Annotated in this window: 50 protein-coding genes (2 of these 50 running past the window's edge); 19 read left to right on the top strand and 31 right to left on the bottom strand. The window is 66.7% G+C overall.

Annotated features, from left to right (window positions below; all coding sequences use genetic code 11):
- From LC066_RS14685 to LC066_RS14675, 3 genes are all read left to right on the top strand, one after another.
- Positions 1-1,169: the 3' portion of a glutamine synthetase family protein gene (locus LC066_RS14685; RefSeq protein ID WP_222478629.1), read on the top strand. It extends 148 nt beyond the left edge of the window; only the last 1,169 of its 1,317 coding nucleotides appear in the window; its start codon lies off the left edge, out of view; its stop codon occupies positions 1,167-1,169.
- Between the two features lie 107 nt (positions 1,170-1,276).
- The gene (locus tag LC066_RS14680) at positions 1,277-1,957 is read left to right on the top strand and encodes a type 1 glutamine amidotransferase (RefSeq protein WP_222478631.1); all 681 of its coding nucleotides are present in this window, start codon (positions 1,277-1,279) and stop codon (positions 1,955-1,957) included.
- Positions 1,954-3,327, top strand: a complete 1,374-nt coding sequence (locus LC066_RS14675) for a glutamine synthetase family protein (RefSeq protein ID WP_224900470.1) — start codon at positions 1,954-1,956, stop codon at positions 3,325-3,327. The genes LC066_RS14680 and LC066_RS14675 overlap by 4 nt, the downstream gene beginning before the upstream one ends.
- 103 nt (positions 3,328-3,430) lie before the next feature.
- Here LC066_RS14675 and LC066_RS14670 read toward each other — a convergent pair whose 3' ends face one another.
- Both LC066_RS14670 and LC066_RS14665 read right to left on the bottom strand, forming a co-directional pair.
- Complete coding sequence (locus LC066_RS14670) at positions 3,431-5,680, bottom strand: pyrroloquinoline quinone-dependent dehydrogenase (protein ID WP_224900467.1); 2,250 nt, start codon at positions 5,678-5,680, stop codon at positions 3,431-3,433.
- On the bottom strand, positions 5,677-6,027 hold the full coding sequence (locus LC066_RS14665; RefSeq protein ID WP_085886021.1) for a hypothetical protein: 351 nt from the start codon (positions 6,025-6,027) through the stop codon (positions 5,677-5,679). Before LC066_RS14665 ends, LC066_RS14670 begins: the two co-directional genes overlap by 4 nt.
- A gap of 323 nt (positions 6,028-6,350) precedes the next feature.
- On the opposite strand from LC066_RS14665, the gene LC066_RS14660 reads away from it, so the two are divergent.
- Complete coding sequence (locus tag LC066_RS14660; protein ID WP_224900464.1) at positions 6,351-7,577, top strand: DegT/DnrJ/EryC1/StrS family aminotransferase; 1,227 nt, start codon at positions 6,351-6,353, stop codon at positions 7,575-7,577.
- Between the two features lie 256 nt (positions 7,578-7,833).
- Positions 7,834-9,024, top strand: a complete 1,191-nt coding sequence (locus tag LC066_RS14655; protein WP_224900462.1) for a sugar-transfer associated ATP-grasp domain-containing protein — start codon at positions 7,834-7,836, stop codon at positions 9,022-9,024.
- A 42-nt stretch (positions 9,025-9,066) separates the two neighbouring features.
- Here LC066_RS14655 and LC066_RS14650 read toward each other — a convergent pair whose 3' ends face one another.
- Positions 9,067-10,032: an isopenicillin N synthase family dioxygenase gene (locus tag LC066_RS14650; RefSeq protein ID WP_224900459.1), complete on the bottom strand. Its 966-nt coding sequence runs from the start codon at positions 10,030-10,032 to the stop codon at positions 9,067-9,069.
- 193 nt (positions 10,033-10,225) lie between these two features.
- Complete coding sequence (truA, locus tag LC066_RS14645) at positions 10,226-10,993, bottom strand: tRNA pseudouridine(38-40) synthase TruA (protein ID WP_224900456.1); 768 nt, start codon at positions 10,991-10,993, stop codon at positions 10,226-10,228.
- Between the two features lie 141 nt (positions 10,994-11,134).
- On the opposite strand from truA, the gene LC066_RS14640 reads away from it, so the two are divergent.
- The 4 genes from LC066_RS14640 (at position 11,135) to ileS (ending at position 17,494) form a co-directional block, all read left to right on the top strand.
- Complete coding sequence (locus LC066_RS14640; protein WP_224900445.1) at positions 11,135-12,580, top strand: YcjX family protein; 1,446 nt, start codon at positions 11,135-11,137, stop codon at positions 12,578-12,580.
- Complete coding sequence (locus LC066_RS14635; protein ID WP_224900443.1) at positions 12,577-13,053, top strand: GNAT family N-acetyltransferase; 477 nt, start codon at positions 12,577-12,579, stop codon at positions 13,051-13,053. Before LC066_RS14640 ends, LC066_RS14635 begins: the two co-directional genes overlap by 4 nt.
- Positions 13,050-14,102: a YcjF family protein gene (locus tag LC066_RS14630; protein ID WP_224900441.1), complete on the top strand. Its 1,053-nt coding sequence runs from the start codon at positions 13,050-13,052 to the stop codon at positions 14,100-14,102. Before LC066_RS14635 ends, LC066_RS14630 begins: the two co-directional genes overlap by 4 nt.
- A 404-nt stretch (positions 14,103-14,506) precedes the next feature.
- Positions 14,507-17,494, top strand: coding sequence for an isoleucine--tRNA ligase (ileS, locus tag LC066_RS14625; protein ID WP_224900438.1), 2,988 nt, complete (start codon positions 14,507-14,509; stop codon positions 17,492-17,494).
- Between the two features lie 326 nt (positions 17,495-17,820).
- On the opposite strand, the gene LC066_RS14620 is transcribed toward ileS, so the two are convergent.
- Positions 17,821-18,240 (bottom strand): hypothetical protein, encoded by a 420-nt coding sequence (locus LC066_RS14620; RefSeq protein ID WP_224900434.1) that lies wholly within the window; start codon positions 18,238-18,240, stop codon positions 17,821-17,823.
- 389 nt (positions 18,241-18,629) lie between these two features.
- Between LC066_RS14620 and LC066_RS14615 the strand changes: the two genes are divergently transcribed.
- A complete protein-coding gene (locus tag LC066_RS14615) occupies positions 18,630-19,085 on the top strand; it encodes a methylated-DNA--[protein]-cysteine S-methyltransferase (protein WP_224900432.1) in 456 nt (151 codons plus the stop codon).
- 101 nt (positions 19,086-19,186) lie between these two features.
- Here LC066_RS14615 and phaZ read toward each other — a convergent pair whose 3' ends face one another.
- The gene (gene phaZ / locus LC066_RS14610) at positions 19,187-20,458 is read right to left on the bottom strand and encodes a polyhydroxyalkanoate depolymerase (protein WP_224900429.1); all 1,272 of its coding nucleotides are present in this window, start codon (positions 20,456-20,458) and stop codon (positions 19,187-19,189) included.
- A gap of 143 nt (positions 20,459-20,601) precedes the next feature.
- Here phaZ and LC066_RS14605 point away from each other — a divergent pair, with 143 nt between their 5' ends.
- Together LC066_RS14605 and LC066_RS14600 are read left to right on the top strand one after the other, a co-directional pair.
- Positions 20,602-22,410, top strand: a complete 1,809-nt coding sequence (locus LC066_RS14605; RefSeq protein ID WP_224900426.1) for a PHA/PHB synthase family protein — start codon at positions 20,602-20,604, stop codon at positions 22,408-22,410.
- A gap of 190 nt (positions 22,411-22,600) precedes the next feature.
- On the top strand, positions 22,601-23,047 hold the full coding sequence (locus LC066_RS14600) for a phasin family protein (RefSeq protein ID WP_222478658.1): 447 nt from the start codon (positions 22,601-22,603) through the stop codon (positions 23,045-23,047).
- 155 nt (positions 23,048-23,202) lie between these two features.
- On the opposite strand, the gene LC066_RS14595 is transcribed toward LC066_RS14600, so the two are convergent.
- Positions 23,203-23,787: an outer membrane protein gene (locus LC066_RS14595; RefSeq protein WP_224900423.1), complete on the bottom strand. Its 585-nt coding sequence runs from the start codon at positions 23,785-23,787 to the stop codon at positions 23,203-23,205.
- 211 nt (positions 23,788-23,998) lie between these two features.
- Between LC066_RS14595 and phaR the strand changes: the two genes are divergently transcribed.
- Together phaR and LC066_RS14585 are read left to right on the top strand one after the other, a co-directional pair.
- Positions 23,999-24,562 (top strand): polyhydroxyalkanoate synthesis repressor PhaR, encoded by a 564-nt coding sequence (gene phaR / locus LC066_RS14590; protein ID WP_224900420.1) that lies wholly within the window; start codon positions 23,999-24,001, stop codon positions 24,560-24,562.
- A 58-nt stretch (positions 24,563-24,620) separates the two neighbouring features.
- Positions 24,621-25,607: a LysR family transcriptional regulator gene (locus tag LC066_RS14585; RefSeq protein WP_224900418.1), complete on the top strand. Its 987-nt coding sequence runs from the start codon at positions 24,621-24,623 to the stop codon at positions 25,605-25,607.
- Between the two features lie 7 nt (positions 25,608-25,614).
- Here the strand turns inward: LC066_RS14585 and LC066_RS14580 are convergent, their stop codons facing one another.
- From LC066_RS14580 to LC066_RS14565, 4 genes are all read right to left on the bottom strand, one after another.
- Complete coding sequence (locus tag LC066_RS14580) at positions 25,615-26,571, bottom strand: ABC transporter ATP-binding protein (protein ID WP_224900415.1); 957 nt, start codon at positions 26,569-26,571, stop codon at positions 25,615-25,617.
- Positions 26,568-28,454, bottom strand: a complete 1,887-nt coding sequence (locus LC066_RS14575; protein ID WP_224900412.1) for a dipeptide/oligopeptide/nickel ABC transporter permease/ATP-binding protein — start codon at positions 28,452-28,454, stop codon at positions 26,568-26,570. Before LC066_RS14575 ends, LC066_RS14580 begins: the two co-directional genes overlap by 4 nt.
- A gap of 13 nt (positions 28,455-28,467) precedes the next feature.
- Positions 28,468-29,415 (bottom strand): ABC transporter permease, encoded by a 948-nt coding sequence (locus tag LC066_RS14570; protein ID WP_085886039.1) that lies wholly within the window; start codon positions 29,413-29,415, stop codon positions 28,468-28,470.
- A 166-nt stretch (positions 29,416-29,581) separates the two neighbouring features.
- Positions 29,582-31,171 (bottom strand): ABC transporter substrate-binding protein, encoded by a 1,590-nt coding sequence (locus LC066_RS14565; RefSeq protein ID WP_224900409.1) that lies wholly within the window; start codon positions 31,169-31,171, stop codon positions 29,582-29,584.
- Between the two features lie 104 nt (positions 31,172-31,275).
- Here LC066_RS14565 and LC066_RS14560 point away from each other — a divergent pair, with 104 nt between their 5' ends.
- A complete protein-coding gene (locus LC066_RS14560) occupies positions 31,276-31,980 on the top strand; it encodes a DUF1028 domain-containing protein (protein ID WP_224900406.1) in 705 nt (234 codons plus the stop codon).
- A 257-nt stretch (positions 31,981-32,237) separates the two neighbouring features.
- Here the strand turns inward: LC066_RS14560 and LC066_RS14555 are convergent, their stop codons facing one another.
- The 8 genes from LC066_RS14555 to LC066_RS14520 all read right to left on the bottom strand — a co-directional run bounded on the left by LC066_RS14555 (position 32,238) and on the right by LC066_RS14520 (position 40,141).
- Positions 32,238-33,002, bottom strand: a complete 765-nt coding sequence (locus tag LC066_RS14555) for a FadR/GntR family transcriptional regulator (RefSeq protein ID WP_224900404.1) — start codon at positions 33,000-33,002, stop codon at positions 32,238-32,240.
- A 100-nt stretch (positions 33,003-33,102) separates the two neighbouring features.
- Positions 33,103-34,095: an ABC transporter substrate-binding protein gene (locus LC066_RS14550; protein WP_222478677.1), complete on the bottom strand. Its 993-nt coding sequence runs from the start codon at positions 34,093-34,095 to the stop codon at positions 33,103-33,105.
- A 44-nt stretch (positions 34,096-34,139) separates the two neighbouring features.
- Positions 34,140-34,982 (bottom strand): ABC transporter permease, encoded by an 843-nt coding sequence (locus tag LC066_RS14545; protein ID WP_224900402.1) that lies wholly within the window; start codon positions 34,980-34,982, stop codon positions 34,140-34,142.
- 199 nt (positions 34,983-35,181) lie between these two features.
- Positions 35,182-36,099 carry an ABC transporter permease gene (locus tag LC066_RS14540; protein ID WP_224900401.1) on the bottom strand — a complete coding sequence of 306 codons (918 nt, stop codon included), beginning with the start codon at positions 36,097-36,099 and terminating at the stop codon, positions 35,182-35,184.
- Complete coding sequence (locus tag LC066_RS14535; protein ID WP_224900399.1) at positions 36,096-36,533, bottom strand: GNAT family N-acetyltransferase; 438 nt, start codon at positions 36,531-36,533, stop codon at positions 36,096-36,098. The genes LC066_RS14540 and LC066_RS14535 overlap by 4 nt, the downstream gene beginning before the upstream one ends.
- Positions 36,526-37,308 carry an ABC transporter ATP-binding protein gene (locus LC066_RS14530; protein WP_222478685.1) on the bottom strand — a complete coding sequence of 261 codons (783 nt, stop codon included), beginning with the start codon at positions 37,306-37,308 and terminating at the stop codon, positions 36,526-36,528. The genes LC066_RS14535 and LC066_RS14530 overlap by 8 nt, the downstream gene beginning before the upstream one ends.
- A 10-nt stretch (positions 37,309-37,318) precedes the next feature.
- The gene (hydA, locus tag LC066_RS14525; protein WP_224900397.1) at positions 37,319-38,779 is read right to left on the bottom strand and encodes a dihydropyrimidinase; all 1,461 of its coding nucleotides are present in this window, start codon (positions 38,777-38,779) and stop codon (positions 37,319-37,321) included.
- A 111-nt stretch (positions 38,780-38,890) separates the two neighbouring features.
- Positions 38,891-40,141: a Zn-dependent hydrolase gene (locus LC066_RS14520; protein WP_224900395.1), complete on the bottom strand. Its 1,251-nt coding sequence runs from the start codon at positions 40,139-40,141 to the stop codon at positions 38,891-38,893.
- Between the two features lie 256 nt (positions 40,142-40,397).
- Between LC066_RS14520 and LC066_RS14515 the strand changes: the two genes are divergently transcribed.
- Positions 40,398-41,012 carry a TetR family transcriptional regulator C-terminal domain-containing protein gene (locus tag LC066_RS14515; protein ID WP_224900393.1) on the top strand — a complete coding sequence of 205 codons (615 nt, stop codon included), beginning with the start codon at positions 40,398-40,400 and terminating at the stop codon, positions 41,010-41,012.
- Here the strand turns inward: LC066_RS14515 and LC066_RS14510 are convergent.
- The 3 genes from LC066_RS14510 to LC066_RS14500 all read right to left on the bottom strand — a co-directional run bounded on the left by LC066_RS14510 (position 41,009) and on the right by LC066_RS14500 (position 44,337).
- Complete coding sequence (locus tag LC066_RS14510) at positions 41,009-41,389, bottom strand: YigZ family protein (RefSeq protein WP_224900391.1); 381 nt, start codon at positions 41,387-41,389, stop codon at positions 41,009-41,011. The two genes, LC066_RS14515 and LC066_RS14510, sit on opposite strands and share 4 nt — an antisense overlap.
- A gap of 205 nt (positions 41,390-41,594) precedes the next feature.
- On the bottom strand, positions 41,595-41,915 hold the full coding sequence (locus LC066_RS14505) for an H-NS family nucleoid-associated regulatory protein (protein ID WP_222478694.1): 321 nt from the start codon (positions 41,913-41,915) through the stop codon (positions 41,595-41,597).
- A gap of 265 nt (positions 41,916-42,180) precedes the next feature.
- On the bottom strand, positions 42,181-44,337 hold the full coding sequence (locus LC066_RS14500) for an anthranilate synthase component I (RefSeq protein WP_224900389.1): 2,157 nt from the start codon (positions 44,335-44,337) through the stop codon (positions 42,181-42,183).
- A 342-nt stretch (positions 44,338-44,679) separates the two neighbouring features.
- Here LC066_RS14500 and LC066_RS14495 point away from each other — a divergent pair, with 342 nt between their 5' ends.
- Complete coding sequence (locus tag LC066_RS14495; protein WP_224900386.1) at positions 44,680-45,702, top strand: ketopantoate reductase family protein; 1,023 nt, start codon at positions 44,680-44,682, stop codon at positions 45,700-45,702.
- A 71-nt stretch (positions 45,703-45,773) separates the two neighbouring features.
- On the opposite strand, the gene LC066_RS14490 is transcribed toward LC066_RS14495, so the two are convergent.
- The 3 genes from LC066_RS14490 to LC066_RS14480 are packed head-to-tail and all read right to left on the bottom strand — an operon-like array spanning position 45,774 to position 48,715.
- Positions 45,774-46,352 carry an amino acid synthesis family protein gene (locus LC066_RS14490; protein WP_085886610.1) on the bottom strand — a complete coding sequence of 193 codons (579 nt, stop codon included), beginning with the start codon at positions 46,350-46,352 and terminating at the stop codon, positions 45,774-45,776.
- 57 nt (positions 46,353-46,409) lie between these two features.
- A complete protein-coding gene (locus tag LC066_RS14485) occupies positions 46,410-47,213 on the bottom strand; it encodes a UPF0280 family protein (RefSeq protein WP_224900383.1) in 804 nt (267 codons plus the stop codon).
- Entirely contained in the window at positions 47,213-48,715 is a 1,503-nt protein-coding gene (locus LC066_RS14480; protein WP_224900381.1) for a 6-hydroxynicotinate reductase, read from the bottom strand. The genes LC066_RS14485 and LC066_RS14480 overlap by 1 nt, the downstream gene beginning before the upstream one ends.
- 193 nt (positions 48,716-48,908) lie before the next feature.
- Between LC066_RS14480 and LC066_RS14475 the strand changes: the two genes are divergently transcribed.
- The gene (locus tag LC066_RS14475; protein WP_224900378.1) at positions 48,909-49,346 is read left to right on the top strand and encodes a MarR family winged helix-turn-helix transcriptional regulator; all 438 of its coding nucleotides are present in this window, start codon (positions 48,909-48,911) and stop codon (positions 49,344-49,346) included.
- Positions 49,347-49,555: 209 nt separating this feature from the next.
- Here LC066_RS14475 and LC066_RS14470 read toward each other — a convergent pair whose 3' ends face one another.
- From LC066_RS14470 to LC066_RS14445, 6 genes are all read right to left on the bottom strand, one after another.
- The gene (locus LC066_RS14470; protein WP_224900375.1) at positions 49,556-50,263 is read right to left on the bottom strand and encodes an ABC transporter ATP-binding protein; all 708 of its coding nucleotides are present in this window, start codon (positions 50,261-50,263) and stop codon (positions 49,556-49,558) included.
- Positions 50,263-50,997 carry an ABC transporter ATP-binding protein gene (locus LC066_RS14465; RefSeq protein ID WP_222478706.1) on the bottom strand — a complete coding sequence of 245 codons (735 nt, stop codon included), beginning with the start codon at positions 50,995-50,997 and terminating at the stop codon, positions 50,263-50,265. Before LC066_RS14465 ends, LC066_RS14470 begins: the two co-directional genes overlap by 1 nt.
- Entirely contained in the window at positions 50,994-51,932 is a 939-nt protein-coding gene (locus tag LC066_RS14460) for a branched-chain amino acid ABC transporter permease (RefSeq protein WP_224900372.1), read from the bottom strand. Before LC066_RS14460 ends, LC066_RS14465 begins: the two co-directional genes overlap by 4 nt.
- A complete protein-coding gene (locus LC066_RS14455) occupies positions 51,929-52,864 on the bottom strand; it encodes a branched-chain amino acid ABC transporter permease (RefSeq protein ID WP_222478710.1) in 936 nt (311 codons plus the stop codon). Before LC066_RS14455 ends, LC066_RS14460 begins: the two co-directional genes overlap by 4 nt.
- A 248-nt stretch (positions 52,865-53,112) precedes the next feature.
- On the bottom strand, positions 53,113-54,423 hold the full coding sequence (locus LC066_RS14450; RefSeq protein ID WP_224900369.1) for an ABC transporter substrate-binding protein: 1,311 nt from the start codon (positions 54,421-54,423) through the stop codon (positions 53,113-53,115).
- A gap of 181 nt (positions 54,424-54,604) precedes the next feature.
- Positions 54,605-56,011: a hypothetical protein gene (locus LC066_RS14445; RefSeq protein ID WP_224900367.1), complete on the bottom strand. Its 1,407-nt coding sequence runs from the start codon at positions 56,009-56,011 to the stop codon at positions 54,605-54,607.
- A gap of 149 nt (positions 56,012-56,160) precedes the next feature.
- On the opposite strand from LC066_RS14445, the gene LC066_RS14440 reads away from it, so the two are divergent.
- Positions 56,161-56,775, top strand: partial view of a hydantoinase/oxoprolinase family protein gene (locus LC066_RS14440; RefSeq protein WP_224900364.1) — the start only. Its footprint extends 1,437 nt past the window's final position; the window shows 615 of its 2,052 coding nt (coding positions 1-615); it begins with the start codon at positions 56,161-56,163; the stop codon falls past the right edge of the window.

Below are 56,775 nucleotides of genomic sequence, written 5' to 3'. Positions count from 1 at the left end.
GGGGCGCAGATATCGAGGACAGCCCCCTGGTTTTCGCCAGCGGTGACGAGGACGGGGTGCTGAAACCCACCGAACACGGGCCCGTGCCCATGCCCTGGCTCGACAGCCCCTCGGCGCTGGTGCCGATGTGGATGTTCCACGACGACGGCAGCCCCTTTGCCGGCGATCCGCGCCATGCGCTGCGCCGGGTGCTGGACCGCTACAAGGAACGCGGCTGGACCGTGCAGGCCGCCGTCGAGATGGAATTCTACCTGGTCGACGACACCGGCCACCAACTGGCCGCGCCGCAGAACCCGATCTCCGGTCGGCCCGTCTTCGGCAACGCGATCCTGTCGATCCGCCAGCTGGACGCCTTCGACAACTTCCTGACCGACCTTTACGACGCCTGCGACGCGATGGAGATCCCGGCGGATTCGGCCAGTTCCGAGGCCGGCCTGGGCCAGTTCGAGATCAACCTCGATCACCGCGACGCCATGGCGGCGGCGGATGACGCCTGGCTGTTCAAGGCCATGGTGCGCGGCATGGCGCGGCGGCATGACATGGCCGCGACCTTCATGGCGAAACCCTTTGCCAACGACGCGGGCAACGGGATGCACGTGCATTTCTCGGTGCTGGACGAGGACGGCAATAACATCTTCGACAACGGCGGCCCCGAAGGCACGCCGCTGCTGAAGAACGCCGTGGCGGGCTGCCTGGCCGGGCTGGCGCCGGGCACTCTGATCTGGGCGCCGCATGGCACCTCCTACGACCGGTTCACGCCCGGATCGCACGCGCCCACCGGCGGGTGCTGGGCCTATGAGAACCGCACGGCAGCCATCCGCATCCCGTCTGGCCCGGCGAAGGCGCGCCGGATCGAACACCGGGTGGCCTGCGGCGACATCAACCCCTACCTGGTGCTGGCCGCCATCCTCGGCTCCGCGCTGGCGGGGATCGAGGACGGGATGGACCCGCCCGCGCCGATCACCGGCAATGCCTACGACCTGAAGCTGCCGGGCCTGATGCCAGACTGGGAAAGCGCGCTGGAACGCTTCGAGACGGATCCCCTGATGGCGCGCATCTTCACGCCCGAGCTGATCCGCAACTTCGCCATGACCAAGCGGCAGGAGATCCGCCGCCTGGCGGAGATCCCGCCCGAGGAACACTGGCTGGTCTACCTCGAAACCGTCTGAGCCGGAGCGGCAGGCCCGGGCCGCAGGCGCGCGAACGCACCGCCGCATCGGCCCTTGCCGCCCTTCGCGCGCTCTACTACCTTCGCGGTGCAATACAACGGTGTTCCATGAAAATCGGCATTCTGCAGACCGGCCACGCACCGGACAACATGCTTGAAACCCTGGGCGACACGCCCGTCTTCTTTGAACGGCTCCTGGCGGGGCACGACTTTACCTACCAGGTCTATCCCGTCTGTGACGGCGTCTTCCCCGACAGCAGCCGCGATTGCGACGCCTGGCTGATCACCGGATCGAAGTTCGGCGCCTACGAGGATCATGACTGGATCCCCCCGCTGGAAGACCTGATCCGCCGTATCTACGCCGCCGGCGTGCCGCTGGTCGGCATCTGCTTCGGCCATCAGATCATCGCGCAGGCCCTGGGCGGCCGGGTGGAGAAATTCCCCGGCGGCTGGTCCGTGGGCGCCACACGCTACACCGGACCCGAGGGGGAGAAGGTGCTGAACGCCTGGCACCAGGACCAGGTGACGGTGCTGCCCCGCGATGCGAAGGTTCTGGCCGCCTCACCCTTCTGCCCCTATGCGGCGCTGTCCTACGGCCCCCATGTCTACACCGTGCAGCCCCATCCGGAATACGGCGCCGACGCCATCGACATGCTGCTGCGCGAACGCGCCCCCGGCGTCGTCCCGCCCGAGCTGATCGAGGCCGCGACCAAGGCGCTCGACACCCAAACCACGGCATCCGACGAAGCAGAGCGTATCGCCGCCGTCCTGAAAGGAACCCCGTTGTGAGCCCCGACAAGAGCAAGGACTGGACGCAGGACATCCCCGAGGCCGCCCAGCAGTACCTGGTCGGGCGCCGCCTGGATGAGGTGGAATGCATCATCGCCGACGTGCCCGGCATTGCCCGCGGCAAGGCGGTGCCGGCGTCGAAATTCGCCCGGCAGAAGAACTTCCACCTGCCCAACTCGATCTTCTTCCAGACGATCACCGGCGACTGGTCCGATGCCGCCGGTGATGAGGGCTTCATCGAGCCCGACATGATCCTGGAGCCTGACCTGTCGACCACCACCGCCGCCCCCTGGACCGGCGACTGGACGTTGCAGGTGATCCACGACGCCTATGACCGCAAGGGCAAGCCGATCCCCTACAGCCCCCGCAACGTGCTGAAACGGGTGGTCGCCCTCTACGAGGCGCAGGGGTGGAAGCCGGTAGTCGCGCCGGAGATGGAATTCTACATCGTCGCCCGCAACCTGGACCCGGCCAAGCCGATCGAGCCGATGATGGGCCGCTCGGGCCGTCCGGCCGCCGCACGCCAGGCCTATTCGATGACCGCCGTGGATGAATTCGGCCCGGTGATCGACGACATCTACGACTTCGCCGAAGCGCAGGGGTTCGAGATCGACGGCATCACCCAGGAAGGCGGCGCCGGCCAGCTGGAGATCAACCTGCGCCACGGCGACCCGGTGAAGCTGGCCGACGAGGTCTTCTTCTTCAAGCGGCTGATCCGCGAGGCGGCCCTGCGCCACGACTGTTTTGCCACCTTCATGGCCAAGCCGATCATGGACGAGCCCGGCTCGGCCATGCACATTCACCATTCCGTCCTCGACATGGAGACCGGCAAGAACATCTTCACCGGCCCCCAGGGCGGCGAGACGGACGCCTTCTACACCTTCATCGGCGGCCTGCAGAAGCATCTGCCGGAGTGTATCCCGCTGCTGGCGCCCTACGTGAACAGCTACCGCCGCTACGTGAAGGACCACGCCGCGCCGATCAACCTGGAATGGGGCCGCGACAACCGCACCACGGGCATCCGGGTGCCGATCTCCGGTCCCGATGCGCGGCGGGTGGAAAACCGCGTCGCCGGCATGGACTGCAACCCCTACCTCGGCATCGCCGCCTCGCTGGCCGCGGGCTATCTGGGGCTGATGAACGAGGAACGGGCCGAGAAGCAGTTCCGCGGCGATGCCTACGAGGGCGAAGGCGACTTCCCCCGCACCCTGGGCGAGGCGCTGGACACGATGGACGAGGCCACTGCCCTGGCCGAGGTGCTGGGACCGGAGTTCCTGCGCGTCTATTCCATCGTGAAACGCACCGAGTACGAGGAATTCCTCAACGTGATCTCGCCCTGGGAACGGGAACACCTGCTGCTGAACGTCTGACCGGTGTCAGAGTAGCGGAACCGGAACGCAAAAAGGCGCCTGCCATCGCAGGCGCCTTTCGCATTTGCGCGGGCGGAGCAAGGGGCCCCGCCCGTCGGGTTCATCAGTCTTCCGGCAGGGCATAGACGGCCACCTGGTCGCCCACCTGCTGCTTCAGGATCGTGTTGCCCCCGGCGACGAAGGCCACGTACTGCCGGCCCTCGTATTCATAGACCGCCGGGTTGGCGACCGCGGGCGCCTGCACGTTGTCTTCCCAGAGCTCCTCGCCGGTCTCCAGGTCGAAGGCGCGCACCTTGGCGTCCATCGTGGCGCCGATGAAGATCAGGCCACCGGCCGTCACCGCAGGGCCGCCAATGGTGGGCGAGCCCATGCTTTCGGGCATGTAGAAGCCGTAGCGCTGCGAATGCCCCAGCGGGCGACGCCACTTGATGTCGCCGGTGGTCATGTCGATCGCCGCCAGTTCACCGTAGGGCGGCTTCCAGCAGGGCATGCCGGCCCAGTTCAGCGCGGTCTTCAGCGACATGCCGTAGGGCGCGCCCGTCTGGGGATGGAAGCCCCCCTCGCCGTTGGACGCTCCTTCGGTCTGGGCCTCGTAGTCCTCCCGCTCATAGAGCTGGATGTACTGCACGATATGGCTGAAGTTCACGATCGCCGTCTGGCTTTCCGGATCGAAGGCGACGCCCCCCCACTGCACGCCACCGGCGCTGTCGGGATAGGTGAAGACGCCCTGGCCCTCGGTCGTGGGCGGCGTGTACATGCCTTCGTACCACAGGTCGTCCCAGAGATCGGAACACTGGCCACCGCTGATCAGATCGGCAATCGGCCAGACCTCGGGCTTCTCCGACTGATCCAGAAGCGGCGCGGGCTTGGTCGGGAAGGGCTGCGTTTCCGCGTAGACCTCCCCGTCGACGGTGCCGTCGCCGCCCGGCACGGGGCGTTCCTCGATCGGCCAGACATCCTCGCCCGTCTCGCGGTTCACCACGAAGAGATACCCCATCTTGGTGGCCTGGATCAGCGCCGGGATCTCCTCGCCGTCGACGGTGATGTCGGTCAGCGTGGGGGCGGAGTTGATGTCGTAGTCCCAGATGTCATGGTGCACCCACTGGCGCGACCATGCCGCCTCGCCGGTCTCGATGTCCACGGCTGTGGTCGAGGTGGCATAGGGGATCTCCTCCGTCCGGTTGCCGCCCCAGTAGTTCGGCGAGGGCGAGGCGACGGGCAGGTAGACCAGCCCCAGTTCCTCGTCCACCGACATGGCGGTCCAGACGTTGGCGGTGCCGGTCTGTTCGCGGATGTCCTCCGGCAGGGTCTCGAAGGACCACTGAAGTTCCGCCGTCTGCGGATCAACGGAGAAGATGGCGCCCGGCGGGGCTTCGGCCCAGTCCCAGTCAGAGCCGGCCCAGCCCATGATCACGTGGTTGCCCACGACCGTCGGCGGCTGCAGCAGCGACAGGGGGAAGTGGTCGTTCACGTCATTCCAGACGTTCACGTCCAGCACCCCTTCCTCGCCGAAATCAGAGCAAAGCTCGCCACTGTCGGCATCCAGCGCAAACAGGCGCGCATCCATGGTGCCGAGGTAGATGATCTTCTGGCAGGCCTCGCCCTCGACGGGGTTTTCGGCTTCCCAGTAGGCCACGCCCCGGTTCTTCAGCGCGGGCTGGGTCAGCGGCTCCAGCCGCGACTTGGTGTCGAAGCTCCACTTTTCCTCGCCCGTGGCCGGGTCGAGGGCCAGCACGCGGTAGAAGGGCGTGCCGAGGTACAGCGTGTCGTTGGCGAAGACCGGGGTGGCCGACCAGACGGTCGAGGCGAGATCCCCGGTGCCATCGGACATGTCGCCCGTGTGCACTTCCCAGACCTTTTCCAGATCGCCTACGTTCTCGGGCGTGATCTGGTCCAGAGGCGCGTATTTCTGCGCGTTCAGCTGGCCGTGGAAACTGTCCCAGGTGGCGGTTTCCGGCACCAGCGGGATCGGGTCGGCGGCGGGTTCGGCTTCCGCGGTTTCTTCCGCTTCGGTCTCAGCGGTCTCCGCCCCCGCGGCATCCGTCGCCTCTTCGGTGGTGGCGGCCTCGGCGCCCTCCTCCGTCAGGGTCTCGGGCGCCAGGTCCTCGGTCTCGATCGCCTCGGGCTGGGCATCCTCGGGCGCCTCAGCGGCCTCCCCGGCAGCGGGCTCCTCGGTCGCGGTGTCGGCGGCCTCGCTCTCCGTGCTCTCCGGGGCGACGTCTTCGGGCGTGACCGCCGGTTCGGTCACCTCGGGCTGGGACGTGTCGGGCTCTGCCTCGGTCTGCGCCAGCAGGGGCGCGGGCGCGATCAGCGCGGTGCAGAGCATCAGGGTGGATCGGGTCAAACGGGTCATGCGATGGCTCCTTCCCGGGCGCGGGCGGCCCTGGCGGGCTGCGCACAGTCGATGATCCAGCCGACCAGCGCCACGGCCATGGCCGCGGTCAGCATGGGCTGCAGCAGGAACAGCCCCGCGATGCCGGTCAGAACGATGCCCAGCACCAGCAGAACCCGCAGCACGTTGCGCCAGGCGCGGCTGCCAACCAGGGCGACAATCAGCGAAGCGAGAAAAATGAGGACCGAAGACAGGATCACGAGAAGCGCGCCGGGCGTGCCCGAAACCCCTGTCAGCGGCGTGAAATAGGCATAGGCGGAGATGATGCCTCCGGCGAGTCCGCCGGCCAGCATCAGGACCGCGCCCAATCTGTAAGATGTGTTGGAACGCGACAATTGAGCCTCATCTGTCTGAATTACAGGGTTTTTCCGGAGGTCGGCCGCCTGGGCGGTACGGTCCTCCCACGCCAACCCAACGTGCGCCCTCCCCTCGGGTTCCGCAAAAATCCGCTCCCCTCGCGGCAAGTTCCGGCCGATCACGCGATTGTCGGACCGCCGCGAGGCGCACCGAGATGCCCGCCTTGGCTGGCCTCAGTCGCCGGCCACCGCGCGCCTGTTACAGAGTTTTCACTTTGCGCCAGGGCAGGCTTCCGTTAGATTTCCCGAAGATGACTTTCAGGAAAGCCGAAAAGATGACTCTGCCGCCGAATGTTTACGACGCCGAAGCGATCCCCGAAACGGCCCGCGCCGAAATCGAACGCCTTCTCGCGACGGGGGATCTTTTCCGCTACACGGCGCCCGAGAATGCCCCGGTGACCCTGCTGGAAACCGAGTTCGCGGAGATGATGGGCACCAAATACGCCCTCGCCGTCTCCTCCTGCTCCGCCGCGCTCTTCCTGTCGCTGAAGGCGCTGGACCTGCCGCGTGACGCCCGCGTGCTGATCCCCGGCTTCACCTTCGCCGCCGTGCCGTCGTCGATCGTGCATGCCGACTGTCAGCCGGTCCTTTGCGAGGTCGGCGCGAACTACCGGATCGACATCGAGCATTTCAAGGAACTGCTGCCGACCGTCCAAGCCGTCATCATCAGCCATATGCGCGGCCATACCTCGGACATGGATGCGATCATGGCGCTCTGTGACGAGGCGGGCATTCCGGTGGTCGAGGATGCAGCCCACTCCCTCGGCACCACCTGGCATGGCAAGAACATCGGCACCATTGGCCGGATCGGCTGTTTCTCCTTCCAGAGCTACAAGCTGGTGAATTCCGGCGAGGGTGGCATCCTGATCACCGACGACGCCGACCTGGTGGCCCGCGCCATCATCATGTCGGGCGCCTACGAACATATGTGGAAGAAGCACAAGGCGCGCCACGGCGAGAACTCCAACGACCTGGTGGAGGCGCTGGAACGCTGGCAGAACAAGCTGCCGCTCTACAACCTGCGCCTCAGCAACATGTCCGCCACCATCGCCCGCAGCCAGCTGCCAGAAGTGGCCCGCCGGGTCCGCGACGGCCGTCGCAACCATGACCACACGGCCGCCGCCATCACCGCCAGCCCCTGGATCGAGGTGCCAGAGAAGTTGGCCCCCGAGGATCGCGCGCCCGACAGCCTGCAGTTCAACCTGGTGGGCCTGAGCGATGCGCAGACGAAGGCCTTCCAGGAGGCCGCCGCCAAGCGCGGGGTGAAGGTTCAGGTCTTCGGCATGTCCACTGACAATGCCCGCGCCTTCTGGAACTGGCAGTTCATCCAGGACCTGCCGGAGCTGCCGCAGACCCGCGCCATGCTGATGCGCGCCTGCGACTGCCGCCTGCCCGCCCGCCTGACGCTGGAGGAATGCGACATGATCGCCGATGCCCTGACCGGCGCCGCCGCCGATGTCATGGGCGATGTCGCGGGCGAGGTCACCCACGCCGCGGAATAAGCGGCATCTGCCGACCCGGCGCGATTGTCCGCCCCCGGTGTGATCCGGTATCACACCGGGGGTTTTGCCTCCCCGGACCCGGGTCCGCGCACCGTCCCCTGCCGGCTGTTGCAGGATTGACGCCCTCACTCGCATAAGCAGCCAGCAGACGGTTCCAATTGCCTGATCTCAGGGTAAGTTTGCCTTCGGGATATCAAGCGCCCGGAAGTGCGGCCATGGCCGGCACCCGAGGGCATTGACAGGGGAACAGGGAAAGATGAGCAGCACAAAGGCGCCGACAGCCCTTCTGGCCGCACCGGACATGCCGAAGCCACCCTCGCATGAGCTGATCGTGAAGGTGGCCCGTGACTACGGCGTCTCCCCGTTCAGGCAGGCGCGAGAAATGCTGCAGTTCTCTCGGGGCCGACAGCGCATGGGCCTGCACGAATATTATACCTTCCGACTCTTCGACCCCGAGCGAAGCATGGAGGAAAAGCGGCAATTCGTCGGCTTGCTGGCGAACAAGGATCTGAACAAGCGACTGAGCCCGCGAGACCTGGCACTCGGCACCAATGTGATCGTCGAGGACAAGATCTTCTTCGAGGCCCTGATCACGCAACTCGGTTTTCCGACGACCCAAACCCAGGCCGTGACCTCGCGGACGCGCCATTTCGGCAATATCCCCCGGCTCGACACGGTGGAGGCCGCCGAGGTCTTCCTGCTGAACGAGGCCCGCTATCCGCTGTTCATCAAGCCTGTCTCCGGATCACGCAGCGTCGGCTCTGCCCTGATCTCTGAACGGGACACGTCGGATGGTAGCCTGCACCTGATGAATGGCCGGCAGATCCCGGCGCGCGCCGTGGCCGAAGAGATGTTTGCCGACGCGAAGGGCAGCTACTTGCTGCAATCGGCCGTGCAGCAAAGCGACACCCTGTCGGATGTGGCAGGCAGCGCAGTCGGCTCGATACGGGTCGTGACCCTGATGGGCGATCAGATGCCCGAGGTCCTCTACACGCTGTGGAAGGTTCCGTCCCCCAGTGCAATGTCCGACAACTACTGGCAGGACGGCAGCATGATCGCGGAAATCGACCCGACCAACGGCCAGGTCCTGCAATGCCACCGCGGCCAGGGTCTGGCCCGCGAGGCGCTGAGCCTGCATCCGGTCAGCGGCAAGGCGTTCACCGATATCCGCATCCCGCATTGGGACGCCGTGATCGACATCACCACGCGGTGCCACGCCCTTTTCGCGAAATCCGGTGTCCTCGGCTGGGACATCGCCATCGGCGAAACGGGACCGAAGATCATCGAGGCCAACCCGAACCCCCATCACACGCTCTACCAGCTGGCCACGGGAAAAGGCGTCCTGAACGAAAGTTTCGCCCCCAAGTTCGAGGCGGTCGCTGCCGTACAGAAAGCCAGACTTGAAGAGGCCAAGGCAAAATCCCGCAAGAAAAAGAAGACGTCGTGACGCCTCTGGCCCGCGCCGCGCGCGGGCCGGATCATCACCGGATCAACTGGTGGCCGCGTTGAATTTCCCCATCAGGTAGGGGCCGGACAGCACCGGCTCCCCCTCGCCCGCCAGCGGCCGGATCTCGGCGTGCCAGTTGGGCTGGTGGAAATAGGCGATGGACATGCGCCGCCGCGTCGCCCACTCGGGCGGGGTTATCACCCGATGCAGGGTCGACACCCATTCGCCCCCCGTCCACAGCGTCATCAGGTCGCCGATGTTGATCACGAAGGCGCCCTCGACCGGCGGGATGCCCCGCCAGGTGCCTTCGGGCGTCAGGATCTCCAGCCCGCGGGACCCGGGTTCGGGCAGCAGGATGGTCAGCGAGCCATAGTCTGTATGGGCGCCGGCGCGCAGCTGGCCCTTTTCCGGCGGCACCTCCTGTGCGGGGTAGTTCAGCGCCCGCATGCCGCTGACCGGCGCATCGATGACATCGGCGAAATGATCCTGCGGCAGACCCAGGGCCACGGCGAAGACCTCCATGATCCGCGCGGCCAGGGCCTCCATCTCGGCGTAGTAGGCCGTCCAGGCCTCACGGAAGCCCTCGGGCGCCTCGGGCCAGGGCGTCGGGGCATAGCAGAAGGCCAGGGCCTGGGGATCGGTTTCGCCCTCGGGTACGGCCTGGGGCCCGCCGTTGAAGCTCTCCTTCAGGTCCGGGGGCGTATCCTCGCCGCGTGACTTGGCCAGGGCTTCGGTCCCCGGGCCGAGGTAGCCATAGGGGTCGCCCGGGACCGGCTTCAGCTTCTGTTTCTCCTCGGCGGGCAGATCGAAGAAGGCGGTCAGCCTGGACCAGAGCCCCGCGATCACTTCTTCCGGCACGCCATGGTTGCCGACGGCCAGAAAGCCGGTCTCGCGGCAGGTGCGGTCCACCTCGGCACCGATGGCGGCGCGCCCGGCTGCATCGGCGGCGGCAAAGGCGCCCAGGTCAAGGATGGGGAAATCGGGGGCGGCGCTGTCGTCGAGGCTCATGGCGGGTCCTTTGGTCGTTCCGGGGTAACGCTCGGCCAGACGGGGGGCGCTGTCAACGCGCGCCATCGCGGTGGCACGCGCGGGGACAGGCCGAGGCGCAGGGCCGGACAGGCCGCGCCGGGAAAGCGGGCAAGGATGCGGGACGGCGGGCGGGGCGTCGTGGGCCCGAGGCCCACGCGCGGCGCCTCCGGCCTCAGGCGAAGGGATCCTCGGGGTAGCCCACCCCGGCCAGGTAGAGCCCACCCGGCGGGCAGACCGGACCACAGGCGGCTCGGTCGCGGGCCTCCAACGCGGTCTTCACCTGCTCGGGCGCCCAGGCGCCGGCGCCCACCCGTTCCAGGGTGCCGACGATGGACCGAACCTGGTTGTGCAGGAAGCTGCGGGCGCGCAGGTGGAAGTGGAATTCCGGCCCGGATTGGCCCGCCACCGGCTCGATCCGGATCTCGTCCAGGGTCTTCACCGGGCTGGCCGCCTGGCAGATCGAGCTGCGGAAGGTGGTGAAATCGTGGTGCCCCACCAGATGCGCCGCACCCGCGCGCATCGCCTCCAGCGACAGCGGCTGTTTCACCTGCCAGACCAGACCGGCCTCGAAGGTGGCGGGCGCGCGCCGCACCAGGAGGCGGAACAGATAGCGCCGCTCCAGCGCCGAAAACCGCGCGTGCCAGTCGTCGGCCACCCGCGCACACGCGCGGATCGCCACCGGCTGCGGCTTCAGGTGATAGTTCAGCGCCTCGCTCAGGCGGAAGGGGTCCCAGTCGCGCATGAGGTCGCACTGGGCCACCTGCCCCGTGGCATGAACCCCCGCGTCGGTGCGCCCCGCCGCGGCGATGGTATGCTCGCCCGGCTCCAGCTTCGCCAAGGCGGCCTCGATGGCGGCCTGTACCGAGGGCACGTCTGCCTGCCTCTGCCAGCCGGCAAAGGGGCCCCCGTGGTATTCGACCTGTAGCGCAAATCTCGGCATGCCCGGCGCTTAGCCTATCCCGGCCCCGTGCCGCAATCCCCAGCTGCAATCCCCTGCCGTGGCCCGGGCCCCGGGCGCCGGAACGGTTGGAAACCCGCGCCCGCGCCTCTATCTCTGTCTGTGCAGGCAAGAGGAGATCCCGTGGCACCCCGCACCTTCGGCCGATACGGCACGCATTTCGGCATCACCTCGCTGGCGGATGGCATCTCGCGGCAGGTGGAGGCCGCTTCCGACAGTTTCTCCGCCACCTTCCTGGAACCCTCGCTGCGGCTCGGCATCACCGGCATGGCGCGGGCCGGCAAGACGGTTTTCATCACCTCGCTGGTGGCGAACCTGCTGAACCGCGCCCGGATGACCGGACTGGCCGCCCAGGCCGAGGGACGGATCCTGGCCACCTACCTGCAGCCCCAGCCCGACGACACCCTGCCCCGGTTCGAGTACGAGGATCACCTGGCCGCCCTCACCGGCCCCAACCCGCACTGGCCCGACAGCACGCGATCGATCTCCGAGCTGCGCCTGTCCTTCCGGGTGCGGCCCACGGGCCTTCTGGGCGGGGTGACGGGGCCGCGCACCTTCCACCTCGATATCGTGGATTATCCCGGCGAATGGCTGCTGGACCTCGGGTTGATGGAGAAAAGCTATGCCGAGTGGTCCGCCGACACCCTCGCCCGGATGGAGGGACGCGCCTATGCGCAGACCTTCCTCGACGCGGTGCGCGCGGCCCGGGACATCGACAGTTTCGACGAACCCGCCGCGCAGGAGCTGGCGCGGATCTACACCGCCTATCTGGGCGAGGCGCGGACCCACGGCATTTCCGATGTCACGCCGGGGCGTTTCCTGCTGCCCGGCGATCTCGCCGGTTCTCCGGTGTTGACCTTCGCCCCCCTGCCGCCGGAGGAAAAACCGACCCGCAAGGGTTTGTGGCGCGAGATGGAACGCCGCTACGAGGCCTACAAGGCCCGCGTCGTCAAACCCTTCTTCACCGAGCATTTCGCCCGCATCGACCGCCAGGTGGTGCTGGTCGACGCCCTTTCGGCGATCCATGCAGGACCCGAGGCGGTCGATGACCTGGGCCGCGGCATGGAGGCGATCCTGCAGGCCTTCCGCCCCGGTCGCAACGCCTGGCTGACCCAGTTCCTCTTCGGCAAGCGGGTGGAGAAGATCCTCTTTGCCGCGACCAAGGCCGACCACCTGCACCATTCCCAGCACCCGCGCCTGACCGCCGTGCTGGATGCGCTGCTGGCCAAGGCGGTGTCTCGCGCCGATTTCGCCGGCGCCAGCACGTCGTCCATGTCCATCGCCGCGCTGCGCACCACGGTGGAGGAAACCCTGACGCATGAGGGCCGGCAGCTGGACTGCGTCCGCGGGCGGCTGGCCGACGGGCGCGAGGCCGCCTTCTATCCCGGCGAACTGCCCGAGGATCCCAGCCGCATCACCCGGGGGTTCCAGGCCGGTGACAAGTGGCTGGACGGCGATTACCGCATCATGAACTTCCAGCCCGCGCCCTTGATGCTGAAACCCGGCGAAGGGCCGCCGCATATCCGGCTGGACCGCGCGGCGCAGTTCCTTCTGGGGGACCGGCTGTGAGTGCGCCGCGCATCACCCGGGCAAGGCTGCGCGACGTGCCGGGGCTGGCCCGCGTGCTGTGGTCGCATACCCGCGCCCCGGGCCACCCTCGCGCGCGCTCGCCGCTGGCAGACCTGCGCCTGCTGGCCCGTCTGGTGCGCCACGACACGGTCTGGCTGGTCCGCGACCGGCGCGGTCCGGCTGCCTTCCTGGCGCAGCGCGACCAGCAGATCCAGGCACTCTACGTCCATGCCCGCGCCCGGCGCGCAGGGCTGGGCCGCGCCCTTCTGCGCCGCGCCAAGGACACCCAGGCCGCCCTGTCGATCTGGACACCCCAGGATAACCACGCCGCCCGCCGTTTCTACGCCGCCGAAGGCTTCGTCACCATGGGCTACAGCGACGGGCACGGCAATGACGAGGCCCTGCCCGAGGTCCTGATGATCTGGAGCGCCGCCCCCCACGTCCCGACATCCCGACAAGAGGCCGCCGCATGACCAACCGCTCCGACGACACCGCCCGTCCCGCCGCCGGCGCGCCCTCCGGTCCCGTCCTGATCGAGGTCGACGGCCCCGCCGCCCGCCCCGACATGGCGCCGCCCGTGCCCGACACCTCCCTGCCCGCCGCCGATGCCGGGCTGGCGCGGACCGCACGGCTGATGGCGCGTAAACCCTCGCGGCTGGCGCGCTGGTTCTGGGCCCTGGCCGGGGCGCTGCTGACCGTTGCGATCTCCACCGCGGCCTGGAACGCGGTGACGGCGCTGATTGCCTCCACCCCGTGGCTGGGCTGGGCGGTCACGGCGCTGATCGGCGCCTTCCTGGCGGTGCTGCTGGCCATCGTGGTGAAGGAGCTGACGGCCTTTGCCCGGCTGGCGCGCATGGACCGGCTGCACAAGGTGATGGCCGACGCCCGCACCTCGGACGAGCTGGCCCAGGCCCGAGAGGCCACACGTCAGCTGACGAAGCTCTATCGGGGCCGGCCCGAGATGCGCTGGCAGGTGGAGCGGTTCGACGAACGCCAGCCAGACCAGTTCGACGCCACCTCCCTGCTGGACCTCGCGGAGGGCGAGCTGCTGACCCCCCTGGACCGCGCGGCCCGCGCCGAGGTGGAAGCCGCCGCGCGGCAGGTCGCCACGGTCACCGCCCTGGTGCCCCTGGCGCTGGCGGATGTCGCCACGGCCCTTAGCGCCAATATTCGCATGATCCGCCGCATCGCGGAGATCTACGGCGGCCGTTCAGGCACGCTGGGATCCTGGCGCTTGCTGCGCGCGGTGATGACCCACCTGGTCGCCACGGGCGCCGTGGCCATGGGCGACGACATGCTGGGCTCGGTGCTGGGGGGCAACCTGCTGGCGCGCCTGTCGCGCCGCTTCGGCGAAGGGCTGGTCAATGGGGCGCTGACCGCCCGCGTCGGCCTGGCCGCGATGGAAGTCTGCCGCCCCATGCCCTTCTCCGACGGGCGCCGCCCGCGGGTTACCTCGATCATCCAGACGGCGCTGACCGGCCTTTTCGCCAAGGCCGAGAAGACCGAGGGCGGCGCGGGCTGAAAGCGTGGAGGGGGGCTCTGCCCCCCGCCTTCGGCGCCCCCCGGAGTATTTCCGACGACGTGAAGAGGCGGGACGGTGCCCGGAAAGGCAGCCGCCGTTCGCCATGAGGAGCGTGCCACGCCCCCGTCCTCGAAAGTCGGCCACCACGGGGGCAGCCCCCTGTCTTCACGTCGTCCCCAATACTCCCGCCGGAGGCATCCGCGGCCCACCAAGGGCGCAGGCCCCCGATCCACTGGACGCCCGCCCGCCCCGCGTGTATGCATCCCCCATGATGACCCGAGCCTTCGCCATCATCATTCGAATTACATGCCCGGCGCTCTGAACTCGAGCCGCCGGGACAAGGCGTATGGGATACCGCGCCGACCTTTCACAGACATTGCGACTTCCTGAAACGGATCACGACCATGTGCGCCGAGACGCCTGACTACAAAGACACGCTGAACCTTCCGAAAACCGATTTCCCCATGCGCGCGGGCCTACCCAAGCGCGAGCCCGGCTGGCTGGACCGCTGGGAGACAATCGGCATCTACGACCGCCTGCGCGAGAAGGAGGGCCGCACGCCCTTCACCCTGCATGACGGCCCGCCCTATGCCAACGGCCACCTGCATATCGGTCACGCCCTGAACAAGACGATCAAGGACATGATCGTGCGGTCGCACCAGATGATGGGTCATGACGCGCGTTACGTGCCCGGCTGGGACTGCCACGGGCTGCCGATCGAGTGGAAGATCGAGGAACAGTACCGCAAGAAGGGCCGCAACAAGGACGAGGTCGACGTGGTCGACTTCCGCCAGGAATGCCGCAAGTTCGCCGAAGGCTGGGTCGACGTGCAGCGCGAGGAGTTCAAGCGCCTCGGCATCACCGGGAACTGGGACGATCCCTACCTGACCATGAATTTCCACGCCGAGCGCGTCATCGCCGAGGAATTCATGAAGTTCCTGATGAACGGCATCCTCTACCAGGGGTCGAAGCCCGTGATGTGGTCGCCGGTGGAAAAGACCGCCCTGGCCGAGGCCGAGGTGGAATATCACGACAAGGAAAGCTTCACCATCTGGGTGAAGTTCAAGGTCACCGATTTCGCTCCCGGGGCCGGCGAAAGCTCGGACGAGGAAGAAAGCGCCGAGGCCCGCCAGGCGGTCGTCGAGGCGGCCCAGGCCGCGCGGGAGAAATTCCTGGGCGCCCATGTGGTGATCTGGACCACGACGCCCTGGACCATCCCGTCCAACAAGGCCGTCGTCTTCGGCGCCGACTATGACTACGGCCTCTACGAGGTGACCGGCACGCCGGATGAATGCTGGCTGCAAGTCGGGGAGAAATACATCCTGGCCGACAAGCTGGCCGCCCAGACCTTCGCCAAGGCGCGCCTGGAAGATGGCCAGTGGCAACGCGTCAGCGACGTCAGCGCCGATCAGCTGGCTGCCATGACCCTGGCGCACCCGCTGGCGGGTGCGGAAGGGTCGAACGGCGAATGGGACGCGCCGCGCGACTTCCGCGCCGCGCCCTTCGTCACCGACGAGGAAGGCACCGGGTTCGTCCACTGCGCCCCCTCGCACGGGATGGAGGAATACGAGCTTTACCGGGATCTCGGGATGCTCGATCAGGTCATCACCTACAACGTGATGGACGATGGCGGCTTCCGTGCCGACCTGCCCTTCTTTGGTGGCAAGTACATCCTGAACCGCAAGGGTGGTGAGGGCGATGCCAACAAGGCCGTCATCGACAAGCTGGTCGAGGTCGGCGGGCTGATGGCGCGCGGCAAGATCAAGCACAGCTACCCGCATTCCTGGCGCTCCAAGGCGCCGGTGATCTTCCGCAACACATCGCAGTGGTTCGCCGCGATCGACCGCAAGGTTGGTGACGGCCAGGACCAGCACGGCGAGACGATCCGCGAACGCGCGCTGAAGTCCATCGAGGAGCTGGTGAAGTTCACCCCCCAATCGGGCCGCAACCGTCTGCATTCGATGATGGAAAGCCGTCCCGACTGGGTGCTGTCCCGGCAACGCGCCTGGGGCGTGCCGCTGACCTGCTTCACCAAGGTGGGCGCCCTGCCGACCGATCCCGACTTCCTGCTGCGCGATCCGGCCGTCAACGCCCGCATCACCGAGGCTTTCGAAGCCGAGGGCGCGGATGCCTGGTACAAGGACGGCGCCAAGGAACGTTTCCTGGGCAATGACTACGACCCGGCCGAATGGCAGAAGGTCGATGACATCCTCGACGTGTGGTTCGACAGTGGCTCGACCCACGCGTTTGTGCTGCGGGATCGCCCCGACGGCACCGAGGACGGCATTGCCGACGTCTACATGGAAGGCACCGACCAGCACCGCGGCTGGTTTCACTCCTCCCTGCTGGAGGCCTGCGGCACCCTGGGCCGCGCGCCCTATCGCAACGTGGTGACCCATGGGTTCACGCTGGACGAGAAGGGCAACAAGATGTCCAAGTCGCTCGGCAACACCATCGCGCCGCAGGACGTCATCAAGCAGTACGGCGCGGACATCCTGCGCCTCTGGGTGGCCCAGACCGACTACATGGCCGACCAGCGGATCGGGGACACGATCCTGAAGGGCACCGCAGACAGCTACCGCCGTCTGCGCAACACCATGCGCTTCATCCTGGGCAGCCTGGGCGATTTCCGCGAGGAAGATCGCGTGGCCCCCGCCGACATGCCCGAGCTGGAACGCTGGGTCCTGCATCGCCTGGCGGAACTGGACGAGCTCGTGCAACAGGGCTACCGCGCCTTCGACTTCCAGGGCGTCTTCCAGGCGGTGTTCAACTTCGCCACGGTGGAGCTGTCGTCCTTTTACTTCGACATCCGCAAGGATGCGCTCTACTGCGACGGCGACACCCTGCGGGCCAAGGCCACGCGCAGCGTGCTGGACATCCTGTTCCACCGGCTGACCACCTGGTTGGCGCCGGTGCTGTGCTTCACCATGGAAGAGGTCTGGCTGGAACGCTTCCCGGGCGAGGACAGCTCCGTCCACCTGCAGGACTTCCCGGAAACGCCGGCGGCGTGGAAGGACGAGGCCCTCGCGGCCAAGTGGGCCCGTGTGCGCCAGGCGCGCCGCGTCGTCACCGCCGCGCTGGAGGTGCAGCGGGTCGAGAAGGTGATCGGTGCCTCGCTGGAGGCCGCGCCGGTGGTCCATGTCGAGGACGCCGATGTGCTGGCGGCGCTGAAGTCGGTGAACTTCGCCGACATCTGCATCACCTCGGACCTGCAGCTGTCGGCCGATCCCGCACCGCAGGAGGCCTACCGCCTGCCCGAGGTCGCCGGCATCGCCGTGGTCTTCGAAAAGGCCGAGGGTGAGAAGTGCCAGCGCTGCTGGAAGATCCTGCCGGACGTGGGCACCCATGCGCACCCGGGCGTCTGCGGCCGCTGCGACAGCGCGCTGGACTGACGCGCCCGGGGCATGGCCCCGACGGCGCAGACGGAGAAAACAAAGACCCCCGCCGGAACCGGCGGGGGTCTTTCCGTTCCGGCCCCGGCAGAGGGATAAGGCCGGAACGGTGGACGGTCGGGCCGCGCGAAGGCGTCATTCCTGCGCTCTCCCTGTTCGGCGAAGCCGGGGCTCTGCTGCCCGGAGGAACGGTGATCCGGGCGGGCGACCGCAACGCGCGCCGTGTGTTTTCACGCCTCATGTCTCTTCACGCTGGCTCAGGCGGGGCGAACGTCCGCCCTCCCCGTTCTGATCCTGCGTCCCGCTGCGGCCAGCGTGGACGTCCTTCAGGCCGCGGTTTCCAGCTTGTTTTCCACCAGGGTCGAAAGCTGCTGCACCAGGGCGTAGATATGCATCGAGGTGCCCGGCACGTTGGCACCGGAGCGGGAGGCCTCTGTCAGCATGCCCTGGAAGAGGCTGATGGCGTTCAGCCCCGGCGGCACCTCCGCTTCCGCCAGGAAGACCGGATCCGCCACGCTGGCGAGCGGCGGCGCACTGCCCCCATCGGCCACGCCGGAGCGGACGGGTTGCGCGGGCGGCGGCGGCGGGGATTGCAGCGTCAGGCGCAGCAGTTCGGATGGCGCGGGCAGCGGTTGCTCTTCGGTTGGCGCGGCGCGCGCGGCGGTGGCGGCACTCTCGCTTCCGGGGGCATTCGGTCTTGGGTCCGGCGCGTAGAGAGGGCGCGCCGTTGTCAGGGTCTCCAGCATGACACTCTCCTTTCTGACTGTCCGGGGCCCGGCACGGGCCCCTCGGGGCGGCGGCCCGTCTCCGGGACCGTCAGGGGGCCGCATGTGGCCCTGGCGGGCCCGGTCTTCTGTCCGGTCAGGCGGCACGGGGCCGTCTCGGCACGCAGGGGCCGCACGGGCGGCTATAGCAGTAAGGATGTGCAGATAACTCTTACCGGGGGCTTAATGGCGGTAAGGAATTGACCGGACAAATCTTTACGTTTGGCCCATGATTGGCCGATTTCGCCCGGTTCCAAGGGGGTTTTCCCGAAAGTTCGCTTCAAAGCCCACGTAAGCCACCTGGCGCCCGCCGCCTGTCAAAGGGCCGGTTTCGGGCTGATCCGGGCCGCGTGCCCTGCTAAGGTCACGCCATGGATTGCCTCTCTCTCGACACGCCCACAGGCCGGTTCTGGCTGCTTTCGGACGGCACCGCGATCACCCGCGCCGCCTGGCACCCGCTGGGCCCGGAGGCCCCCAGCCCGTTGCTGGAGGAGGCCGCGGCCCAGATCCGCGCCTACTACGCTGGGCAACGGCAAGCGTTCGAACTGCCGCTGCGGGTGGACGCCAGCCCCTTCCAGCAGGCGGTCTGCGATGCAATCGCCGCGATCCCCTTCGGCGAGACCCGCAGCTATGGCGATCTGGCGCGGGATCTCGGCCGTCCGGCCCAGGCCATCGGCCAGGGCTGCGGCGGTAACCCGATCCCGCTGCTGATCCCCTGCCACCGGGTGCTGTCGACGACGGGTCTGGGCGGGTTCTCCGGCGACGGCGGGGTCGAGACGAAGGTGTGGTTGCTGAAACACGAAGGCGCAGCCGGGCTGCTGATCTGACGGCGGCGCCCGGAAACCGGGCACGCGCCGGCCCCCACAGACAGGACGACCCGCGACCTGGGGTCGCGGGCCTGCAAGAATCCGGTCTGTTCCGGTCAGGGTCAGACCGCCGCGAGCTTCGTCTTGCTGCTGGTCTTGGGACGGTCGGCGTTCTCGTCGATGAACTTCAGCACCAGGGGGCGGATGTTGTTGCGCCAGGAGGAGCCGGCGAAGATGCCGTAATGGCCGGCGCCGGGCTCCAGATGGTTCGACTTCATCTTCTCGGGGACGCCGGTGCACAGATCCAGGGCGGCGACACATTGGCCGGGGGCGGAAATGTCGTCTTTCTCCCCTTCCACGGTCTTCACCGCCACGTCGGTGATCTTGCTGATGTCCACCTCATGGCCGTTGATGGTGAAGCAGTTCTTGGCGATCTCGCTGTTCTTGAAGATCCGCTCGACGGTCGACAGGTAGAACTCGGCCGTCATGTCCATCACCGCCAGGTATTCGTCGTAGAACCGGTTGTGCCGGTCATGGTCGCCCGACTCGCCACGGGCCACGCGCATGATCTGGTCGGTGAAGGCCTGGGCGTGGGTGTCGAGGTTCATCGAGATGAAGGAGGTCAGCTGCAACAGGCCGGGGTAGACCTGCCGGCCGATGCCCTTGTACTTCGCCCCGACGCGCTGGATCATCAGCTGTTCCAGCTGGCCCATGCTGACGCGATTGCCGAAATCGGTCACCTCGGTGGGGGTGGCATCGGGGTCGATGGGACCGCCGATCAGGGTCAGGGTGCGCGGCTGCGCCTCGGGGAAGATCTCGGCCAGGTAGGCGGTCGCCGCCAGTGTCAGGGGCGCGGGCTGGCAGACGGCGATCACGTTCACCTCCGGCCCCAGCTCCTTCATGAAATCGACAAGGTAGAGGGTGTAGTCCTCGACATCGAACTTGCCCTCGCTGACGGGGATGTCGCGCGCGTTATGCCAGTCGGTGATGTAGACCTCGCAGTCGGGCAGCAGCGACACCACGGTCGACCGCAGGAGGGTCGCGTAGTGACCGGACATCGGCGCCACCAGCAGCACCTTGCGCGCCTTTTCCTCGCGGCCCTGGACCTCGAAGTGGATCAGGTCGCCGAAGGGGCGTTCCACCACCTTGGCAATCGACACCAGATGGTCGCGCCCGTCCTCGCAGGACACCGAATGGATGCCCCAGTCGGGCTTGGCCACCATGCGCTTGTAGCTGCGCTCGGTGACCTCGCCCCAGGCCGCCATCATCGTCAGCATCGGGTTCGGCACCAGCGAGAACGCCGGGTAGGAGGCGAGACTGAGCGCCGAGGCGCCCATCCATTGCTGGGTATTGCGCACCGTCTCCATAAGATCGTAGCTTGCCATGTAGCGCATAGGTATCTCCATTCAGCGGGGCAGAACCCGGCTTCTCCGTTTCTGGGGTCTTCCGGGCCGCGCGCCTCCGCCGCCCCTCATCAGGGGCCAGGACCGGAGATCAGCGCATGCTGCAGAGCAGAAAATAGGGGGGAATCGTTTAGATGACAACACAAGAGACCGAAGATGGCCCGCTTTCGAGCCAGGAAAATCTCGAAAAACTGAACGCAAACCTGGCCCGTGTCGAAGAACTCAGCCAGCGGTTCATCGCCGCGCTGAAGGAACGCCACGCCACCCCCGCCGGCCTGCAGGCCCCTTCGCCCGAACTGTTCACCCAGGCCGCCGGCGCCTACTGGGCGGAGATGCTGCAGAACCCCGCGCGCATCTTCGAACACCAGCTGGAATTCTGGGGCAAGTCCGTCACCCACTTCCTTGAGGCGCAGGAGGCCCTGGCCAAGGGGCGGCTGGAAGCGCCGGAGGACAACCTGCCCCCCGACCCGCGCTTTTCCAATCCGCTGTGGAGGACGCACCCCTATTTCAACTACATCAAGCAGCAGTACCAGCTGAACAGCGAGGCGATGACCCGCGCCGTCGAGGACGTGGAGGATCTGGACCCCACCGAGAAGGAGCGGCTGCGCTACTTCACCCGTCAGATCGCCGACATGATGGCGCCGACGAATTTCCTCGCCACCAACCCCGACGCCCTGGAACGCGCGCTGGAAACCGAGGGCGAAAGCCTGGTGCAGGGGCTGGAGAACCTGGTGCGCGACCTGGAGGCCAACGGCGGCGAGATGCTGGTGCGTCTGGCCGACGACAGCGCCTTCCGCCTGGGCGAGAACGTGGCGACCGCGCCGGGCAAGGTCGTCTGGCGCAACCACATGCTGGAGCTGATCCAGTTCTCCCCCAGCACGGACGAGGTTCGGTCGTCCCCGCTGATCGTCTTCCCGCCCTGGATCAACAAGTTCTACATCCTCGACCTGAAGGAGCAGAATTCCTTCATCCGCTGGGTGGTCGACCAGGGCTATACCCTTTTCGTCGTGTCCTGGGTGAACCCCGATCGCTCCTACCGCGACATCGCGCTGGACGACTACATCGAGGACGGCTTCCTGGCGGCGATCGAACAGGTGAAGCAGATCACCGGAATGAAGCAGGTGAACACCATCGGCTACTGCATCGGCGGCACAACCCTGCACCTGGCCCTGTCGCTGATGAAGAAGCGCGGCGACCGCTCGGTCAAATCCGCCACTTTCTTCACCACCCTCACCGACTTTTCCGACCAGGGCGATTTCACCCCCTTCCTGCAGAACGATTTCGTCGATGCGATCGAGGAGGAGGCGATGAGCTATGGCATGCTGAAATCCTCGATCATGGCGCGCACCTTTTCCTTCCTGCGCTCCAACGACCTGGTCTACCGGCCGGCGATCCGCAGCTACATGATGGGCGAACAGCCCCCGGCCTTCGACCTGCTCTACTGGAACGGGGACGGCACCAACCTGCCGGCGAAGATGGCGGTGCAGTACCTGCGCGACCTTTGCCAGAAGAACCTGTTCACCACCGAGGGCATCGAGATCTGCGGCGAGACGCTGAAGATTGCGGACGTGACCCTGCCGATCTGCTCGATCACCTGCGAGACCGATCACATCGCCGCCTGGAAATCCGCTTACCGCGGCTTCCTGAAGACCGGCTCGAAGGATCGCACCTTCATCGTCTCGCAATCGGGCCATATCGCCGGGATCGTGAACCCGCCGTCGAAGAAGAAGTACGGGCACTACACCAACGACGACCTGCCCCCCTCGCCTGAGGAGTTCATGGAAGGCGCGACCTTCACCGAGGGCTCCTGGTGGCCCCGCTGGGAAGGCTGGCTGCGCAAGCGCTCGGGCAAGCTGGTGCCGGCCCGCACGCCGGGAGATTCGACTCATCCCGCGCTCTGTGACGCGCCGGGAACCTACGTGGCAGCGCCCCTGCCCGCCTGACCTTCCCCTAGGTCAGCCGCGCCCCGGCCCTCAAGGCCTTGGCGCGGCTCATATTTCCATACGCCCCTGACCATTCTCGCCGCAGTGCAGAAAAATCCTTGATTTTCTGCGCTGCAGCATCCATATTCTCCCTAAGATTGAAACGCCGGAGCCGGGGACGGTTCCGGGAAGGCCAGAAGAGGATGGACTAATGGCAAAGACCCAAGATTACACCGCGATCATGAAGGACTTCATGGGCGCTTTCCCTGTCGACACTTCTTCGATGGAAGACGCGTTCAAGACCCAGGCGACGCTGAACGAAAAGCTGTCCGCCGTGGCTCTGGACGCTGCCGGCAAGTCGACCGACCTGTCGACCAAGTGGACCAAGGAAACCCTGACCAAGATGTCGGAAATGTCCAAGGCCAAGACCGACCCGGCTGACTACGCCAAGGCGATGACCGATTTCGCCTCCGCCTGTGCCGAGATGTCCGCCGAGAACATGGCCGCCTTCGCCGAGATCGCGAAGAAGGTTCAGACCGACACCGTCGAGCTGATGATGGCCGCCGGCAAGGACATGACCGAGGAAGCCTCCGCCGCCGTGCAGAAGGCCACCAAGGACGCGACCACCGCGGCCAAGAAGGCCTCGACCGCGAAGTAAGTGACGTTTCCCCTCCCGGGAAGTTGCGCCCCCGATTGCTCCTCCCCCTTGTAACGGGGCGCATGAAGGAAGGGCGGATCTAGCAGGATCCGCCCTTTTTTGTGTCGCACTAACTTGCACCGGGCGGGGCGCAATGCGGCCCGCCCGCGCGCTCCTCAGAACCGGAAGGCCAGGCGCATCAGCAGCGTATCGGCCTGCATGTCGCCCCCCGGGATCCCCAGGTAGTCGTCGGCGAACCAGGTCCGCCGCGCCTCGGCGCCCAGCACCAGACGTTCGGTCAGCTTCACGTCGGCGCCCAGCCCGACGAAATGACCCGTCTCGTCGCCCGGCGTCAGCTCCAGCTTGGCGACACCCAGGGCCACGTAGGGCAGCACCCGCCCCGCGTCATAGCCCGCCTGGACCGACAGGTCATAGCGCGCCGGCTCTCCCAGCCCGTCGACGTCGGCCTGGTCGTAGGCCAGTTCGGCGCCCAGCACCCAGGCACCGAAGTCGTGGCGATAGCCCAGGAACAGCCCTCGGGTGTCGTGATCCAGCGACACGTCGATGCCATAGCCGCCCAGCGAGGTATCGGAGCTGCCGGTGCCCAGGGTCATCCCGGCATAGACTCCGGTCCAGTCGGAGACGGGCGCCGCGGGGGCCACCACGGGCGCCGCCGCGATCACGGGGGCCACGGGATTGCCCGCCAGCGCAGGGGAACTCAGCAGGCCCAGCAGGGCCGTCGTCACAGCGAATCGAAACATTTGATTTACTACCCAGTCAATTTGTTCAGATCTGAGTAACCATCGCCGCACCCGGGATAGTAGGAGCAATGATAGTGGTGGTTAACACCATCTCCCGGCACCACGGCCTTGCCCCATGGCAATTCCCGGCAGCCCCCTGACAGAGCTTTCTTTTTGTGAAACGGTGATCTAGGCTTCGCTGCAATGCTGCATAATCGGGGAGGGATAACCGGTGGCTGATAGTGAATCTCCGCTTCTCATCAAGCGCTACGCGTCGCGCCGGCTCTACAACACCGAGACCAGCGACTACGTCACCCTGGAAGACATCGCGGGCTTCATCCGGGGCGGTCGCGAGGTGCAGATCGTCGATCTGAAATCCGGCGACGACCTGACCCGCCAGTACCTGCTGCAGATCATCGCGGAACACGAAAGCCGCGGCGAGAACGTGCTGCCGCTGAACGTGTTGAACGACCTCGTGCGCTCCTACTCGTCCTCCGCAGGATCGGTGGTGCCTCAATTCCTGGCCGCCTCCTTCGAGATGCTCCGCGACGGGCAGTCGAAGATGATGGAGAACCTGGAAAAGGTGAACCCGATGATGGCCAACATGCCCGGCATCGAGGCGATGCAGGCGCAGCAGGCGGCCTTCCTGAAAGCGATGACCACCGGCTTTTCCGGCAACTGGTCGGCGCCCACCGACGAGGACGGCAGCAGCAGCGCGCCGGCCGAGGGCGACGACCTCGACAGCATCCGCAAGCAGCTGGCCGAGCTGCAGTCGAAACTGTCGAAGATGAGCTGACCCCGGCCGCGCAGGCCCGGCAAGGGCCCTGCGCACCGAGACGAGCAACGGGCTGACCATGGCCGATAAAACCGCCGCCGCCTCCCCCGGACGGGTCACCCTCTGGGGGATCGAGGTCTTCGTCGCCACGGCCGAGGAACGCTCGATCTCGGCCGCGGCGCGGCGCCTGGGCGCCAGCCCTTCCGCCGTATCGCAACAGCTGACCAATCTCGAAACCGCCCTGGGCGCCACCCTGCTGATGCGCCAGGCGCGGCCCATCACCCTGACCCCCTCGGGCGAGGCCTTCCGGCGTCGGGCCGAGGCGATCCTGACCGAGGCCGCCCAGGCCCGGGCCGAGTTGGCGGTGGCCGGCGCGCCCGCCCTGACCCGGCTGCGCCTGGGCGTCATCGAGGATTTCGAGGCCGACGTGACCCCGCGCCTCCTGACCCGCATGGCGGGGGACCTGGCCGAATGCCGTTTCCTGCTGGAAACCGGCGCCTCCCACTATCTGCACGATCAGCTGGACGCCGAGGCGCTGGACGTGGTGATCGCTGCCGAGATGGCCGAACCCGCCGACTGGGCGGAGGTGCATGACATCCTGACCGAGGATTTCATCGTCGCCACAGCCCCCGGCACCATCGACCCCGCCCGTCCGCTTCTGGATCAGCTGAAGGGCCAGCCGATGATCCAGTACACGACGCGGCACTACATGGGGCGGCTGATCTCGACCCACCTGGCGCAGCAGAACCTGCGCCTGGATCACCGGTTCGAGCTGGACAGCTACCACGCCATCCTGGCGCTGGTTTCCGCCGGCACGGGCTGGACGATCCTGCCGCCGCTGGCCCTGTTGCGGGCGCGGCGGCTGATGCCGCATCTCGACATCCACCCCCTGCCCTTCGCGCCGCTGTCGCGCCGGATCGTGCTGACCGCCCGCCGCAGCATCCTGAAGACGGTGCCGACGCGGCTGGCCACAGACCTGCGCGCGCTGCTGCGCCAGATCGCGGAGGAAACGGACGTGGCCCCCTACCCCTGGGTCGCAAGCTCGGTCCGGATCGCCTCCGACTGACGGGCGCCTAGCCCTCCAGCGGGTGGAAACAGGCCACGCGATGCGCCGCGTCGCCCTCCAGTTTCGGCACGCTCTGCCCGCAGGCCTCCGTCGCACGCGGGCAACGCGCCTTGAAGGCGCAACCGGCGGGCGGGTTCAGCGGGTCGGGCAGCTCGGTCTCCTTCCCCTCGGGGGCCGACAGGGCACGGCCAACCACGGGGGCGGAGCGGGCCAGCAGTTGCGTGTAAGGATGGCGCGGGGCACGGAAAATGTCCTCGGCCCGCCCCACCTCGACCACCGACCCGAAGTAGAGCACGGCAACGCGATCCGACACGGCCTCCACCACCGCCAGGTCGTGGCTGATGAAGAGATAGGTCAGCCCCAGCTTCGCCTTCAGGTCCGCCAGCAGGTTCAGCACCTGGGCCTGGACGCTGACGTCCAGCGCGCTGACCGGCTCGTCGAGGATCAGGATCTTGGCCTCCGCCGCCAGCGCCCGGGCAATGCCGATCCGCTGCGCCTGCCCGCCGGAAAATTCATGCGGGTAGCGATCCAGGAATTCCTCGCGCAGGTTCACGCTGGCGAAGATCTCGGAAATGCGTTTCTCCCGCTGCGCCCGGTCCAGCCCGTGCAGGCGTTTCAGCGGCGCCTCCATCACCTGGCGGATGGTCTTGCGCGGGTTGAGGGAGGAGATCGGGTCCTGGAAGACATACTGGATCTTCTTGCCGAACTCCGCCGGGTCGGCGTTGTCCAGCGGCGCCCCGTTGATCTCGATTGTGCCCTCGCTGGGCGGCAGCAGGCCGACCAGCATCCGCGCCAGGGTCGACTTGCCACAGCCCGACTCGCCGACGATGCCCAGCGTCTCCCCCTGCTGCACAACCAGGTCCACCGGCTGCACCGCATGCACCAGCCCACGCGGCGCGCCCAGCACGCGCTTGCCCACGGGGAAGCTCTTGGCCAGACCGTCGAGTTTCAGAACCGCGCTCATGCCACGCCCTCCGATTTGAGCTCCGTTTCGGGGAAGAGACAGCGCACCTCGCGCGCGCCCGGTCCTTCCAGCGGGATCTCTCCCTGGCGGCAGGCGTCCTGCGCCTTCAGGCAGCGGGGCGCGAAGGCGCAGCCGGGCTCCAGCCGGTCGACGGCGGGCGGCAGGCCCGGGATCGCCTCCAGCCGCCGACGGCCGCCGCCCAGTTCCGGCACGCAAGCGATCAGCCGCGCGGTGTAGGGATGCGCGGGCGCGTCCAGCACCGCCTCGGTCGGGCCGGTCTCCACGATGCGGCCCGCGTACATGACGGCCACCCGGTCGCACAGCTGCGCCACCACGCCGAAATCATGGGTGATGAAGACGATTGCCAGCCCGCGTTCGCGGCGCAGGTCGTTGAGCAGCGACAGGATCTGCGCCTGCACGGTCACGTCCAGCGCCGTCGTGGGTTCATCCGCGATGATGACATCGGGGTCGTTGGCGAGCGCCATGGCGATGCCGACGCGCTGGCGCATGCCGCCCGACATCTCATGTGGGTAGCTGTCGGCGCGGCTTTGGGCATTGGGGATGCGCACCTGTTTCAGCAGATCCACCGCGCGCCGCCGCGCCTCGGCCTTGCCCACCTTGTGGTGAACCAGGATCGCCTCGGCCAGCTGGTCACCCACCTTGTAGAGCGGGTGCAGCGTCGCCAGAGGATCCTGGAAGATATAGGCCACCCGATCCCCGCGCAGCCGGCGCAGGTGATCGTAGGGCGCGCCCACCAGGTCCTCGCCCTTGTAGCGCGCCGCGCCCCCGGTGATGACGCCCGGCGGCGAGGCCACCAGCCCCATGACCGACAGCGCCGTGACCGACTTGCCAGACCCGCTTTCGCCGATCACGCCGAGGCATTCGCCCGGCGCCACCTTGATCGAGACGCCGCCCACGGCCTTGTAGATGCGATCCTTGACGTGGAACTGGGTCTGCAGGCCTTGCAGCTCCAGCACCGCCTCGGCGTCGTCGGAGGCCGGTACGGGGCCCTTGCGGCGCACCTGCGTGGCGGCCATGGGCCGGGTCAGCGCGCCCGAGCGCAGGCGCGGGTCCAGCGCGTCACGCACCCCGTCGCCCAGCAGGTTGATGCCCATGACGATGACCAAGATCATCGCGCCGGGCACGATGGAGGTATGGGGATTGGTGATCAGCGCGCCGCGCGCCTCGCCCAGCATGGAGCCCAGATCGGCCTGCGGCGGCTGGCTGCCCAGCCCGAGGAAGGACAGCCCCGCCGTTTCCAGGATCATCCAGCCGATGGTCGTGGACATGGCAATGACGATGACCGGGATCACGTTGGGCAGGATCTCCGTCAGGATGATGCGGGTATGACCCAGCCCCGCCAGACGCGCGGCATCGACGAATTCCTTGTTGGCCAGCCCCACCGTCACGCCCCGGATATTGCGGGCGAAGAAGGGGATGTTGACCGCGGCCACGGCGATCAGCGCATTGACCAGCCCAGGCCCAAGCGCGGCGACGATGGCCAGGGCCAGCAGGATGTAGGGAAAGGCCATCAGCATGTCGACGGCGCGCATGATCAGATTGTCCGTGCGCCCGCCGAAATAGCCCGCGATGATCCCGATGGCCGCGCCGAAGAAGGCGGCGAAGAAGGCGGCGGCAAACCCAACGGCGAGGCTGAGGCGCGTGCCGTCCATCAGCCGCGCGGCCAAGTCCCGGCCCAGGTGGTCGGTGCCCAGCAGATGCCCTTCCGCCCCCGGCAGCAGGAAGCGGTTGGCAGTATCGGTGACATCCGGATCCGGCAGCGGCAGCAGCGGAGAGATCAGCGCCAGCGCGATGACGATCACCAGCACGATCCCCCCGGCGGCGGCCAGACGATTGCGGGCGATGAGGCTCAGGAATTGCATGTTGTGCGCCTCCTCAGGTCTTGATCCGGGGATCGAGCAGCGATTGCGCCACGTCCACCGCGATGTTGAAGAGCACGTAGCAAGCCGCGACGAAGACGACGCCGCCCTGCACCAGCAGGATGTCCCGTTTCAGGATCGCATCCACCAGCATCCGGCCCACCCCAGGCCATTGGAAGACCATCTCGATATAGACCGCCCCGGACAGGACGAAGCCCGCCTGGATGCCGAGGACGGGAATGATGCTGACCATGGCGGCGCGCAGGGCATGGCCCCAGATCACCCGCCCCTCACCCACGCCCTTGGCGCGGGCGGTGCGGATGAAGTCCTGGCGCAGCACCTCCAGCATGGCCGAGCGCGACAGACGGGCGACGACGCCCGTGGCCACGACGGCCAGCGCGATGGCGGGCATCACCAGGTGGTTGGCCACATCGGCAAAGCCGCCGCCGCCATAGGCCATGCGCATCCCCGACACCGGGAACCAGCGCAGCTCGACCGCGAAGATCAGGATCATCATCATGCCCAGGAAGAAGGACGGGATCGAGATCCCCAGAAGCACCGCGAAGGTGATCCCCTTGTCCGCCCAGCCGTATTGCCTGGCGGCACTGACCACGCCCGCCGCGATGCCGAGGATCGCGCAGAGGATGAAGGAGGTCCCGGCCAGCAGCAGCGTGGCGCCGAAGCGGTCCAGCACCTCGTCGATCACCGGGCGATTGAGGCTGAAGGAGGTGCCGAAATCCCCGGTCAGCATGTTGCCCAGCCAGATGAAATACCGCGCCACCAGCGGCGCATCGAGGCCAAGGTCGCGGTTGATCTTCTCCACGTTCTCGGGCGTGGCATAGGCGCCAAGGATCGCCAGCGCCGGATCGCCCGGGATCATCGCCATGATCAGGAAGACGATGACGGTGATCCCGAAAAGCACCGGGATCGCCGAGAGAAGTCGTTTCAGGATATATCCGGTCATCTGCGTCTCCGCTGGGATTGCCTGGCGCGCGCCTGCTGTGTCGTTTTCCCGGGAAAGGATGCCGCGCCGAGGGGCAGGCCGGCAATACGCCCTGCTCCCCCTCCTTGCGCGACGGGACAGGCCGGGCCGCCCCGCCCTGCCCCGGATCACGTCACCCGTCGGGCGATCAATTCTTCACCACGTCCTTCAGCAGCAGGAAGAACGAGGGCTCCAGCGCGAAGTTCTCCACCGCGTCGGAGGTCACCGCGTTCTGCTTCCAGTTCGCCACGAAGAGCCAGGGGGCATCCTCCTGCACGATCTGCTGCATCTCCTTGTAGGCGGCGGCGCGTTCCTCCTGGCTGGTCGAGACACGGGCCGTTTCGAGCAGCTCGTCGACCTCGGGGTTGGAATAGTAGCCCGAGTTGAAGCCCCCCTTGTCCGGCCAGGCGTCCGAGCGCAGCGCCAGATAAGGCAGCGTGTCGGGGTCGTTGGTCATCCAGGCCATCTCGGCCATGTCCGCCTTGCCTTCCAGCCCCGGGTTCACCTCGCCCAGGAAAGTGTTCCATTCGTAGGTCTCGATCGCAACGTCGAAGCCCACGGCCTCCAGGTCGGCCTGGATAGCGGTGCCCATGGCGACCGGATCCAGCATTCCAGACCCACCCTCGGTGACGTAGAAGGTCAGCTCGGGGTCCTCGACGCCCGCCTCGGCCAGCAGCTCGCGCGCCTTGTCGGGGTCGTAGGCATAGGGCTCCAGGCTTTCGTCATAGGCCCAGGCGAAGGCGGGCGGGATCGGGCCCGCGGCCACTTCGGCGGTGCCTTCCAGCACGTTTTCCACCAGCGCGGTCTTGTTGACGGCGTAGTTGGCCGCCTGGCGCACAAGCTTGTCGGCGAAGGGGCCTTCCTTGGCGTTCAGGATCAAGAACCAGACGTGGGGGCCGGCCTGTTCGACGACGGTGAAATCATCGCCCTCGAACTCCGACAGCGACACGGGCGGCACTTCGACCATCAGGTCGATGCCCCCGGCCAGCATCTCGGCGGTGCGGGTATTGGCATCGGTGATCGGGCGGAAGACGACCGTCTCCAGTTCCGGCGCACCGTCCCAGTAGTCGCCATTGGCGTTCAGGATCACGTGGGTGTTGGATTCCCATTCAGCAAAGCTGAACGGCCCGGTGCCCGACGGGTTGCGGCCATAGTCGGCGCCGTATTCCTCGACCGCTGCGGGCGAGACGATCAGCCCCGTGGGATAGGCCAGGTTCGACAGGAAGGGCGCGAAGGGCGCGCTCAGGGTGAATTCCACCGTCAGCGGGTCGATGACCGTCACATCTTCAACGGAGGAGAAGAAGAAGGCCAGCGGGAAGGGGCCGGTGTCGTGGTAGGGATGGTCTTCGTCCAGCATGCGGTCGAAGTTGAACTTCACCGCCTCGGCGTCGAAGTCGCTGCCATCGTGGAATTTGACGCCCTCACGCAGGTGGAAGGTGTAGGTGGTGCCGTCCTCGCTGATATCCCAGCTTTCGGCCAGCGCCGGTTCGACCTCCAGCGTGCCGGACTTGTAGCGCACCAGCCCGTCATAGACGTTCATCAGGATGCGGAAATCGTTGACGGCCGTGACGGCGGCCGGATCCAGCGCCTTCGGCTCGGCGATCTGGCCGACGATCAGAACGCCCGGCGGCGTCTGCGCCTGGGCCGCATCGCCCGCACCCAGCGTCAATGCCATGGTCAGGGCGGTGCCCGACGCCAGCAGCACCCGGCGGGTCCAGTTGAAAATTCCCTGTGTCATCTTGCGCCTCTCCCTCTGCAAAGCGGCCGCTATTCATCATGATAAATTGCACTCAGCCAAATTCTCATGATAAATTCAAGAGGCAAGAAACGACCGGAGGCAGCATGACCTTTTCCATACTCGTCCGTGACGCGGAAACAGGCAGGATCGGCGGGGCGGCGGCCACCGGATCGCTTTGCGTGGGCGGCTGGGTCCTGCGCGGCCGGATCGAGGCGGGCATGTCCGCCAGCCAGGGTACCGCGCCCTCGACCCTCTGGGGCGAGGCGGTGCTGGACGAGATGCAGGCGGGCGCCCCGGCCCCTGCTGCCGTGACCGAGGTAACAGCGCCGGACGAGGGGCGCGCCCACCGACAGCTTTCGGCGCTTGACCTACTGGGCAACACCGGCGCCTTCACCGGCGCGGCCTCGGTGCCCGCCTGCGCCAGCCGGCGGGACGAAAACCTGGTGGTGGCGGGCAACATGCTCAGTTCCGAAGCGGTACTCGATGCGGTGGCCCAGGGCTATGCCAGCGCCACGGGCACGATGCCCGAGCGGCTTCTGGCGGCGCTTCAGGCCGGCGAGGACGCGGGATCGGACAGCCGCGGACTGCTGTCGGCGGCGCTGCTGTGCCTCGGCCCGGACATGGCCCCCCTGAGCCTGCGCATCGACGCCTCCGATTCGCCGCTGGCGGACCTGCGCGCGCTGCACGATCGGGCCACCACAGGCCTCTACGCGGAATGGGCGCGGCTGGTGCCCACCAAAGAGGCACCTTTCCGCGCGCCCTCCGAGGCGGACTTCGCCCGGCTGGACGAGACGCCCCGGTCGGAGTGACAGCGCGGCAGCGCAGGCGGGGGGCTCCGCCCCCGTCTCCGTACCGGAGACTCCCCCGGAGTATTTCAGACGAGATGAAGATGAAGGAGGGCACGAGCGAGGCGCCCGCCGCGATGGCTCCCGCGCGCGCACCTGCCTGAGGCAGAGGGAGGGTTGCAGACCAGGCGACGTCCCGCCTCTTCACCTTGTCGGAAAAACTCCCGCCGGAGGCCTCGGCCCGGGACGGGCCGATCCTGCATGGCGATTGAGCGGGCGGCTCAGGCGGTGAGGAAGCGTTTCAGCATCTCCGCCTCCTGCCCTTCCATCAGTTGCTCCGCCGTTGCCATGTGATCTGCCATGACCAGACGCGCGCGGTCCGGATCGCCGCGGCGCAGGGCGTCCAGAAGCTCCAGCTGGTAGGCCCGGCCCTTCTCCCAGAGCTCGGGATTGGCCGGCTCGTAGAGGCGGCGGTAGATCGTCAGGTCGGACAGGATCTGCGCCATGAACCCGATGACGAAGCCGAGAAGTTCGTTGCGGGCGAACTCCGCGAGCAGCTGGTGGAAACGCAGCGAGGCGATGTGCTGTTCGCGCTCCTCCTCCACGTCCGACGACGGGTGGTCATAGGATTCCACCACCGCATCCAGCCGCGACAGCTGCGCATCGGTCAGCTTGCCGGCCAGCGACGCCGCAAGTTCCGGCTCCAGTAGGCGGCGCATCTGGTAGATGTCCTTCAGAGTCAGGTCGCGGAAGTAGAAGTAGTTGCCCAGAAGCGCCTGGGCGCGTTCGCGACTGACCTCGTGCACGAAGCTGCCGCCGCCCGGCCCGGTGCGGGTCTTCACCAGCCCCTGGGCTTCGAGGATGCGCATGGCCTCGCGGATTGTCCCTTTCGACATGCCGAAGCGGGCGATCAGCTCGGCCTCGCCGGGAAGGCGATCACCCATGCGCAGGCCCTCCTCGACCACGTAGTCCTTGATCGCCTCGGCCACCTGCACGGGCCGTGATCGCCGCTCTGCCCCGTTTGCCACCTGTCGTCGCCCCTTCATGCGCCTGCCGCGCCGATTTCTCATGATGAATGGCGACGCTGACGCAAAAAGGGCCGGGACGCAATGCCCGGCCCTTCCCGTCCCGTGATCCGTCGGGCGCTTAGTTCAGCGCCTCGTCGGTGATCTCATGGGTCCAGGCACCTTCCGGCTCCTTGGTGATGGCAGGGTTTTCCGGGCTGACGGCGGACAGCAGCGTGGCCACGGTCTGTTCGTAGTCGGCCGGGTCCAGCGCGCCATCGGTGCCGGCGGTCAGCTTGGCGACCTCGCCCATCATGTACTGCTGGTGCTCCAGGGTCTGGGCCCCGGTCTCATCGTACTCCAGCACGATCTCGGCAGCCTCATCGGGGTTGGCTTCGGCGTATTTCCAGCCTTCCATCGAAGCGGCGACGAAGCGGACCATCTTGTCTTTGAACGCCGGATCTTCCAGGTCCTCCTCCAGCACATAGAGGCCGTCTTCGAGCATGCCGACGCCCTCTTCGAGGTAGTTGAAGGTGACCAGTTCCTCCTCGGTGATGCCCGCATCCAGGATCTGACCGTATTCGTTGTAGGTCATGGTCGAGATGCAGTCAGCCTGGCCGTTGATCAGCGGATCGGCCGAGAAGGCCTGCTTGATCACCGTCACGCCGTTCTCATCGGCGCCGTCGGTTTCGATCCCCAACTTCGCCATCCAGGCGTAGAAGGGATATTCGTTGCCATAGAACCAGACGCCCATGGTGTGACCGGGGAAGTCGTCGGTGCTTTCGATGCCCGCCGCCTTCAGGCAGTTGACCTGCAGGCCGCCGGTCTTGAAGGGCTGGGCGATGTTGACCAGGGGCACGCCGCGTTCGCGCGCGGCCAGGCCTGCGGCCATCCAGGTGGTGATGACATCGGCTCCGCCGGCGGCGATCACCTGTTCGGGCGCGATGTCGGGGCCACCGGCCTTGATCGTCACGTCGAGGTCGGCCTCGTCGTAGAAGCCCTTGGATTCGGCCACGTAGTAGCCCGCGAACTGAGCCTGGGTGACCCATTTCAGCTGCAGCGTCACCTCGTCGGCGGCCTGGGCGCCGGCGGCGGTCGCGGTCAGGGCCACGGCCCCTGCGATCCAGTTTTTCATGAGTTTAACTCCCTGTTTGGTCTTCATGTTTTTATATGCGCTTCTCAGCGCTGAGACGGGTGCCAGAAGGTCACCCAGCGTTCCACGAGGGCCAGTGCCCCGTAGAACAGCGATCCCGCCAGAGCGGCGACGACGATCTCGGCCCAGACCATGTCCAGCGCCAGTTGCCCCACCGATGTTGAGATACGAAAGCCCATGCCCGCAATCGGGGACCCGAAGAATTCCGCGACGATGGCGCCGATCAGGGCCAGGGTCGATGAAATCTTCAGCCCGTTGAAGATGAAGGGCATGGCGGCCGGCAGGCGCAACTTCCAGAAGCCCTGCCAATAGCTTGCGGCCCAGGTCTTGATCTGGTCGCGTTGCATCTGCGTGGTCTCCTGCAGGCCGGCGGTGATGTTCACCAGCATCGGGAAGAAGACCATGATGGTGACCACGGCGGCCTTCGACTGCCAGTCGAAGCCGTACCACATCACCAGGATCGGCGCGGTGCCGACGATGGGCAGGGCGGCGACGAAGCTGCCCACGGGCAGGATGCCCCGACGCAGGAAGTCACTGCGATCCACCAGGATGGCGACGAGGAAGGCCGCCAGGCTGCCGATGGCAAAGCCCGACAGCGCGCCCTTCACGAAGGTCTGCACGAAGTCGGTCCAGAGCGTCGGGATCGAGCTGGCAAAGCGCGCGGCGATCATCGAGGGCGCCGGCAGGATCACCATGGGCAGCTCCAGCCCGCGCACGATCAGTTCCCACATGCCGACCAGGGTCAGGCCGAAGATCACCGGCACGGCCAGGCCCACGGCGCGGGTATCCCCGCCCCGGCCATTGGCCAGTTGCACGTTGAGATACCAAAGGCCCGCCCAGAGGACGAAAGCGGCGATTACGAGCGTCATTGGATGCCCTCCCGGATCTGGCCTCTGACCGGGCACAGGTCTGCGCAGACCTGTGCCAAGGCACCGTCCAGCGTCATTTCAACCGAACGGGCCAGCGGCCCGGCCTGCGCCCGTCCGCCCGCCCGGGCCGGCGCAATGCGCCCTTCCGCGGACGGGCCCAGGCCTCGGGTCGGAAAGCGGTTTTCAAATGCCATCTGCATCACCCCAGCCCCATCCGTTTCAGCACGCCACGTTCCATCAGCCCGATGATCGCCACCAGGCAGGCGGCCAGGATGGCGGTGGCAAACAGCGCCGACCAGATCTGCACCGTCTGGCCATAGTAGCTGCCCGACAGCAGGCGGAAGCCCAGGCCCTGGCCGGTGCCCGAAGGCAGCTCGCCCACGATCGTGCCGACGAGCGAGGAAGCCACGCCGATTTTCAGAGACGCGAAGAGATAGGGCGCCGAGGCCGGCAGGCGCAGCTTCCAGAAGGTCTGTGCCTTGGTGGCCGACCAGGTCTTCACCAGGTCCAGATCCATGGGCGACGGGCTGCGCAACCCCTTCACCATGCCCACGACGACCGGGAAGAAGGACAGGTAGGCCGAGATCACGGCCTTGGGCACCAGCCCCTGCAACCCGATGGAGCTGAGGACCACGATGATCATCGGCGCGATGGCAAGGATCGGGATGGTCTGGCTGGCGATGGCCCAGGGCATCACCGACATGTCCATGGCGCGGCTGTGCACGATCCCCACGGCCAGCAGGATCCCCAGGCCCGAGCCAATGGCGAAACCCAAGAGCGTGGCCGAGAGGGTGATCCAGCCGTGGAACACGAGGCTGCGCTTCGAGGTCGGCGCGACCTGCATGGTCTGCGCCCAGAGCTCGGTCACCACCTGGTGCGGGGCCGGCAGGCGCGGCTTGTCCTGCACCCAGGTGTCGGACCACTGCGCGGGGTTCTTCGCGGCCAGCACGAAGGGCGACATGTCGCGGCGGGTGATCATCCCCTCGGGGCTGACCACAGCGCCCTGGCGTTCGGCGGTCATCAGCGCGAACTTGATGTTCATCGGCACGCAGGCCGCGTACCAGAAGGCCAGGATCGCGGCGACCACGACGACGACGGGAAAGACGAGCCGCTTCATCGCCGCCACTCCATCCGCACTTCTTTCACGATCTCGGGCGGGACCGGCATCCGGCGCCCGACCTCGACGAAGCCTTCACGGGCGTAGAACCGCTGAGCCGCCTCGTTGGGCGCATGGGTGTTCAGGCTCAAGTGGTCGCGGCCTTCCTTGGCCCGGTCGAGAAAGGCCTTGCCCCAGCCCTGCCCGCGCGTCCGGCAATAGAGCGCGCCAATATGGCCCGCCTCCGGGTCGACGGACATGTAGGCGGCCACCGGCGCGCCGATCACCCAGATCTCGCGGGTGTCGAAGGCGTCGCGGATATGGCCTTCCAGCTCCTCGCGGGAATGCAGGCCGGGCATCCAGTCGGTTTCCAGGATCCAGTCGCTGGCGACGGCGGCGCAGGCGGGAATATCCGCCCGCTCCGCCCGGCGGATCTCGGGGGCGGCATCAGTCATAGGCATGCCCCGCGCGCAGCCCTTCGCGCACCCGATGCGCGATCTCCAGGAATTCCGGCGTGTCGCGGATATCCAGCGGGCGTTCCTTCGGCAGCGGGCTTTCGATCACGTCGGTGATCCGGCCCGGACGGGGCGACATCACGACGATCTTGGTCGACAGATAGACCGCCTCGGGGATCGAGTGGGTGACGAAACCGATGGTCTTTTCCGTCCGCGCCCAGAGCTTCAGCAGCTCTTCGTTGAGGTGGTCGCGCACGATCTCGTCCAGCGCGCCGAAGGGTTCATCCATCAGCAGGATGTCGGCATCGAAGGCCAGCGCCCGGGCGATCGAGGCGCGTTGCTGCATCCCCCCGGACAGCTGCCAGGGGAATTTCTTGCCGAAGCCGGACAGATCGACCAGTTCCAGCACCTTCTCCACGCGCTCGGCCTGCTCGGTCTTCGAAAAGCCCATGATCTCCAGCGGCAGCTTGATGTTGCCGGCGATGGTGCGCCAGGGGTACAGACCCGCCGCCTGGAAGACATAGCCATAGGCGCGGGCCTTCCGCGCCGCCTCGGGGCTCATCCCGTTGACCGTCAGCTGGCCGCCCGTGGGCTCTTCCAGCGCCGCGATGCAGCGCAGGAAGGTGGTCTTGCCACAGCCCGACGGGCCGATGAAACTGACGAAATCCCCCTTGGAGATCTCCAGGTTCACATCGCGCAGGGCCTGCACGGGCCCGTCGTTGGTCTGAAAGGTCAGATCGAGATGCTTTGCCTCAATTACAGGTACTTGCGTCACGAAGCTGTCCTTAAATACCGGCCGGAATGTTCAGCGGATCACGCTCGACAGAACGCGGGCTGTTCAATTCTTTCCACTTCGACAACGCCGTGTGCGCGCTCGGGAAGGCCGGGCGCGGCACGAACCGGCCACGGCCGGGCTGCGGCTGGCTATTCTGACCCCAGGCCCAGATCACCTCACCGCGCGACAGGGTGTAGCGTGCCTGGGCGCTGACCTCGACGCCCTCGAAGACGTTATAGTCGATGATCGACTTGTGGTTCGACGCCGAGATGGTGCGCGAGATCTTCGGATCCCAGACCACGATATCCGCATCCGCCCCGGGCATCAGCGCGCCCTTCTTGGGATAGATGTTCAGGATCTTGGCGATGTTCGACGACGTCACGGCGACGAACTCTTCCGGCGTCAGCCGCCCGGTTTCCACGCCGAAGGTCCAGAGCACGGCCAAGCGTTCCTCCAGTCCGTTGGTGCCATTGGGGATCTTGGTGAAATCCTCCAGCCCCATCTTCTTCTGCTCGGAGGAGAAGGCGGCGTGGTCCGTCGCCACGACCTGAAGCGAACCGGACTGCAGACCGGCCCACAGACCGTCCTGGTGTTCCTTGCCCCGGAAGGGCGGCGACATCACGCGCTGCGCCGAATGCAGCCAGTCCTTGCTGAGGTATTCCTCGTCATCCAGCGTCAGGAACTGCGCCAGCGGTTCGCCGTAGACGCGCATCCCCTTCTGGCGCGCGCGGCGGATGGCCTCATGCGCCTGTTCGCAGGACACGTGCACGATGTAGAGGGGCACGCCGGCGGCATCGGCGATGGTGATCGCGCGGTTGGCGGCCTCGCCCTCGAATTCCGCGGGGCGCGACCGGGCGTGCCATTCCGGCCCGGTCTTGCCCTCGGCCAGGAATTTCTTCTGCATCAGGTCGACCAGGTCGCCGTTCTCGGCGTGGACCATGGGCATGGCGCCCAATTCCTTGCAGCGCGAGAAGGAGGCGAACATCTCGTCGTCCTCGACCATCAGCGCGCCCTTGTAGGCCATGAAGTGCTTGAAGGAGTTCACGCCGTTGTCGACGGCATATTTCATCTCGTCGAAGATCAGCTCGTTCCAGCCAGTGATCGCCATGTGATAGCCGATGTCGGAACAGATCTGCGGCGCCGACTTGCGGTGCCATTCGTTGATCGCGTTCTTGATCGACCCGTCCGCGCCCGGCAGACAGAAGTCGATCAGCATGGTGGTGCCGCCACAGGCCGCCGCCCAGGTGCCGGATTCGAAGGTCTCGGCGGCGGTGGTGCCCATGAAAGGCATTTCCAGATGGGTGTGCGGGTCTATGCCGCCCGGAATGACGTAGGCGCCTTCGGCGTCGATATACTCGTCGCCTTTCAGGTCCTCGCCGATCTCCTTGATGGTCTCGCCCTCGATGGCGATATCGGCTTTCCACTGACGGTCGGCGGTCACCACGGTGCCGCCCTTGATCACCTTGATCATGATAGTCTCCCTGTCATTGCCCCGGGCGCCCCAGCCTTATCCGAAAGCTGAAAATACTCCGGGGGAGTCCGCGCCTTCAGGCGCGGGCGGGGGCAGAGCCCCCTTTTTTCTTCATTCCACGATCTCAGCCGTTTCCAGCACGGCATGCAAGAGAACATCGGCGCCCGCGGACGCCCATTCCTTGCTGATCTCCTCGGCCTCGTTGTGGCTGAGGCCATCGACGCAGGGGCACATGACCATCGCGGTCGGAGCCACCTGATTGATCCAGCAGGCATCGTGGCCGGCGCCGGAAATGATGTCCTGATGACTGTAGCCCAGGCGTTCGGCGGCCTCGCGCAGCTTGCGCACCAGGCCCTCGTCGAATTTCACCGGGTCGAAGCCGCCGACCTTCTCGAAGGCGACATCGAGGCCCATCTCGTCACAGATCTTTTGGGCGCCCTCCTTCAGGCGGGCCTCCATGTCCTCGATCACCGACAGCTCGGGGCTGCGGAAGTCGACGGTGAAGACGACCTTGCCGGGGATCACGTTGCGCGAGTTGGGATAGACGTCGATGTGACCGGCGGCGCCGACGGCATGCGGCGCATGCGACCAGGCGATTTCGTCCACAAGTTGCAGCACCTTGGCCATGCCCAGCCCTGCGTTCTTGCGCATCGGCATGGGGGTGGAGCCGGTGTGGGCATCCTTGCCGGTGATCGTCACCTGGGTCCAGCTGAGGCCCTGGCCATGGGTCACGATGCCCACGTCCTTGCCCTCGGCCTCCAGGATGGGGCCCTGTTCGATGTGCAGTTCGAACATGGCGTGCATCTTGCGGCTGCCGACGGGCTCCTCGCCCTCCCAGCCGATCCGTTTCAGCTCATCGCCATAGGACTTGCCCTCCGCATCGACGCGGGATTTGGCCCAGTCTTCGGTGTGCAGCCCGGCGAAAACGCCGGAAGACAGCATGGCGGGGGCAAACCGGGTGCCCTCCTCGTTCGACCAGTTGGTCACCACGATCGGGTGTTTGGTCTTCACGTCCAGATCGTTCAGCGTGCGGATCACCTCCAGCGCGCCCAGGACGCCCAGAACCCCGTCGTACTTGCCGCCCGTGGGCTGGGTGTCCAGATGGCTGCCCATATAGACCGGCAGTGCGTCGGGATCAGTGCCCGGTCGCTGGGCAAACATGTTGCCCATGGTGTCCAGCCCCATGGTGCAGCCTGCGGCCTCGCACCAGCTCTGGAACAGGGCGCGGCCTTCGGCATCGGCATCGGTCAGGGTCTGGCGATTGTTGCCGCCCGCCACGCCGGGGCCGATCTTCGCCATCTCCATCAGGCTGTCCCACAGCCTCTCCCCGTTGATCTTCAGGTTTTCTCCGGGTGCGGACATGGCAGGATCTCCAAAGCTTACTGTCTTCATTTTGACCACTTGGTCAAACGCGAGGCTAGCAGAGCCCGGTGACCAGTCAAGAAAACCCCCGCCTCCCGCGACGGCCGATACGCCTGCGACGGGAAAATTGCCTAAACGATCATCGCTGGACATCTCCGTCCGCCCGGTCAAAAATCATGACCCGGAAAAACACTTGAAAACGCACCGAAACGGGCGCCTGCCGCCAGCCTCTCGGCGCAAGGAGCAGTTGAGCCGCATGACGCAACCCGTCGCCCGCACGCGCATCCAGCGCAAGAATATCGCGCTGATTTCGGAGGCCGCCCTGTCGGTCTTTTCCACTTGGGGGTTCCGCGGCTCCACCGTCGACCAGATCGCCAAGGAGGCGAACCTGTCGAAACCCAATCTGCTCTACTACTTCCCCTCCAAGGAGGCGATCCACCAGCACCTGATGTCGTCGCTGATGGAAACCTGGCTGGATCCGCTGCGCGAACTGGATGAGAAGGGCGAGCCGCTGGAGGAGATCCTGACCTACATGCGCCGCAAGCTGCAGATGAGCCGGGATCATCCGCGCGAGAGCCGGCTGTTCGCCAATGAGATCGTGCAGGGCGCGCCGCGCATCCATGACATGCTGGAGACGGAGCTGAAGGAGCTGGTCGATGAAAAGGCCCGGGTCATCCAAGGCTGGATGGCGGACGGGCGACTGGCCCCCGCAGATCCCTGGCACCTGATCTTCTCCATCTGGTCGCTGACCCAGCACTACGCGGATTTCGACGTGCAGGTGAAGGCGGTGCTGGGCCCGGAAAAACCCGACCCCTTCCCCGACGCGGAAACCTATCTGTCGACGCTCTTCACCCGGATGCTGACGGTCTAGTCGGCCCCGCCGGGATCCACGCCGATCTCCTCCATGTAGGCGCGCACACAGCTTTGCACGTGGCGAAAGCGGTCCCCGCCAAGGTGGGTGCCGCCGAACCAGCGGGTGACCACGATCATGTGGCCTTCCAGCCCCGCGCGTTCCAGCATCCGCAGGATCACCATGCCCGCGCCAGCCTCGCCATCGTCGGCCTTCACCGGCTCACCCGGCAGCAGCAGCGCCCAGGTGTTATGCGTGGCCTTGGCGAACTTCTTCTTCCGCTTCAGCGCCTTTATCAGCGCCTCGGCCTCGGCCCGGCTGGCCGCCGGCCCGCCCGCCACCGCGTATTTGGAACCCCGGTCGCTCAGGACCCCGTCCAGTATCGTCAGATCGCTCATGCCCCTCCCCTGCCCCGGCGCCGCGCCCATGGCAAGCCTTCGGTCGATGTCGCCGGCCCGATTTCCGACAGGACGACGGCAGATCCCTGTCGCGACCGGAAGCGGAGACAAGAAAAAGGGCCCGCGAGGGGCCCTTCTGCACCGCTGCCGGTGCCTGACGATTTAGGTCGACCGGTCGTGCCGGCCGCCCTTGGATCGCCTTCGATCACTTCACGATCAGGAACGTATCCAGGGATTCACCACGGGCCAGGGCTTCCTTGATCCAGGCCGGCTGGCGACCGCGGCCGCTCCAGGTTTGCGTGCCATCTTCCGGATTACGGTATTTCGGCGGGTTCACTTTCGCTTTCCGCCCGGTCTGCCCGGTCAATTCGGAAAGGCTGAAGCCCATCTCGGCGGCCTTGGCTTCAAGTTCGACCAGAGCCGCTTTGCGTTGACGTTCTTCGTAGGTCTTGATCGCCGTCGAAACACGGGCCTGCAGCTTCTTCAGATCACCCAGGGACAGGGTATCCAAATCAATATCCAGCATAATCACACATCCTTTACGCTTGGGGAAAGGAGACTTCCCGTCACCCATTCCGCCTCTTACACCAGTGATTTTGGAATGAGCAACCACAATGTATCTAATTTCCATTAACAAATCAGCGTCACATCACGAAAACTGTCGAGCGGAACTTTCCCTCCATTCACTTGCGCGGCGTTCTCGGCGAAAAATGGCCGGGCGAAATGTTCCGCCCGGCCATCTTTGCCGAAGTTTCGTGCAACTGGAGACGCTAAAAAGCGACAGGGTTTAACTACTTGTTTAAAATACCCAAACGCTCGACAACGTTTTCGATCATCCGCATTCCGGCATCCTGACCCAATGACATGATGGACTCGGGGTGGAATTGCACGGCCGCGACAGGCAAATCGCGATGCTCCACCCCCATCACGATCCCGTCATCTGTTCGGGCCGTGACGCGCAACTCCGCCGGCAGGGTCGCCTCGACCGCGTGGATCGAATGATAGCGCCCGACGGTTACTTCCTCGCCGAGGCCATCGAATACGAGTCCCGGTTCCGAAATCCGAATGCGGGAGGGTTTGCCGTGCATCGGCTCCTCCAACTGACGCAATTCAGCGCCAGCATGTTCGCAAATGGATTGAAGCCCCAAACAGACGCCAAATAGCGCCAGATTTCGATCCAGGCATTTCCGGATCGTTTCCGACGTTCCGAAATCGGACGGGCTGCCCGGGCCGGGAGAAAGGACAACAAGATCGGGGGCAAACTCGTCGAACACCTGTTCAATTACGGGCGTCCGTGTCGTCATTACCTCCGCGCCGGTCTGACGGAAGTAGTTCGCAAGCGTATGGACGAAGGAATCCTCGTGATCGACCAGGAGAATGCGCCGTCCCTTGCCGCGTTGCAGGCGCGTTCCGTCGCCGGCGCCGTCATTGCTGCCGCGATCCCCGCGAATGGCGGCGCGCATGGCAGAGGCCTTTAGCTCGGTCTCGGCCTCCTCGGCATCCGGGTCACTGTCGTTCAACAGGGTCGCGCCCGCGCGGACCTCCGCCACGCCGTCCTTGATGCGAATGGTGCGCAAGGTCAGGCCGGTATTCATGTCGCCATTGAATTGCACCGCCCCCACGGCACCGCCATACCATTTGCGCGTGCTCTTCTCGTGTTTCTCGATGAAGCGCATCGCCCAGAGTTTCGGCGCGCCGGTCACCGTCACCGCCCAGGCGTGGCTGAGGAAGGCATCCATGCTGTCCATGCCCTCACGCAGACGACCCTCGATATGGTCGACGGTGTGGATCAGACGCGAGTACATCTCGATCTGACGCCGCCCGATGACCCGGACCGACCCCGGCTCGCAGACCCGGCTCTTGTCGTTGCGATCCACGTCGGAACACATGGTCAGTTCGCTCTCGTCCTTCTTGGACTGCAGCAGCGTCAGGATCTGCTCGCTGTCCTCGATGGCGTCGCGGCCGCGTTTGATGGTGCCCGAGATCGGGCAGGTTTCCACCCGGCGCCCGGTGACCCGCACGAACATCTCGGGGCTAGCCCCCACCAGATATTCCTGCTCGCCCAGGTTCATGATGAAGCCGAAGGGCGCCGGGTTGATCTTCTTCAGCCGCTCATAGATCGCCGAGGGGCTGTCGTGGCAGGGCTCGTAGAAGACCTGGCCCGGCACCACCTCGAACAGGTCCCCACGGCGGAAGCTCTCCTTCGCGGACACCACCAGCTTGGCATATTCGCCGGGCACGTGATCGCCGCGCGGCACATCCTCCGGGCCCTTCTGGAAGGGTTCGGCGGCAATCCCGCCCTCCAGCCCGTCGGTGGTCAGGTCACCCGCGCTGAACTCGTAACGATAGCGGGTGGTCGTGGTGGAATAGTGGTCACTGACGATGATGTCGTCCGCCAGGAACAGCACCAGGTCGCGCTGATCCTCGGGTCGGTCGAGGGTGAAATCGATCGGCTCGAACTGGAAGGCCAGGTCGTAACCGAAAGCACCGTAGAGCCCCAAGTACCCGTCTTCCTCGGAAAAGAACAGGTCGACGATCTGGCGCAGGACCGAGAAGACGGAGGGCGCGCGCGAGCGTTCTTCCTCACTGACCACGCGCGTCGGCTTGCGGATCATCAGGGCGATCTCGTCCTCGCGCGTCTCGGCGGTCTCGATCGCGTCCAGCCCTTCCAGAACCGGCGCGATGATCTGCAACAGGACCCGGCCCCGACCGTTCAGGGCGGCGATACGCATCGCGCGGCCGCGCGCCTCAACCACCAGCGGCGGCTCGGCGAAACCAAAATCCCAGCGGGTGTAGCGGCCCGGGTATTCGTAGTTGGAGGAGAGCAGAACGCCCCGGTGCGAATCCAGCCGTCGGGCCAGCGCCTCGGTGTCGCGGGGATACACCCCCGGCAGTTCCTTGCGGGTGACGTTCACGCCCCCCTTGGTTCGGAAGGTCAGGTCAGTCATGTCAGCTTCTCTTGGCAGGGGCGGCACGCAGCGTATCAGCGCGAGGCAATCGGGCCGGGGCCGCCGGAATTTGGAAAAGGGTCAGCGGGGCGATGGTGTCACCATCGCCAGGAAAGCGGCCAGAATTGCCATCGCTTCCCGAGCATTGCCCTTCGTCCTCTCCAGAGCCCGCGTGGGGCCGAAAATGCCGTCCTTGCCGCTCCGTCGCGGCGCGGGGCCGACAGTCGGGGCAAGGAACTCCTCGTATGTCCGCCGCGGGACCGCGCATGTCAAGCCTCGCGCTTGCCGCCGCGGCGCCGGCGTGCGACTCCGGGGGCAGCAAACGTTCCGAGGAGACGCCCCATGCCCGCATCCGCCCCGCTGTCGCCCCTGCCCGATCGCCCGCTGTCCATCTGTGTTGTCGGCGCCGGGGCCATCGGCGGCACCATCGCCGCGAAGCTGGCCCTGGCCGGTGAGACCGCTGGTCTGGCCGAGGTGTCGGTCGTGGCGCGGGGTGCGCATCTGGCCGCGATCCAGTCCCAGGGGCTGCGCCTGACCACACCCGAGGGCAGCCAAATGGTGCAGGTGACGGCCACCGACGACCCCGACACCCTGCCGCCGCAGGACATCGTGATCACCGCGCTGAAAGGCCATCAGGTGCCGCCCATGGCAGAGAATCTGGGCCGCCTTCTGGCCCCCCACGGGCGTATCGTGCCGGTGGTGAACGGGGTGCCCTGGTGGTACCCGATCGCCGACGGAGCAGGCGGGCAGAAGGGCGCCGAAGAAGTCGATCCGGGCGGCGTGTTGTGGCGTGAGATCGGGCCCGAGCGCGCCATCGGCGCCATTGCCGTCATCGGCGCCACCCTGCCCGAGCCGGGCCATGTGGAGGTCAACATCGACGGGCATTTCGACCTGGGCCGCCTGCCCGGTCAGGACCGCGCCGACGTGGAACGGCTGGCCGCGATCTTCGACGCGGCGGGGCTGGTGACGAAACAGACACAGCCCTTCCAGAACGCCATCTTTTCAAAGCTCTACTCGAACTGCGGCTTCAATTCCGTCTGCGCCCTGGCGCGGGCCCCGATGAACCGCATGCTGGCCGATCCGATCCTGTTCGAGCTGACCCGCGACATCGTGATGGAGGTGGCAGCCGTGGCCGATGCCGAGGGCGCCGAACTGCTGGAAGATCCGGAAGAGCGGCTGATCCGGGCCCGCGACGGCGCCGCCTTCAAGCCCTCGACCCTGCAGGACCTGGAGCGCGGCCGCCCGATGGAGATCGAACCGATCTTCGGCGCCGCCCTGGCCGTCGGTCGCAGCCATGGCATCGCCATGCCGAAGCTGGAGATGGTCACCGCCCTGCTGCGCTCCGTCGACCGCGCGGAGGACTGATCCGCGATCGCACGCGCCCTGCGGGGCCGGTTGCAAACTGCGAACCGGCCCTTTGCAAATGCGGTGGCGCCTCAGCGCAACCCGTCGAACTTGCTGATCTCATCCGCCGCCAGGCCGCCGAGGCGGGCGTGGATGCGCGGGCCCTTGGACATGGTCAGCACGTAGAGGATCTCATCCGCGCGAGGACCTTCGGGCAGCCCCACTTCCATCGCATCGAAATGCGAGCGCACATAGGCGGCATTGGTGTGGCCCAGAGGCACGTCCAACCGGGTGCCCGGCCCGCCCTGCTTCTTCGACGAGGGCACGATGGCCAGCGATTCGCCCAGCACTTCGCGCATGGAATAGCCCCCCGCGACGTGCCACAGCGCGGCATGTTCCAGCTCGCCCTGCTCGCCGGCGATGGCGCCCTTGCCGTAGGCGTCGATCCCCTCGACCCCGCCCATGGCCTCGACCAGCTTGCGCGCCATGGCCAGTCCCAGGGGTTTCAGGTCTTCCATCGCCTGGGTCAGATCCTCCTGGTAGGTGCCCGCATAGGGGTTCTTCACCAGGGCCAGCACGGCGCCGCGGACACGCGGGCCGCTGACGGGACCGCCGTCATGGTGGATCTCTTCGAGGATGACTTGCGTCTTGCGCAGGGTGAATTCGGCCATCGGGCCCTCCATCTGTCGGGACGCGCCCGGCGCGTCCGGTTCGTTTCGCCCGGCCGGTCAGCCGGGCAGCATGTCCTTCATCGCGCCCGTCGTCCGGACCTCGCCCGCCAGCGCCAGATGCGCCGCGCCGATCAGATCCCGCGCGCGCAGGTCCTCGGCGTAGGTCAGCCCCGCGTCCAGCGCCCTTGTCACCTCTTCCGGGGTCAGCGGCCCCAGGTCAACCGTGACAGGTCGCTTGCCCAGGTCGCTGTCGGGGATCAGCTCCTCCGCGGGTTGTCGCGTCACCGCCGGGTGGCCCGGCAGATCGACGCGATTGGCGATCATCGTGGCCGCGGCATCCGCCGCCGCTGCGCCGCGCGCCAGCACGGTCACCGCATCGGCGATGCCCAGGGAATGGCTGCGCCCGCCACGACCCGACGTCGCGCAGCCGCGAAAGGGCGCTTCGGGCGGCAAGTTGACTTGGCCGCCGGGCAGCGCCAGCCGCATGCCTTCGCTCCCGGGCGCCCAGGCGATGTCGCCGCCATTGTTGACCCAAAGCTTCGCATCGGGGGCCACCGAGACCATCGCCGCCAGGATCTCCTCGGCGACGCTGCCAGCGACGGCGGCCATGGGGGTGATGAAATCGGGGGCGAAGGGTGCAACGGCGGCCACCATCCGCGCAGCCACTGGGCCGCGCCCCTGACCACCGGCACGGCGCAGCTCCGGCAATTCCGCCACCAGCTCTTCCAGCAGGCCGTCGAAGCGGGCGCAGGCGGCGTCATAGGCCGCTTGCCGCACCGCCGCTTCGGCGAAGATCACCAGGTCGATCGGCCCGGCGTTCAGGTGCAACCGCACCCCGTCGGGCAAGAGCCCCGCCTGCATCAGCCGGCCTTCTTGCTGTCACCCGGGAAGGGCGTGACCGTACCGTCGCCGGCCGGCGCCTCACGGCCAAGCGCGCGGAAGACGTTGTGGTATTCGCCCCCCCGTTCCAGCACGTCGCGGATCGGTCGGATCGCCCCGTCATGCCCGCCAAGACCCACGTAGAGGTCGCGCGGCATGGTAAATTCCAGCGGCGCCACCAGCGCGGGTGTCGGCACATAGCCGAAGGAATTCTTCGGCATGTCCAGCACGTTGGCCATCACGGTGATGCCACCGCCGGGCCAGAGGAAGACATCGGCCCCGCCCAGGGTCACCTTCGCCTCACCCGCCTGCACGGCGCGGGTCAGCCGCACCGGGTTCTGCGTCACGCCGGAGCGCAGGGAGCCGCCGGCGCCGGCACAGAACATCACGGTGCAAAGCGCCGGTTCGCAGTTCTCCTCGATCAGCGCGACGGAGCGCGCCAGCGCCTCGGGCATGGGCGCGGGTTGCGGCTCCAGGTTTTCATCCAGCACGTAGTAGGCCGCGTGTTCGCCGGTGGTGGACACCATCAGCAGGGTCAGCCCGGGCCGTGCGCCCTTCTTTTCCAGCCACTTGTCGAGGATGGTCAGCGGATCCGAGATGTCAGTGCCGCCCCAGCCCAGGCCCGGTTCCGCCACCTGGAAATAGCGCCCCGGCGTGGACCGGCGGCCCTTGATGCGGATGCCCGTATCTTCCCAGCCGATGACCTTGCCGGCCTGGTGTTCCGAGACGACGCCGGTGATGTGGTCATCGACCACCACCACCTCGTCCACGTGGCCCTGCCATTGGGTGGCGAACATGCCGATGGTGGCCGAGCCGCAGCCGACGCGCATCCGCGTTTCGGCCTGGCCGTCCACGATCGGCGCCTGCCCCGCCTGCACGATAACGGTCGACCCACCGTCGATCGACAGCTCCACCGCCTCGCCGTTGCACAGCGCCATCAGGTTGTTGCAGGTGGCGCGGCCCTCAGCCTTTGACCCGCCGGTCAGGTGATCCACGCCCCCCAGCGACAGCATCTGCGACCCGTATTCGCCGGTGGTCACGTGGCCGATCACCTCGCCATCGGCGCGCACGGCCGAGGCCTCGTCGCCGAGGTGGCGGTCGGTGTCGATCTTCACCTTCACACCGCAGTAAGAATAGATCGCCTCCGTCACCACGGTGACGGTATCGACGCCTTCGACCTCGCGGCTGACGATGAAGGGGGCGGGTTTGAAATCGGGATAGGTGGTGCCGGCGCCAAGGCCGGAAACGAAGAGGTCGCGGCCCGCGATCATCGTGCCATCCCAGTCGCCCTCGGCGGGCAGGAAGGGGCGCACCTCCTGGCCTGCGGCGAGGGTGCGATCCAGCACCGTCACCGGGTCGCAGCGCACGATCTTGCCGTTTTCATTGGCATAGCGGTCGCAGGCGCCGGTGCGTCCCTCGGCCACGTAGCACATGACAGGGCAGGCATCGCATCTGATCTTGTCCACGGGCGCCATGGCGGACATCCTTTCAAGAGTGGCTCGCAGGCCTGTGCGTTCGCACGGAACACGGGCCTCGTGACGTGAAACAGGGGTTTTCACGCCGCGTCACATTCGTTGGTACACAAATGGTATTGACTCAGATGCCCCGCAGGTGTCAATGCCTTTCCAGATCCCCGACAGTTTGATCCTCCCCGCATTGATCGAGAGACCATTTTCCATGCATTACGACTTTTCAGATGACGACGCGGCCCGTTACCGCCTCGATGAACAGGTCGGCTTCCTGCTGCGCAAGGCCAGCCAGCGGCACCTGTCGATCTTCTCGCAAAACCTCTCCGCCCTGACGGCGACGCAGTTCGCGGCCCTGGCCAAACTGTGCGAACTGGGCCCGACGTCGCAGAACGCCCTAGGCCGCGCCACGGCGATGGATGCCGCCACGATCAAGGGGGTGGCCGACCGGCTGCGTGCCCGTGACCTGGTGACGGCGGAACCCGACCCGGTGGACCGTCGCCGCCATTACCTGATCCCCACCGAGGCCGGTCGCGCGCTTTATGCCGAACTGGCCGGGTCCGCGCTGAAGATCAGCACCGAAACCCTTGCGCCGCTCAGCGACAAGGAACGCGAAACCCTCCTCTCCCTGCTTGCCAAGATGGGCTGATACGCCGGGGCCCTGCCCCCGACGCCGAGCCCATGCCACCACTCACGAAGACCCGAGGCAAAGAGGTGTGTCGCCCCGTTTTCCACTCAGGCAACGGGGAGTGACGGAGCCCGCCCGGAGCGAAAGCTCCGGGCGGATCTGTTTCAGGGGCCCTGAAACGACAAAGGGGCCCGCGTGGGGCCCCCTCCCGTCTCGATCTGCTCTGGCAGTCAGACGCCCAGGTGCGCGCGCAGCCGCGTCTCGCCCGGGGCGATCTCGGGTTTGGTGAAATCCTCGGCATTGCGCCCCATCTCGATCACGCTGATCCGGTCGGCCAGTTCCAGCACCGCATCGATGCGCTGCTCGACCAGCAGCACGGCCAGCCCTCGGTCGCGCATCTGCACCATGACCTGACGGATCGCCTCGATCATCGAGGGCTGAAGCCCCTCGGTCGGTTCGTCCAGCAACAGCAGCTTGGGCCGCAGGCACAGCGCGCGCGCCGTGGCCAGCATCTGCTGCTCGCCACCCGAGAGCGTGCCGGCCCGCTGGCCCATCCGTTCGCCCAGGCGCGGGAAGAGCTCCAGCATCTCGTCGCGGGTCTCGCGTCGCTTGGCGGCGTCCTTAGGCCCGGCGCCCAGGCCGACCTCGATGTTCTGCGCTACCGTCAGTTCGGAAAACAGCCGGCGGCCCTGGGGCACATAGCCCACGCCGTGCCCCGGCACCTGGTGCGGCGGCAGCGCGGCCAGGTCGGTGCCGTCGAGCCGGATCTGCCCCGCCTCGGCCCGGACCAGGCCCATGATCGCCTTCATCAGCGTGGTCTTGCCCGCGCCGTTGCGACCCATCAGCACCGTGATCTCCCCCAGCGCGGCCTGCAGCGATACCTCGCGCAGGATCGTTGCCTGACCATATCCGGCGGTCAGCCCCTCGATCTGAAACATCAGCTCGCCTCCGTTCCCAGATAGGCGGCCTGTACCGCCGGGTTGGCGTGGATTTCCGCCGCGGTGCCGCGGGCCAGGACCTCGCCGAAGTTCAGCACGGTGATCTCGTCGGCCAGCTCCATGACCACGGACATGTTGTGCTCGATCAGCAGGATGGTGGTCTCCGCCGACAGCTCGCGGATCAGCGCCTTGAAGGCGGTGATCTCGCTTTCCGCCAGGCCCTGAGTCGGCTCGTCCAGGATCAGCAGCCGCGGCGCGGAGGCCAGGCCCATGGCGATCTCCAGCAGGCGCTGGTGGCCGTAGGACAGATCGCCCGCCACGTCGGCGGTGCGATCCGCCAGACCCACACGGGTCAGCGCATCGGCCACCACCTGTTCCACCTTCGCAGCGTCCCCGCCCAGCTTGCGCCGGGCCGCCAGGGCCACGTTTTCGTGGCAACTGAGCCGCGCGAAAACGGAGGTGATCTGGAAGGTATAGCCCATGCCAGCCGCCACACGTTTGTGCGCCGGCATCTGCGTCACGTTGCGGCCGTCGAACCAGATCGCGCCGTCGGTGGGTTCCAACCGGCCGATCAGCATCGACACGAAGGTGGTCTTGCCCGCCCCGTTCGGTCCGATCAGCGCATGCACCTGGTTCTTGCGCAGGGTGAAGTCGATGTCGTTGTTGGCCCGCAGCCCGTCAAAGGACTTGCCCAGCCCCTCGGTCGACAGGATCACGTCGGTTTCGTGTTTCATGGCAGATCCTTCCAGAAGCGGCGGCGGATCTCGCCCACGATGCCCTGCGGCGCGAAGAGGGTCAGCAGGACCAGCACAACGCCCGCGATCAGCATGTAGGCCTCGGTCACGCCGGAGGCCACGTCGTTGAGGTAGGTCATGAAGAGCACGCCCACGAAGGGCCCCAGCACCGTCCCGGCCCCGCCAAGCAGCACCCAGAGCAGCGCGAAGATCGAATATTGCACGCCGGCAAAGCTGGCGCCGACATAGCCGAACATGGTCGCATAGGCGCCGCCCGCCGCGGCCGAGATCGTGCCGGAGATCACCAGCGCGGCCAGCTTGCGGCCGCCAGTGTCATAGCCCAGCAGGCGGGCGCGTTCCTCGTTCTCGCGCAGGGCCACCAGGACCCGGCCGAAGGGATGGCGCACCAGCCACAGCGACAGCATCAGCGCGATGGAAAACAGCGCCCAAGCCAGCAGGTAACGCGTACCCTCGTCGCTGAGATCCCAGGATCCGATGGCGCGCATGTCGCCGGGGATCACCAGCCCGTCGTCGCCGCGGGTGTATTCGCTGAAGTAGAGGATCACGAGGTAGGCCGCCTGGGCGAACATCAGCGTCACGATCATGAAGCTGACGCCCTCGGTCCGGAGCGCCAGCAGGCCCACCACCAGCGCCAGCAGGGCGCCACAGCCCAGGCCGATGATCCAGGCCGGCAGCGCCGGAATGGCGAAGTGATAGCTGGCGATGCCGACGCCATACATGCCCGCGCCGAAGAACATGGCATGGCCCAGCGACAGCAGGCCGGTATAGCCGAAGGCGATGTTGTAACCGATGGCATAGACCGCCAGCACCATCACCCGGGCGAAGACCCCATGGTGATAGGCCGGCAAGATGAAATGCAGCGCGAAGAGGCCCGCGATCAGGCCAAGGTGCGATGTCAGGTCACGTCTGGTCATCGGTTCTTCACCCCGAACAGGCCCTGCGGACGGAAGACAAGCACCAGCGCCACGGCCAGCGTCGCGATGATCTTGGCCAGCGTCGGCGTGAAGAAGACCGAGATGATGCCGTCCGACATGCCGATCAGCACCGCGGCCACGACGGTGCCCGCCAGGCTGCCAAGCCCGCCGATGATGACGACGATGAACGACAGCAGCAACGCGTCACCGCCCATCAGGTAATGCGCCTGCTGGATCGGCACGATCAGCACACCGGCCAGCGCCGCCAGGGCGGCACCGGCGCCGAAGACGATGGCATAGACCCGCTCGACCGGAATGCCAAAGGCCGTGGCCATTTCGCCATCCAGCTGCGTGGCGCGCATGATCAGACCGGCGCGGGAGCGCGTCATGAACAGACGCAGCCCGGCCAGGATCACCACGGCGGCAACGATGACGAACAGCTTGTAGGAGGTCGTGGACAGGCCCCAAGGATAATACATCTCCAGCCCGTTTTCGCCCCAGGCGACCCAGGGCAGCGCGATACGTTCGTTGAAGGGGGCCACCACCGGCTTCGCATCCGGGCCATAGCCCATGAGGGCGGCCTGCTGGATGATGTAGAGAAGTCCGATGGTCGCCACGATCACCCGTTCGGGATCATAGTTCAGCCGCTTCAGGATCACCACGTCGGCCGCGGCCGCGATGGACCCCACGATCAGCGGCGCCAGGACAGCGGCGGCGATGAAGTTGACGGCCGGGCCGCCACCGAGGCCCATCATGAACTGGGTCACCACCCAGGCCATGACCGCGCCCAGCATGTAGAACTCGCCATGGGCGACGTTCACCACGCGCATCACCCCGAAGACGAGGCTCAAACCGCTGGCCATCAGTGCCAGGACGGCGGCCAGAACGGCGCCCTCCAGCATGGCCAGCATCAGATAGGGTCCGAATTCCATCTTCTCTCTCTTGATTTCAGGTGCCGAACCGGCGGACGGCGCGGCCTGTCAGGCAATGCGGGACCCAGGCCCCGCATCCCCGCAGCATTTCCAGCCATCGGATCAACAGACGTTCCGCCCGCCCGGAGGCCCGCAGCGGACGGGCGACACGGTGCGTGCGCCCTGCCCCGATCCGATAGCCAAAAATACTCATGTTGAAAGGTCTGCGCCCGGATGACGGCCGTCCCCCGGGCGCGGGCAGTCTGACGTCAGAAGCTCATCGAGGTGTAGTCTACCTCGTCGGGGTACATCGTCTCTTCGTAGTCGACGGTCTTCTGCACCACCAGCTTGCCACCCTCGACCTTCGAGATGTACTGCGGGCCGAAGACCTGGTGGGTCTTGCCGTTGAACATCTTGGTGCCGCCCGGGTGGGCCGGACCGGCTTCCATCAGCGTCATCGCCTCGACCGCCTCGATCAGGGCCTGACGGTCCTCGGTGGACTGATAGCCCGCGGCCTCCATGCCCGCCTTGATGACATGCAGCGTCTCCCAGCAGGAGAACATGTGCGCCGAGGTCGACACGTCCGAGGGATCGCTGACCGAGGCCCCGTTGGCATCCAGCCCCACGGCATCGCGGTAGGCGGTGACATAATCGGGCGCATCGTCCTGCAGGTATCGCGGCATGCCTTCCCAGAAGTAGGTGCCATCGAGGAACTCAAGGCCCGGCGAGGTCAGGTCGGTGGCCTCCAGACTGTCGATGAAGCCGAAGATCTCGGGGCGCGAGGGGCCGAAGAACTCACCCATTTCCTTCACGAAGGTCAGCACGGCGGGGCCGATCATCACGTGATAGATGACCTCGGTGTCGCGCGGGATCTGCGGGAAGTACTTGGTGAAGGAGGTCTCGGTCGGCGGGATCGCGATGGAGCCGACGATCTCGCCGCCTGCGGCCTCGATGGCCGGGGCCAGGTTGTCGCGGTGATCGTAGCCGAAGGCATAGTCGGGGTAGATCATCGTGACCTTCTTGCCCAGCACATCGGTGATGAAGGGCGCCATGGCCGAAATCTGGCTCTTCACGTCGGTGATGCCCGGCTGCATGGTCCAGCGGTTCAGCATGCCCGAAGCCACGTGGTGCCCTTCGGAGCAGACGAAATAGGGCAGCTTCAGCTCGCCGGCGCGGGGGGCGGCGCCCACGACCACGTGGGAGAAGAGCGTGCCGAAGGCCACGTCGCAGCTGGACTGGTTGGCAAACTTCTCCAGCACCTCGGCGGCGCGGCGGGGGTCGGTGCCGTCATCCTCGGTCACCAGTTCCACGGGACGGCCGTTGATCCCGCCTTCGCCGTTGATCTTCTCGATCGCGGCGACGGAGGTGCGTTCGTACCAGCGGCCATAGGCGGCGCCGATGCCGGTGGCGTGCTTGCCAAAGCCGATGCGGATCGGTTCGGCGCTCTGCGCGCTGGTGTAGCGGGCCCAGAGCGGCATTGTGGCAGCCGCGCCCGCGCCCATGGCCAGCGTTTTCAGCGCCCCGCGGCGCGTGGGCTGGATAAGCCCGCTGGTCTTGGTCTTGCTGGTTGTCTCGGTCATCTCATTTTCCCTGTTGGCAACGTTCTTACCGGATCTTATTCGGCTGACCCTGGGCGAAAGTCTGTAGGCACACAAACGATCTGTCCAGCCTTTTGAGTCGTTTCCCTCGGCGCCTGTCGCGCCAGTTTCGGCGCAATGCCCAAGGAAAGGGCAGCGCGACGGGATCCGGCCCGCCGCATCCTCACGCCCCCCGGGGCGAGGCCAGAAGCCATAGCCCGAACAGCGTATAGAATATCATGAACAGCGCCAATGGCGCCTGGCTCAGCGCTGCGCGGCCATGGCTGCCGTGCAGACGCAAGGCGGCCACGTGGCTCATCACGATCGCCAGGACATGGCCCAGCACCACCGCCGCCGCCTGGCTGAGCCAGATCACCCGGACAGAGGCCTGCCGATTGAAAAACCCCGTGCTGACAGTGACTTCGCGCAGGCCCAGATGATGCGCGACCATGTTCCAAAGGTACTGCCCCTCCACCAGGGCCGCCGGCAGGTAGTGAGCCGCGTGGTAGCCGAAGGCGATCGGCAGGATCGCCGGGGCCAGCACGCGGAAACTGGCGCCGAAGCCGCCGGCCTCCACCAGGATCAGCCCCGCCTTGACCGAGGCCGCGTAGAGCAGGACCAACAGCGGACCGCACAGGATCAGCCCCGTCAGGTTGGCCCCGACCACGGCACTGCGTCCGGTGAATTCCAGCGGGTTCATCCCGATCCAGCCAAACCAGCGGAAGGTCTCGTTCAGCCCGTCGAAGGAGCCAAGCGCCAGCGACATCAGCATGAAGATCGCCAGGCTGACCGATGGGGCGCGGCGCTGATCCAGGTCCCATCCGGGCAGGCCCAGGCGCCAGCGCCCACCCCGCCGCCGCAGCGGGGCCAGCTGTGCATAAAGATGCATCAGCACGCCCAGCCCCTCGCCGCGCAGCAGCCAGCGCGCCCCGAACAGCGCAGAGCCAAGGGCCGTGACACCCCAGTAGGCCAGCACCATCCAGGCCAGCCGGTCGGGATCGGTGGGCGCGATATGGACCATCAGCACCCCGGCAAAGGCCAGATAGCTCAGGCCCGCCGGCCAATATCCCCAGCGGGCGGGATAGCGCAGCAAGGGACGCAGCCCGAAAAGGCGCATCAGGCCGAGGGTCGCGCGAAACGGGCTGAGCCAGCGCCAGAGGTCACCGAAGACCCCGCAACCCGCCACGAGGAACAGCCAGAAGCCGGTCCAGACCAGCAGCGGCAGGGGGTTCTTCACCGGATCCTGCGGCCCCGCGAACCCCTGGCTGATCGCCCAGAGCAGCAGCAGCGCCGACAGCGCCGAGGTCACCTCAACGCCGCGCGGCGGCCCAGCCCGGCCAAGGTCCCGCGTGCGGAACAGCCGCCGCGCCGCGCCCTCGGGGATCAGCGCGATCAGCACGACGGTGGCCAGCACCGAGGCCACGCCGCCCGCGATATATGCATCCGTCGGCAGGAGCAGCACGAAGCCCCCTTCGGAGGCATGTGCCAGCGCCTGCCCCGGCATCAGCAGCGCCGCCACCAGCGCCACAATCTGTCCAAGCTGTCTTTGCAATGGCTCCCCCGCCCCGCCGGTTGTCCGTGTCGTGATCATGCTCCGGGCACCTCCTCATGCAAGTCAGAACTTCCCCGGCCGCGGATGCAAAGAGGAATTGACATCACGCGGCGCATCGGAAATTCATTTGCACACAAATGTATCTAACAGCCCGATCCGGCGGCGCGGGCCAACGACGGAGACAGGACATGGAAAGCGGACAGGTCATCGGCTGCGACGTGGGCGGCACCTTCACCGATCTGGTGCTGATGGACCCGGCCACGGGCGAGGTACGCATAGCCAAGGTGCCCTCGACGCTGGATGACCAGTCGCGCGGCGTGATGAACGCGGTGGCAGAGGCCGAGGCCTCCCTGCCGAGCACCGCGCTGATCGTCCATGGCACCACCACCACGACCAATGCCGTGCTGGAACGCAAGCTGGCCCGCACCGGCATCATCACCACCCAGGGCTTCCGCGACGTACTGGAGCTGGGCCGCCGCACCCGCCCCCAGGCCTATGGGATGAAAGGTGATTTCAAGCCGCTGATCCCGCGCGACCTGCGCCTTGAGGTGCCCGAACGGATGGATGCCGAAGGTCGCGTCGTGACCCCCCTGGACGAAAACGCCCTGCGCGACGCCGCCCAAGCCCTGCTGGATCTGGGCTGCACCGCCGTCGTCGTCCATTTCCTGCATGCCTACCGAAACCCGGAGCACGAGATCCGCGCGGGCGAGATCCTGAAGGAGATCTGGCCCAATCCTTACGTCACCCTCGGCCATGCCCTGCTGTCGGAAAGCCGCGAATACGAACGTGGCGTGACCGCGGCG

Origin of the sequence: Pseudooceanicola marinus (assembly GCF_020177265.1) — a bacterium.
Lineage (GTDB): Bacteria > Pseudomonadota > Alphaproteobacteria > Rhodobacterales > Rhodobacteraceae > Pseudooceanicola > Pseudooceanicola marinus_A.
The sequence above is the reverse complement of the archived record's forward strand: the minus strand, read 5'-3'. Positions and strand labels throughout refer to the sequence as shown.

What these genes read in the sequence shown, in the direction of transcription:
- LC066_RS14680 (WP_222478631.1), top strand. Translation starts at nt 1,277, where the DNA reads ATGAAAATCGGCATTCTGCAGACCGGCCACGCACCGGACAACATGCTT.
- LC066_RS14670 (WP_224900467.1), bottom strand. Translation starts at nt 5,680, where the DNA reads ATGACCCGTTTGACCCGATCCACCCTGATGCTCTGCACCGCGCTGATC.
- LC066_RS14660 (WP_224900464.1), top strand. Translation starts at nt 6,351, where the DNA reads ATGACTCTGCCGCCGAATGTTTACGACGCCGAAGCGATCCCCGAAACG.
- LC066_RS14655 (WP_224900462.1), top strand. Translation starts at nt 7,834, where the DNA reads ATGAGCAGCACAAAGGCGCCGACAGCCCTTCTGGCCGCACCGGACATG.
- LC066_RS14650 (WP_224900459.1), bottom strand. Translation starts at nt 10,032, where the DNA reads ATGAGCCTCGACGACAGCGCCGCCCCCGATTTCCCCATCCTTGACCTG.
- truA (WP_224900456.1), bottom strand. Translation starts at nt 10,993, where the DNA reads ATGCCGAGATTTGCGCTACAGGTCGAATACCACGGGGGCCCCTTTGCC.
- LC066_RS14630 (WP_224900441.1), top strand. Translation starts at nt 13,050, where the DNA reads ATGACCAACCGCTCCGACGACACCGCCCGTCCCGCCGCCGGCGCGCCC.
- ileS (WP_224900438.1), top strand. Translation starts at nt 14,507, where the DNA reads ATGTGCGCCGAGACGCCTGACTACAAAGACACGCTGAACCTTCCGAAA.
- LC066_RS14620 (WP_224900434.1), bottom strand. Translation starts at nt 18,240, where the DNA reads ATGCTGGAGACCCTGACAACGGCGCGCCCTCTCTACGCGCCGGACCCA.
- LC066_RS14615 (WP_224900432.1), top strand. Translation starts at nt 18,630, where the DNA reads ATGGATTGCCTCTCTCTCGACACGCCCACAGGCCGGTTCTGGCTGCTT.
- phaZ (WP_224900429.1), bottom strand. Translation starts at nt 20,458, where the DNA reads ATGCGCTACATGGCAAGCTACGATCTTATGGAGACGGTGCGCAATACC.
- LC066_RS14605 (WP_224900426.1), top strand. Translation starts at nt 20,602, where the DNA reads ATGACAACACAAGAGACCGAAGATGGCCCGCTTTCGAGCCAGGAAAAT.
- LC066_RS14600 (WP_222478658.1), top strand. Translation starts at nt 22,601, where the DNA reads ATGGCAAAGACCCAAGATTACACCGCGATCATGAAGGACTTCATGGGC.
- LC066_RS14595 (WP_224900423.1), bottom strand. Translation starts at nt 23,787, where the DNA reads ATGTTTCGATTCGCTGTGACGACGGCCCTGCTGGGCCTGCTGAGTTCC.
- LC066_RS14585 (WP_224900418.1), top strand. Translation starts at nt 24,621, where the DNA reads ATGGCCGATAAAACCGCCGCCGCCTCCCCCGGACGGGTCACCCTCTGG.
- LC066_RS14580 (WP_224900415.1), bottom strand. Translation starts at nt 26,571, where the DNA reads ATGAGCGCGGTTCTGAAACTCGACGGTCTGGCCAAGAGCTTCCCCGTG.
- LC066_RS14575 (WP_224900412.1), bottom strand. Translation starts at nt 28,454, where the DNA reads ATGCAATTCCTGAGCCTCATCGCCCGCAATCGTCTGGCCGCCGCCGGG.
- LC066_RS14570 (WP_085886039.1), bottom strand. Translation starts at nt 29,415, where the DNA reads ATGACCGGATATATCCTGAAACGACTTCTCTCGGCGATCCCGGTGCTT.
- LC066_RS14565 (WP_224900409.1), bottom strand. Translation starts at nt 31,171, where the DNA reads ATGACACAGGGAATTTTCAACTGGACCCGCCGGGTGCTGCTGGCGTCG.
- LC066_RS14560 (WP_224900406.1), top strand. Translation starts at nt 31,276, where the DNA reads ATGACCTTTTCCATACTCGTCCGTGACGCGGAAACAGGCAGGATCGGC.
- LC066_RS14555 (WP_224900404.1), bottom strand. Translation starts at nt 33,002, where the DNA reads ATGAAGGGGCGACGACAGGTGGCAAACGGGGCAGAGCGGCGATCACGG.
- LC066_RS14550 (WP_222478677.1), bottom strand. Translation starts at nt 34,095, where the DNA reads ATGAAAAACTGGATCGCAGGGGCCGTGGCCCTGACCGCGACCGCCGCC.
- LC066_RS14545 (WP_224900402.1), bottom strand. Translation starts at nt 34,982, where the DNA reads ATGACGCTCGTAATCGCCGCTTTCGTCCTCTGGGCGGGCCTTTGGTAT.
- LC066_RS14540 (WP_224900401.1), bottom strand. Translation starts at nt 36,099, where the DNA reads ATGAAGCGGCTCGTCTTTCCCGTCGTCGTCGTGGTCGCCGCGATCCTG.
- LC066_RS14535 (WP_224900399.1), bottom strand. Translation starts at nt 36,533, where the DNA reads ATGACTGATGCCGCCCCCGAGATCCGCCGGGCGGAGCGGGCGGATATT.
- hydA (WP_224900397.1), bottom strand. Translation starts at nt 38,779, where the DNA reads ATGATCAAGGTGATCAAGGGCGGCACCGTGGTGACCGCCGACCGTCAG.
- LC066_RS14520 (WP_224900395.1), bottom strand. Translation starts at nt 40,141, where the DNA reads ATGTCCGCACCCGGAGAAAACCTGAAGATCAACGGGGAGAGGCTGTGG.
- LC066_RS14515 (WP_224900393.1), top strand. Translation starts at nt 40,398, where the DNA reads ATGACGCAACCCGTCGCCCGCACGCGCATCCAGCGCAAGAATATCGCG.
- LC066_RS14510 (WP_224900391.1), bottom strand. Translation starts at nt 41,389, where the DNA reads ATGAGCGATCTGACGATACTGGACGGGGTCCTGAGCGACCGGGGTTCC.
- LC066_RS14505 (WP_222478694.1), bottom strand. Translation starts at nt 41,915, where the DNA reads ATGCTGGATATTGATTTGGATACCCTGTCCCTGGGTGATCTGAAGAAG.
- LC066_RS14500 (WP_224900389.1), bottom strand. Translation starts at nt 44,337, where the DNA reads ATGACTGACCTGACCTTCCGAACCAAGGGGGGCGTGAACGTCACCCGC.
- LC066_RS14495 (WP_224900386.1), top strand. Translation starts at nt 44,680, where the DNA reads ATGCCCGCATCCGCCCCGCTGTCGCCCCTGCCCGATCGCCCGCTGTCC.
- LC066_RS14490 (WP_085886610.1), bottom strand. Translation starts at nt 46,352, where the DNA reads ATGGCCGAATTCACCCTGCGCAAGACGCAAGTCATCCTCGAAGAGATC.
- LC066_RS14485 (WP_224900383.1), bottom strand. Translation starts at nt 47,213, where the DNA reads ATGCAGGCGGGGCTCTTGCCCGACGGGGTGCGGTTGCACCTGAACGCC.
- LC066_RS14480 (WP_224900381.1), bottom strand. Translation starts at nt 48,715, where the DNA reads ATGTCCGCCATGGCGCCCGTGGACAAGATCAGATGCGATGCCTGCCCT.
- LC066_RS14475 (WP_224900378.1), top strand. Translation starts at nt 48,909, where the DNA reads ATGCATTACGACTTTTCAGATGACGACGCGGCCCGTTACCGCCTCGAT.
- LC066_RS14470 (WP_224900375.1), bottom strand. Translation starts at nt 50,263, where the DNA reads ATGTTTCAGATCGAGGGGCTGACCGCCGGATATGGTCAGGCAACGATC.
- LC066_RS14465 (WP_222478706.1), bottom strand. Translation starts at nt 50,997, where the DNA reads ATGAAACACGAAACCGACGTGATCCTGTCGACCGAGGGGCTGGGCAAG.
- LC066_RS14460 (WP_224900372.1), bottom strand. Translation starts at nt 51,932, where the DNA reads ATGACCAGACGTGACCTGACATCGCACCTTGGCCTGATCGCGGGCCTC.
- LC066_RS14455 (WP_222478710.1), bottom strand. Translation starts at nt 52,864, where the DNA reads ATGGAATTCGGACCCTATCTGATGCTGGCCATGCTGGAGGGCGCCGTT.
- LC066_RS14450 (WP_224900369.1), bottom strand. Translation starts at nt 54,423, where the DNA reads ATGACCGAGACAACCAGCAAGACCAAGACCAGCGGGCTTATCCAGCCC.
- LC066_RS14445 (WP_224900367.1), bottom strand. Translation starts at nt 56,011, where the DNA reads ATGATCACGACACGGACAACCGGCGGGGCGGGGGAGCCATTGCAAAGA.